This is a genomic window from Salipiger bermudensis HTCC2601, from assembly GCF_000153725.1.
Taxonomy (GTDB): domain Bacteria; phylum Pseudomonadota; class Alphaproteobacteria; order Rhodobacterales; family Rhodobacteraceae; genus Salipiger; species Salipiger bermudensis.
Window position 1 is genome coordinate 3,636,736 of record NZ_DS022276.1, and the last position, 49,605, is coordinate 3,686,340.

Genomic DNA, 49,605 nt, shown 5'->3' on the forward strand with positions numbered 1-49,605 from the left:
AGAACAACCCGATCCTCGCCACTGCGAAGGAACTCGAAAAGCAGGCGCTCGCCGATCCCTACTTCGCCGAGAAGAAGCTGTTCCCGAACGTCGATTTCTACTCGGGCATCATCCTCGAGGCGATGGGCTTCCCGACCTCGATGTTCACCCCGATCTTCGCCCTGTCGCGGACCGTGGGCTGGGTGTCGCAGTGGAAAGAACAGCTCGCCGATCCGCAGCACAAGATCGGTCGTCCGCGCCAGCTCTACCTCGGCAGCACGGCACGCGACTACACCGACATCGAGACCCGCTGAACAAGCGGTCTTGCGTGAGACGAGAAAGCCGCCCCCAGGGGCGGCTTTTTTCGTGTGGGCGTGGGAGGCTTGCCCGGCGGCATGCGCTGTGGCGCGGGCGGGATGCCTCCGGCGGGAGTATTTTTAACGAAGAGAAGTCAGGGGCGCCGGGTTGGAGGTTGGTGCGCTGTCCGAGGCGGTGTTGAAGGAGCTTTGCCTGCGTCGTGGCGTTTGGTCCGGCGTCGCGCGGTTGTGGTCGCTGTGGCAGGCCTCCGGCGGGGATATTTTTGGCCAGAAGAAGACAGGGGCGCCGGCTGGCGGCGGCGCACCCTGGGGGCATCTGTGGGGCGGACTGGCGGTCAGCGGCCTTCGAAATGAGGCGGGCGCTTTTCGAGGAAGGCGACGATGCCTTCCTTGAAGTCGCGGGTCTTGCCGCATTCGCCCTGCAGGCGGGACTCGACGCGGAGCTGGGCCGCGAGATCGCACTCGAAGGCGCCGCGCAGCGCGGTCTTGATGCGGGCATAGGCCTCGGTCGGGCCCTTGGCGAGATAGGCCGCACGGGCCTGCCAGACGGCCTCGAATTCGGCGTCGGGAACCGCTTCCCAGATCATGCCCATCTCGTCGGCCTGCCGGGCCGAGATGCGGTCGGCAAAGAGCGCCGCGCCCATCGCCTTGGCGAGGCCCATCTGACGCGGCAGCGCCCAGGTGCCGCCGGCATCGGGAATGAGGCCGATGCGCGTGAAGGCCTGCATGAAGAAGGCGCTCTCGGTGGCGATCACCACGTCATGCACCAGCGCCAGATTGGCGCCCGCGCCCGCCGCCGCGCCGTTCACCGCCGCGATGGTCGGCACCGGGCAGTCGGTGATGGCGTTGAGCATCGGCTCGTACTCGTCGCGCAGCACGCGCTCGAGATCCATGTTGGCGGCGGTCTCGCGGTCGCCGAGATCCTGCCCCGAGCAGAACGCCCGGCCGGTGCCGGTGAGCACCACGACCCGCGCAGCGCGGCCCGCCTCCTGCACCGCGTGGGTGATCTCGGCGCGCATCTGGGTGTTGAGCGCGTTCATCACGTCGGCCCGTGACAGGGTGATGACCGCAACGTCCTCGGCGATCTCGTAGGTGATGGTCTCGTACTGCATGGGGTGCCTCCTGCCTCCTCGCGCCTCTCTGCTTCGGGCGCCATAAGACAGGCAGCCGACGCGCTTGGCAAAGGCAAACGCGGCGTCACATCGACGCCGCGCTGCACGCTTTCGGATCAGTCGCGCAGGATCTGCTCGAGCCGCGCCTTTTCATCCTCGCTGAGCCCCGCCTCGGCCGGCGCCGCGGCGCGTGAACGGCCGCGGATGTAGACCGCGCCAGTGAGCAACGCGAAGACGAAGAGCAGCGGCCCTGCCGCCCAGAGCAGCCAGTTCCAGCCGCCGGTGGTGGGCTTGAGCAGCACGTATTCGCCGTAGCGATCGACGATATAGTCGACCGTCTCCTCGTTGCTGTCGCCCTCGAGCAGCCGTTCGCGGACCAGCAGGCGCAGGTCGCGCGCGAGCGAGGCGTTGGAATCGTCGATATTCTCGTTCTGGCAGACCAGACAGCGCAGCCCCTGCGAGATCTCGCGGGCCCGCGCTTCGAGCGCCGGGTCGTCGAGGATCTCGTCGGGCTGCACCGCCTGCGCGACGGTGGCGATCAGCACGAAGGCCAAGGCAAACAGCGAGCGCATCATTCCGCGGGCACTCCCTTGGCGGGGGCGCCCTTGCGCGCGCCGGCAGCGACGCGGAAGCGCCGGTCGGTGAGGCTCAGGATGCCGCCGATCGCCATCAGAATGCAGCCGGCCCAGATCCAGTTCGCCAGCGGCTTGATATAGACCCGCATGGTCCAGCCCCCGCCGGTCTGAGGATCGCCGATCACCACGTAGATGTCGCGCAGGAAGCGGTAGTCGATGGCGGCCTCGGTGGTGGGCATCTTGGCGACCGGGTAGTCGCGCTTTTCCGGGTAGAGATGCGCGATCTCGGCCCCGTCCTGACGCACCGCAACCTCGCCCATGGTGGAGAAGTAATTGGGCCCGCGCACCCGTTCGACGCCCAGCAGTTCGAACTCGTAGTTGCCAAGCTCGAAGGGCTGGTTGAGCTCGGCCACGCGGATGTCCTCCTGTTGCCAGGCCATCAGCCCGGCGATGCCGGCCATGGTGATGCCGAGCCCGGCATGGGCCACGGCCTTGCCCCAGTCGGCGCGCGGCAGGCGCAGCAGGCGGGAGTAGTCGCGGCTCTTGCCGATCCGGCTGAGCAGGTCGGTGATCGCGCCGGCCACCAGCCAGGTGCCGAGGAACAGGCCCACGGGCCCGAGCAGGCTGCGCCCGGTCTGGATGGTCCAGAACAGGCCGGCGACGGCAATGGCGAGACCGAGGGCCGGCGCCAACTGGCGCAGGACCCGGTCGACCTTGGCGCGCTTCCAGCTCAGCATGGCGCCGATGGGCAGCAGCAGGCCCAGCATCACCATGAAGGGTGTGAAGGCCATGTTGAAGAACGGCGCGCCGACCGAGAGCTTCCGGCCGAACAGCATCTCGGCCACCAGCGGCCAGAGCGTGCCGACGAAGACCACGAAGCAAGCCACGGCGAGCAGGATGTTGTTGGCCACCAGCGCGGATTCACGGCTGACGATGCCGAACACGCCCTTGGCCTGCATCGCCCCGGCGCGGGCAGCGAAGAGCGTCAGCGCGCCGCCGGTGAAGGTCACCAGGATGCCGAGAATGAACACGCCGCGCTCGGGATCGGTGGCGAAGGCGTGCACCGAGGTCAGCAGGCCCGAGCGCACGATGAAGGTGCCCATGAGCGAGAAGCCGAAGGCGAGGATGGCGAGCAGGATGGTCCAGCTTTTCAGCGCCTCGCGTTTCTCGACCACGATGGCGCTGTGCAGCAGCGCGGCGGCCAGCAGCCACGGCATGAAGGAAGCGTTCTCGACCGGGTCCCAGAACCAGAAACCGCCCCAGCCCAGCTCGTAATAGGCCCACCACGAGCCAAGCGCGATGCCGATGGTGAGGAACATCCAGCTCAGCAGCGTCCAGGGCCGCACCCAGCGGCCCCAGGCGGCGTCGACCCTGCCCTCGATCAGCGCCGCAACGGCGAAGCTGAAGCAGATCGAGAGGCCGACATAGCCGAGGTAGAGAAACGGCGGGTGGAAGGCGAGCCCGGGGTCTTGCAGCAGCGGGTTGAGGTCCTGACCGTCGAAGGGCGGCACCGCCATGCGCAGGAACGGGTTCGAGGTCAGCAGGATGAAGGCGAAGAAGGCGACGCCGACCATCGCCTGCACGCCCAGCACGCGGGCCCGCAGCGTCGGCGGCAGGTTGCCCCCGAACCAGGCCGCCAGCGCGCCGAACAGCGCGAGGATCAGCACCCAGAGCAGCATCGAGCCCTCGTGGTTCCCCCAGACGCCACTGATCTTGTAGAGCATCGGCTTGGCCGAATGGCTGTTCATCACCACGAGGCGCAGCGAGAAGTCGGAGGTGACGAAGGCGTGGGTCAGCGCCGCGAAGCTGATCAGCACCAGCAGGAACTGGGCTGTCGCGGCGGGTTCGGCGACGGCCATCCAGCCGGGCCAGCGTTTATGGGCGCCGATCATGGGAACCACCGCCTGAACACAGGCGACGAGAGCGGCGAGGATGAGGGCGAAGTGTCCGAGCTCGGTAATCATGATGCCCCGTGTATACGAAAGGGCGCCCGACCGGCCAACGAAAATCCCTTTTGACCGGCGTTCACATTGTCGCAATCGCATGTCGGGAGGGACCAAGGGCCCGGACCGGACTACCGCCGGGACTGACTTGACGTGCTCTTGAGGACGCAAGACGTATCGAAACGTGGCATCGTCCAAGAGATGCGCCGAAAGACCGGGACGCGCCGCGCATCGTCGGTCAGCGGATTGGCGATCCGAGGGTTGGATCCCTTGAGGTATCCGGGCCAAGCCCGAAGCATCTCTCAGCTCGGCGCAGTCGTGGACAAATCGCCGGTCTGGGGGGAGCGGGTCATGCCGGAGGCATGCTTTCAGCATGACCGATGTGCGGCGGCCTCCGGCCTCGGTTCCGCGCGGCCAACGCTCAAACGATGCTCACGCCGAGATCAGCACGATTTCACCGCTCCGTGCTCTCCCGCCAGTCCGACAGCGCCGGATTTTCACCAGCGTCGCGCTCGACAGGCGCGACCGTCCGCACCGCCGGCGCCGCCGCGACCACCGCTGCGATCTCGCGGCGGAACTCCTGCCCCTTGGTCTGGTGCCGCGCGCCGAAATAGAACCCCACGATGGCGGTCAGCAGCCACCACATCGGCTCGGGCACCAGCGACAGCCCCTGCATCCGCGCGCCGAACCACTCGGGATCCCACATCGCGCTGATGAACAGCCCCAGCGTGCCAAGCGCCAGCGCCGGGCGCGGCAGGCGGTTGAGCCCGTCCATCAGCCGGTCGAAGCGAGAGCGGCGCGCCTTGGCGAACTCCGCGCCGAACTGCGCCAGAGCCTCCCCGCGCAGCCCCGCCTCGCGCGCATCCCGCGCCTCGGCATTGACCCGGAAGACCTCGGCGGTCTCGGCCACCACGTTGCGCCCCGAGCCGAAGAGCACCCCCATCGCGCGGTCGATCAGCCCCATGAGGCCACCCGGGCGCGGAACTCGGCCTCCGTCATGTGGTAGCGCGGCGCGATGAACTCCTCGGCGCGGCGGATCCAGCCGCCTTTGCCTCCCGCGCGGGAACGGGCGTATTTGCGGCTCGCCGGGCGGGCATCGGCCAGCGCGAAGTAGTAGTTCCGCCGCGCGATGCCGTAGGCGTCGGCGATGTGCTCCGGCGCCGCCTCAGCGGCGCGGGCGCAGGCGGCGAGGCTGCGCGGGCCGAGCACACCGTCCACCGTCACGCCCTGCCCCATTTCGCAGAGCAGCCGCTGCAGGATCTTCACCGCGTTGGCGCCGGCATTCACGTACATGTCGAAGACCGAGGCCTGCAGCGCCTGGGGCAGTTCGGCAATTCGCGGGCGATGGAAATAGTGCTTCAGAAAGATCTCTACCGCCTGCTCGCGGTTCAGCAACCGCACGTCGGCCGCATCGACATCGCCATCGCGGTCAAGATCCATCCCCAGCCGTCTGAGCGTGTGGATGGTCACACCGAATTTCGTGGCGCCCCCGGGATCGTCGGGGTCGTTGACGTAGCCGCCCTCTCGCTGGACGATCTCGTCGGCCATCTGGCGGATGCGGGGGGTCACGGTCATGGCGGGCCTCCTTTTCTGGGCAACGGAACCGGGAGGGTTCCCTTTCGCCGCGAAGGCTGGTTCCCTCCCGTCACATCCGGCCAGATCCGGGTGAACGAGAGATGACCGCAGCGCACGGAGCCCGCATGACCGCCACCCCCACCGCCGAGGACATCATCGCCCTGCTGAGGCTCGAGCCGCATCCAGAGGGCGGCCACTACCGCCAGACCTGGGTGGCCGAGACCGCGCCCGGCGCGCGGCCTTCGGGGACCTGCATCTATTTCCTGCTGAAGGCCGGAGAGCGCAGCCATTGGCACCGCGTCGATGCCGATGAAATCTGGCTCTGGCACGCCGGGGCGCCGCTGGAGTTGTCGATCTCTGCCAATGACACGGGCCCGCGCTTGGATCACCGGCTCGGCCCGGATCTGCTCGGGCAGGAGCGGCCGCAGATCATCGTGCCAGCGCAGCACTGGCAGGCGGCGCGAAGCCACGGGGACTGGACGCTGGTGAGCTGCACCGTCTCGCCCGGATTCCGCTTCGAGGGTTTCGAGCTCGCCGCGCCGGGCGTCGATATTCCCTGACCGCCTTTCCTGACTGCGGACACAGAAAAAGGCCGGGGCGAAAACCCCGGCCTTGGAATGCTGTGCGAGAGACGCGACTTAGTTCATTGCCGACTCGTCAACGTCGGGCATCTCCATCAGCTGGTCCTTGGTGTAGTTGGTCACCAGGGCATAGGAGCCATCGTCGATCGGCATCAGCTGCACGTCGCTCAGCGAGATGTGCACGTGCTTGTCACCGATGTCGAGGAAACCACCCACTTCGGCAACGATGCCTTCGATCTTGCCATCGGCGGTGAAGACGATGTCTTCGATCTCGCCGACGTTCTGCCAGTTGTCACCGATCTCGGTGTACGAGCCCATGCCGCCGTTCGACGCCATGTCGGTCTCGGCGTTCATCTCGGCGTCGGCATCGGTGCCGGCCATCTCGGTTTCACCCTCGGTTTCCATGGTCGCGTCACCTTCGGCAACCTCGGCTTCACCCATCGCGGCATCTTCGTTGACCGCGTAGACGGCGCCACCGGTGATGTCGCGGCTGCGGATCAGACCATCTTCGTCCATGCCGAAGATCTCTTCCATGGTCTGGCCGGTCTCGGCGGCTGCCTGGTCAAGCTCCTGGTTGGCTTCGTTGGCAGCGTTCTGGATCTCCTGACCGGCTTCGTCGGTGGCCTGCTCGATCTCTTGACCAGCTTCGTCCGTGGCCTGCTCGATCTCCTGACCGGCATTCTCGGCGCTGTTCTCGATGGCCTCACCGGTGTTCTCGGCTGCCTGTTCGATGTTCTCGCCGGCCTGCTCCATGTTGGTCTCGGCCTGCTCCATGTTGTTCTCATCGGTGGCAGTCTGTGCAATGGCACCACCAGCGCTGAGGGCAATGGCTGCGACGGTCATCGTAAGACGTTTCATGGTGTTTCCTCCGTGTGTGTGGTCGTCGCTGCGTCGCGACGTCTGACCTCACAACACGCAGTTGCCCGGGTCGTTCCACCCGGGCAAACATCCGCCAATAACATGTTTTTTACGGAACTTTATCTCGCATTCTTGTGAACGAATGCGAGCAACTGACGCGTCGAGCCATCCTTCCCGTCTGCCGCCTGCTCTCCCGTGACCATCGGCCCGAGCGCGGTTGCAAGCTCCTTGCCGAGCTCGACGCCCCACTGGTCGAACGAGTTGATGTTCAGGATCACACCCTCGACAAAGACGCGATGCTCGTAGAGCGCCACGATGCGGCCCAGCGTCTCGGGATCGAGCTTGGGATAGACCAGCGTGGTCGATGGACGGTTGCCCGGGAACACCCGGTGCCGCGCCTGCCGCTCGAGCTCGTCACCCCCGAACTTGCCGGCCACCTTGCCACGCGCCTCGTCGAGATCGCGGCCGCGCATCAGCGCCTCGGACTGAGCGAGGCAGTTGGCGATCAGCAGCGAATGGTGATGCGCGAGCTCGGGCTCGTGGCCCTGCGCCGCCACCATGAACTCGCACGGCACCACCCGGGTGCCCTGATGGATCAACTGGTAGAAGGCGTGCTGGCCGTTGGTGCCGGGCTCGCCCCAGACCACCGGGCCGGAATTGCAGGCCAGATTGGCGCCGTCCATGCTCACGCCCTTGCCGTTGCTCTCCATCTCGAGCTGCTGGAGATAGGCCGGCAGCCGGCTCAGCCGGTTGTCATAGGGGAGCACCGCGCGGGTGGCTTGACCCAGCACCTGGTTGTGCCACATGCCCACCAGCGCCAGCATCACCGGCATGTTCTGCTCGAGCGGCGCGGTGCGGAAATGGGTGTCCATCTCCATGCCACCCTTCAGAAAGGCGCGGAAATTCGCGGGGCCGACGCCGATCATCAGCGACAGGCCGATCGGCCCCCACATCGAATAGCGCCCGCCGACCCAGTCCTCGAAGCCGAAGACCCGGGCTTCGGGGATGCCCCATTCGCCAGCAGCCGCCTTGTTCGAGGACAGCGCCACGAATTTCCCCTCTGTCGAAACGCCCTTCTCTTCGAGCCAGGCCCAGGCGCTCTTGGCGTTGGTCATGGTCTCGATGGTGGTGAAGGTCTTCGAAGCGATGACGAACAGCGTGGTTTCGGGCTTGCAGAGTTTGAGCGTGTCCGCAATGTCGGCGCCATCGACGTTCGAGACGAAATGGCAGCGCGGCCCGTCGGCATATGGCGACAGCGCGATATAACCCATCTTGGGGCCGAGATCCGATCCGCCGATGCCGATATTGACCACGTCGGTGATCTCGGAGCTGCGGATCTCGTCGGCCAGCGCCTCCATGCGCGACAGCGTGTCCAGCACCTCGGGCATCACGTCGGCGCCATCGACCTCAACCGGAGCGCCGTCGAGATTGCGCAGCGCGGTGTGCAGCACGGCGCGGCCCTCGGTCTCGTTGATCTTGGCGCCCGAGAACATGGCATCGCGGCGCTCGGCCAGCCCCGCGCCCTCGGCCACCGCGATCAGCGCGGCGCGGATATCGGCGTCGATCAAGGTCTTGGAGTAATCGAACAGCATCCCGTCATGGCGCACCGAAAAGGTCTCGGCGCGCGCGGCGTCCTGCGCGAACAGCGCATCGATACGGGTCCCGTCGCGTGTCGCGGCGAGGCTCTTGAGGTCATCCCACATGTCAAATCTCACTCTGTTCTAATCGGCAGAAATCTATTCGGCCCAGTGCACGACGGCCTCGTCGAGCACGGCATTGATCGGCGCCTCGAGCGGCGCCAGACCGCGCGCCTTTTCAAGCACTTCGCGCTTCTCGGCACCATAGATCACGATATGCTTCTTGAGCGCACCGTCGAGCACATGCGCGCTCAGCGTGATGCGCGGCTCGGGCGCGCCCGGCGCCCGCATCGGCAGCAGGATCGGCGCATCGTTCGACAGTGCTTCCTCCAGCTTGTCTGCCTCGGGAAAGATCGAGGCGGTGTGCATGTCGGCGCCCATGCCCAGCAGCACCACCGCCAGCGGCAGCGCCGGCGCGATGTCGTCCGCCAGCCCGGCCAGCCGCTCTTCGGGGGTGTCGGCCTCGGCATAGAGTGGCAGCAGGCGCGCGGCGCTCGCGCGGTTGGTCAGCAACCGCTCGCGCAGAAGCCGGGTGTTGGAGCGCTCGGAGCTTTCCGGCACCCAGCGCTCGTCGGTCAGCATCACGTCGACCCGCGCCCAGTCGAGATCGGCGGCGCAGAGCGCGTCGAAGACCGGCCCCGGCGAGGTGCCGCCGGGAACCGCCAGCGCGGCGCGTTCTTGATGGCTCAGCGCGGCACGCAGCTCTCCGGCGATCTGGTTGGCGAGGTCCATCGCCAGCATCTCGCGGTCTGGGTATTCCTTGAATTCGTAGGTCATGACTTGATCCCGCGCCAGCGGCGCCCGTCGCGATTGATGAGGAAGGCGGCATCATCCGGCCCTGCGCTGCCGGCGTCATAGGGCTTGGGCGAGTCGCCACGGCGCTCCCAGCCCTCGATCAGCGGATCGGTCCAGGACCAGGCGGCCTCGACCTCGTCGCCGCGCATGAACAGCGTCTGGTTGCCGCGGATCACGTCCATGATCAGCCGCTCGTAGGCATCGGTGACCTCCTCGGCCTCCGGCCCCAAAGCCTCGGCGAAGGACATGTCGAGCGGCACGTCGACAAGCCGCATGCCGCCCGGCCCCGGCTCCTTGATGGTGACGCCCAGCGTCATGCCCTCGTTGGGCTGCAGGCGGATCGACAGCACGTTGCGATGGCGGCCGCTATCGATGCCGAAGATCGAGTGCGGCGTCTCCTTGAAGACCACCGCGATCTCGGAGGCCCGCGACGACAGGCGCTTGCCGGTGCGCAGGTAGAACGGCGTGTTGGCCCACCGCCAGTTCGACACGTAGCACTTCAGCGCGATGAAGCTCTCGGTCTTGGAGGTGGGGTTCTCGGCATCCTCGCGGTAGGACGGCATCTCGCCGTCCGAGGTATACTGCCCGCGCACGATCTGGTCGGGATCGACGGGATCGAGCGCCCGGATCACCTTGAGCTTCTCGTCGCGCACCGCGTCCGCCTCGAACCGCGCCGGCGGCTCCATCGCGATCAGGCACAAAAGCTGCATCAGGTGGTTCTGCACCATGTCGCGCATCGCACCCGACTTGTCATAGTAGGAGCCGCGCCCGCCGACGCCCACGGTCTCGGCCACGGTGATCTGGATGTGGTCGACATACTGGGCATTCCACAGCGGCTCGAACAGCATGTTGCCGAAGCGCACCGCCATCAGGTTCTGCACCGTCTCTTTCCCGAGATAGTGGTCGATGCGGTAGATCTGATCCTCGTGGAAATACTGCGCCAGCTCCTCGTTCAGGGCGCGCGCGCTTTCCAGATCATGACCGAAGGGTTTCTCGACGACGATGCGGGTGTCGCGGTTCGACAGGCCACGGTTGCGCACCTGACCGGCAAGATCGGCGAACAGGCTCGGCCCGACCGAGAAGTAGTAGGCGCGCACGACGTTCTCATCGTCGCGCAGCAGGTCCTTGAGCGCGCTCCAGCCACCCTCGCCCTTGGCATCGACCGGCACATAATGCAGATGCGCGAGGAACCCCTCGATGGCCTCGGCATTGTCGGCCTGCGACTTGCCGAACTCGACCAGCGCCTCGCGGATGAAATCGCGGTAAGCGGCATCGTCCATCTCGGAGCGCGCCGCGCCGATCACGCGGCTGCTCTCGGGCATCTGGCCGGAGCAGTAGCGCCGGAACAGCGCCGGCAGAATCTTGCGGCGGGCAAGATCACCGGTGCCCCCGAAAATGATGAGATCAAAAGGCTCGACGGGAATGACGCGGGAAACCATTTCGGGTGTGTCTCCGATTCTTTGCATTGCTGATCGTTAGCGCTAACCGCGCTCACTCCCTATCCCAATATGCGCTGCGAGTCTAACACCGCATTGGGTAACAGCAACGTTGATGGGACAAATTTTCTGCACGGCAGCGAATTGCCTGCGAAAGCGCTTGGTCCTTGAACGCAGGAGGCCCTCGTGCGACCTGTCTTGCGAAATCGAACCGAGGACGAGCATGCCCCAGAAAATCATCATCGACACCGATCCCGGGCAGGACGACGCGGTTGCCATCCTGCTGGCGCTGGCCTCGCCGGAGGAGCTCGAGGTGCTGGGCATCACCGCCGTCGCCGGAAACGTGCCGCTCGAGCTGACCGCGAAGAACGCGCGCATCGTCTGCGAACTGGCGGACCGGCCCGACATCAAGGTGTTCGCCGGCTGCGACCGGCCCTTGGCGCATGATCTTGTCACCGCCGAGCATGTCCACGGAAAGACCGGGCTCGACGGCCCCGATCTGCCGGATCCGACCATGCCGCTGCAGGAACAGCACGGTGTCGACTTCATCATCGAGACGCTGCGCGCCGAGCCCGAGGGCACGGTCACGCTCTGCCCGCTCGGGCCGCTCACCAACATCGCCACCGCCTTCCAGCGCGCCCCCGAGATCGCCGCGCGGGTGAAGGAGATCGTGTTGATGGGCGGCGCCTATTTCGAGGTCGGCAACATCACACCGGCGGCCGAGTTCAACATCTATGTCGATCCCGAAGCGGCCGAACTCGTGTTCCGCTCGGGCGTACCGATCACCGTGCTGCCGCTCGACGCCACCCACAAGGCTCTTGTCACGCCGCCGCGCAACGAGGCCTTCCGCGCCCTCGGCACCAAGGTTGGCGTGGCCGTGGCCGAGATGACGGATTTCTTCGAGCGCTTCGACCGCGAGAAATACGGCTCCGACGGCGCGCCGCTGCACGACCCATGCGTGACCGCGTACCTGCTGAACCGGGACCTGTTCTCGGGCCGCTTCATCAATGTCGAGATCGAGACCGTGTCCGAGCTCACCCGCGGCATGACCGTGGCCGACTGGTGGGATGTGACCGACCGCGCCCCCAACGCCACCTTCATCCGCGACATCGACGCGGACGGCTTCTTCACCCTTCTGACGGAACGCTTGGGGCGGCTATGAAATCACTGCATCTGGCTGGCCCGGACGATCTTGCCCGGCTCATGCCGCTGGTCGCGGCCTTCCACGCCGAGCAGGGCTACGGCACCGACGCGCAGCACGTGCAGGCGGCGCTGGTGCCGATCCTCGATGGCCAGCCGCACGGCGCCATCTGGCTGATCGGTCCGCGCAAGTCGCCGGTGGGCTACGTCGTGGTGAGCTTCGGCTGGAGCATCGAGTTCGGCGGGCTCGACGCCCGCGTCGACGAGCTCTACATCCGCCCCGCCGTGCGTCGGCGCGGCATGGGGGGCGAGGCCCTGCACGCACTGTCGAACGGACTGCGCGACAGCGGCGTCGCGGCCCTGCATCTCGAGATCGACCGCGACGACGAACGCCTTCAGGGCTTCTACCGCCGCGCCCGGTTCAAACCGCGCGAGCGCAGCGTGGCGATGACGCGGGTCTTCTGAGCCCGCGCCATCGGCCCGTCACGGCAGAGGGATGAACTCCGCGTCATCCCCCGGCGGCAGGTGGAAGCGCCCGTTTTCCCAGTCGCCCCGGCGCCACGCCTCCTTGGCTTCCTCGATGCGCTCCTTCGAGGAGGCGACGAAGTTCCACCAGATATAGCGCGGCCCTTCCAGTGTCTCGCCGCCCAGCAGCATCACCCGCGCGCCGCGCGGGCCTGCCCTCAGCGACACCCGGTCACCGGGGCGGAACACCATCATCTGGCCTGCCTCGAAGGTGGTGCCGGCCTGCTCCACAGACCCGTCGACCACGTAGACGCCACGATCCTCGTGATCGTCGGGCATCGGGATCGCCGCACCGGCCTCGAGCACCGCATCGGCATAGAACATCTCGGACGCCGTCTCGACCGGCGCGTGCTCGCCCCAGGCATCGCCGAGGATCAGCCGGACCGACTTTCCCTCGCCCTCCAGATAGGGCAGCGCGTCGGCGGCAGCGTGCTGGAACAGCGGCGCCCGATCCTCGTGATCCTTGGGCAGCGCCACCCAGGTCTGGATGCCGAAGAACGGCATCGGATCGACCTGGGTCTCGTCATCGGTACGCTCGGAGTGGGTGATGCCCTGGCCCGCCACCATCCAGTTCACCGCGCCCGGCTCGATCCAGGCATCGGTGCCGAGGCTGTCGCGGTGATGCATCCGACCGCGGAACAGGTAGGAGATCGTTGCCAGCCCGATATGCGGATGCGGCCGCACGTCGAGACCGCGCGTCGGCAGGAACTCCGCCGGCCCCATCTGGTCGAAGAAGATGAAAGGGCCGACCATCTGCCGCTTGGGTGCAGGCAGCGCGCGGCGCACCTCGAAGCCGCCGAGATCGCGGGCCCGCGGGACGATCAGCGTGTCGATGGCGTCGACCTCGTCTCCGGTCGGGCAATGCGGGTCGAGTGCGGGGTTCCAGCTCATGTCGTGTCTCCTCTCGGGGTGATGAGGATAAGATAGCGCGACCTTCGGCGCACGATAGGCCGATATAAGCGCTCTTTATGTGCGAATTCGCGCGGACAGTTTGAGCGGGCGCGCGCTTGATGGAGGTCTGTCCGGTGGCCGGTGCTGCGCCGTGAGTATTTGGAACGTAGAGAAGATGGGAGTTGCGCGCCGGCTCCGGCGGTGGCCCGGCTTGGCGCCGTTGGGCCGGCGGTGCGTCTGACCATTGGGGCGCCGGTGGTCGGCGTGGGGCCGTGAGTACTTGGAACGTAGAGAAGAAGAGAGCTGCGGTCCGGTCCCGGTGCAAGCGCAGCATGGTGCGGCTGGGCGGACAGCGCGTCTGACCATTTGAGCGCCTCTGGTCGGCGTGGGGCCGTGAGTATTTGGGACGTAGAGAAGATGTGGACTGTGCCCTCCCCAAAGGGCGCGCCGGGTGGTGCGGGAGGATGGGGTCTTTCTTTCCGCGCGCGAGCGGTTATCTCTGGGCCATGACCCTGCACATTCCCTTCGACAACAGCTACGCCCGCCTGCCCGGCGCCTTCTACACCAAGCTCAAGCCCGCCACCGTGGCGCAGCCGACGCTCATCGCCTTCAACGAGGCGCTGGCCGGCGAGCTGGGCATCACCGGCGCCGACGACCCGCGCCTCGCGCCGGTCTTTGCCGGCAACGTGCTGCCCGAGGGCGCCGACCCACTGGCGCAGATCTATGCCGGGCACCAGTTCGGAGGCTTCTCGCCGCAGCTGGGCGACGGGCGCGCGCACCTGCTGGGGGAAGTGGTCGACCAGCGCGGCATCCGGCGCGATATCCAGCTCAAGGGCTCTGGCCCCACGCCCTATTCGCGCCGCGGCGACGGGCGCGCCTGGCTCGGGCCGGTGCTGCGCGAATACGTGGTCAGCGAGGCGATGCACGCGCTCGGCGTGCCCACCACCCGGGCGCTGGCGGCGGTGCGGACCGGAGAGGATATCCTGCGCGAACGGCCCCTGCCCGGCGCCGTGCTGACCCGCGTGGCACAAAGCCATATCCGTGTCGGCACGTTCCAGTTGTTCTCGTCGCGCGGACAATATGACGATCTGCAAACGCTCTACGACTATACCGTCGCCCGCCACTATCCCGGCGTGAAAAGCCCCGACGCGTTGCTCGCTAGGGTCTGCGAGCGGCAGGCCGCGCTGGTGGCGCAGTGGCTGAGCCTCGGCTTCATCCACGGTGTGATGAACACCGACAATTGCACGCTCTCGGGCGAGACCATCGACTATGGCCCCTGCGCCTTCATGGACCGCTACGATCCCAACCAGGTGTTCTCTTCGATCGACCGCTACGGGCGCTACGCCTACTCGGCCCAGCCCGACATCATCGTCTGGAACATGGCGCAGCTCGCCACCGCGCTGGTAGCGCTGATGCCCGATGCCGATGACGGCGTGAAGGTCTTCACCGAGATCGTGCATGGCATGGCAGACCTGCTGCGCGCCGAGTGGCTCAAGCGCTTTGGCGCCAAGATCGGCCTTGCCGATCCGCAGCCCGGCGATGCGGCGCTGATCGGCGAGCTGCTCGATCTGATGCACAAGGGCCAGGCGGATTTCACCAACACCTTCCGGGCGCTGCTGGAAGATGATGCGCGCGACCAGTTCACCGACCGTGAGGCGTTTGACGGCTGGGAGGCGCGCTGGCGCGAGCGCATCCAGAACGAGCGAGATCCGGAGGGGCTGATGCGGCGCAGCAACCCGGCCTTCATCCCGCGCAACCACCGCGTCGAGCAGATGATCGCCGCCGCGGTCGAGGGCGACGACCGCTATTTCCATCACCTGAATGCGGTGCTGGCGCGCCCCTATGAGGAGCAACCAGAGGCCGAGGAGCTGCGCCACCCGCCGACCGAGGACGAGATCGTTCCGGCCACCTTCTGCGGCACCTGAGGGCGCGGCTCAGCGGCGGTTGATCAACACGATCCCCGCCGCCACCAGCACCAGCGCGCCAAGGAAGTTTGGCCCCACCGGCTCGCCCAGCAGCAGCCAGCCCATGCCGACCGCCAGCACCGGCGACAGGAAGCTGAAGGCGGCCACGTCAGAGGCGCGGTAGCGCTTCATCACGCCCATCCAGAAGGTGAAGCCCACGCCCACCACCACCACGCCTTGGAACAGCACGCCGCCCCAGTGCAGCGCCGTGGGCGCCCGCAGCACGGGGCCGAAGAGCGGCGCCAGCAGCGGCAGGAGCAGCGCCGAGACCGCCACCTGCCACATCAGCTGCGCCTCGGCGCTCAGGCGCTCGGATTGCCCCAGCCGCACGGTGAGCACGATCCCGGCCCAGAGCAGCGCCGCGATCAGCGCCAGCGCATCGCCGCGCCAGTCTCCGGCGCTGCGGCTCTGTGGATCCCACAGTGCCCAGCCGACGCCTGCCATCGCCAGCACGAGCCCAAGCAGTCGGCCGCGGGTCAGCCGCTCTCCCGGCAGCCAGAGATGCGCCGCCAGTGCCAGCCAGACCGGCATCGAGTAGAACACGATCGAGCCGCGCGACACGGTGGTGTAGTCGAGCGCGGTGAACAGCGCCACGAACTCGGCCGAGAACAGCAGCCCGAGCAGCAGCCCGCCCGCCTTGGCCTGCGCCATCCCCGAGAGCGCGCCGGGGCGGCGCCAGGCGATCCAGAGCCCCAGCACGAGCACGCCGATGGCCGAGCGCAGCCCGGCCGACAGCACCGGCGAAATGCCGTCATTGGTGAGTTTCACGACGACCTGGTTGAACGCGAGCAGCGTCGAGAACCCGATCAGTCCCGCCGCGCCGGCGAGATCCATGGACTTGCGAAGTGTCATGCCACGGCTGAACACCGAACCGCGCGGGGCGTCAAGCAATTGCCCGCCCGGGTTGGCCGCCCGGGAAGCGCGCGTTTTTCCTTCCCCGCCGCGGGGGCTTTCTGCCAAGGTGAGGCCAACAGAGACAATTCCGGGAGGAGGAAACCATGTCACTGATGGGAACGCTGGCGAAGCTCGCCATCGGCTATGCCGCGGCGCGCGGCGTCGACAAGCTGTCCGGAGGGGCCGGTCTCGGCGCGCTGCTTGGTGGCGGGGCGCAGGTCAAGGGCAGCGAGCCCGGCACCGATCTACAGGCGCAGATGGGCAAGATGTGGTCCGGCGATGCCGCCACGCCGTTGCAGGAGATGATGGCCAAGTTCCAGGAGACCGGCGCCGCCAATCCCCTGCAGGAGATGATGAGCAAGATGCAGGAAGGCGGCTTCGGCGCGATGTTCGGCGCGGCGGGACTTGCGCCCTCGGATGCGGGCAGCCCAAAGGGCGGGCTGCTCTCGGCGCTCTCGGGTGAAGGCGGGGCCGGGCTGCCCGCAATGTTCGCGGCAGCCGGCGGGGCCGCCGCGATGAGCGGCAAGGGGGTGGGCGCGATGCTCGATCAGGTCAGCACTGCCGGCACCCCGCCCGAGGCCGAGCAGGCCGCCGGGCTGATGCTGCGCGCGATGATCCAGGCGGCCAAGTCTGATGGCGGTATCGACAAGGCGGAGCAAGCCAAGATCCTCGAGACAGTCGGCGAGGATGCCTCTGCCGAGGACCTCGCCTTCGTGAAGACCCAGCTTTCGGCACCGGTCGATCCCGAAACGCTCGCTGCCGAGACCCCGGAGGCGCAGAAGGCGCAGGTCTATGCCGCCTCGCTGATGACGATCCGGGTCGATACCGATGCCGAGGCCGAGTATCTCGACCGGCTGGCCAAGGCGATGGGGCTTTCGGAGCTGGTGGTCAACCAGCTGCACATGCAGATGGGATTGCAGCCGCTCTATTCCTGAGCCACTCTGCCCGCAGAGTTCCGCCCCGTCCGGCGTCCGCCGGGCGGGGTTGGTTTTTGCCCAGAGGTTTTGCTCAGAGGAAGGAGACCCCCATGCCGCGCTCGTCCCGCTATGGTATCGCGCTCGCCGCCTTCGGCGCGCTCGTGCTGACACCGGACGCGCTGTTCATGCGGATCTCGGGGCTCGACGGCTGGCAGATGCTGGCCTGGCGCGGCTTTGGCGTCGGCGCGATGTTCTGGCTGGCATGGCTCATCCTTGCCAGGCGCGAGGCGCCGTTGCATCGTCTGCTGCGCCCGGCCGGGCTGGTGCTGATCGTGGCGCAATATTTCAACGCACTGCTGTTCCCGATGGCCATCGCCGCCGCCCCGGTGGCAGTGGTGCTGCTCGCGGTCGCAACGGTGCCGGTCTGGGCGGCGCTGTTGTCGTGGCTGGCGCTCGGGGAACCCACAAGCCGTGCTACATGGGCCACCATCGTTGCCGTGCTGGCGGGCATCGGCATCGCGGTCTCTGGCCATGGCGATCTGGCACTGAACCGGGCCGCGCTCACCGGCGCGCTCTGCGGCCTCGGCGTGGCGCTGAGCCTTGCCACCACCTTCGTCAGCCTGCGCCGCGCGCCTGAGCTGCCACTGCTGCCTGCGCTTGGCACCGGTGCGCTGCTGGCCGGGCTCACCGGCCTGCTCGTGGCCGGGCCCGGACGCATCGGCGACGGCAATGTCGCGGCGATCCTCGTCACCGCGCTGCTGATCCTGCCGGCCTCGTTCTTCTCCCTGTCGCAGGCCTCGCGCTACACCCAGGCCGCCAATGTCAGCCTGCTGATGCTGCTCGAGACCGTGCTGGGACCACTCTGGGTGTGGATCGGGCTAGGCGAGGCGCCAACGGCGCGGATGCTTGCAGGCGGCGCCATCGTGCTGGCGAGCCTCGCGCTCTATATCCTGCTGCCGCAGCGCCGGCGGGCCGCGCCCGAAGCTGCCTGAGCCGCAGCCCGGGCCGCCACCCTCGTTGAAGCGGCAGCCCGAGTCTCAGTCGAGCTGAATGTTGACGCGGCGGTTCTGCCGGCCCTTGTTCTCGATCTTGCCGATGCGGATGCGCCCGATCTCGCCGGTGCGCGCCACGTGGGTGCCACCGCAAGGCTGCAGGTCGATCTGCTCCTCGCCTGTGCCAATGCGCACCAGCCGCACCGCGCCCTGCCCGCGCGGAGGCTGCACGGTCATGGTCCTGACCAGCGCCGGGTTGGCGTCGAGCACGGCCTCCTCGACCCAGTCGGCGCTGATCGCCAGATCCCGCTCGACAAAGCCGTTGAGCATCTCCTCGATCGCCTCGCGACTGTCGGGAAGATCGGGGGTCGCGAAATCGAGCCGCCCGTGTCCGGCGCTGATATTGCCGCCGGTGACAGGCAGTGGCACCACGACAGACAGCAGGTGCAGCGCGCTGTGCACGCGCATGTGCCGGTGCCGCCGCTCCCAGTCGAGGCGCTGGCTCACGACGGTGCCGGGTGCAGGCAGCGGCAGCGGCTCGGCGGGCACGAGGATCACCGCGTCGCGCTCGCCCTGAACCGCCGTGGCGATGCTCAGGCTGCGCCCATGCCAGTCGAGCCGCCCGCTGTCTCCCGGCTGGCCACCGCCCCTGGGAAAGAACACCGTCCGATCGAGCACGATGCCGCCTTCTTGCGTGTGCGCACGCACCACGCCGGTGGCATCGCGAAGATAGGCATCCTCGCGAAACAGCGCCTTCGTCATCGGCCGCCGTCTCCGCCTTCTCCGCCGCCCTCGCCGCCGCCACCGTCGCCATCGGCATCGCCCTCGCGTCCTGCGGGCACGATGCCCGAGTGGGACGACTGCTCCGCCGCCGCGCGGTCATGCGCCACCTTGTCCTCCGCCGTCGAACCGGCCTCGGGCGCGCGCGGCGCGGAGGTGCCCCGGTCCGGGTACAGGACCTCGGGGTTGCGCAGCCAGACATCGCGCTGCGCAAACGGGATCTCGATGCCTTCTTCGGCAAAGCGCTGCGCGATCTCGTGGTGGAAGTCGGAGGTCACGATCAGCATCTGACCGACATCGCGGATGATCGCGCGGATCACGAAGTTCAGCGAGTCCGCACCGAACTCCTCGAAGGTGACCATCGGCTCCGGGTTGAGCAGGACGAGGTCGTGCTGGCGCACGATGCGCAGCAGGATGTCCTGAACCTTGCGGGTGTCGCTGCCATAGGCCACGCCCACGGTCATCACCACCCGGCCGATGATGTTGCCGCGCGTGTAGTTGGTCACCGTGCCAGAGACGAAATCCGAGTTCGGGACGATCAGGTCGGTGCGGTCGAAGGTCTCGATACGGGTCGAGCGCACAGAGATGTCCTTGACGATGCCGTGGTTGCCGTTGACCTCGATCCAGTCGCCTTCGGAGATCGGGCGTTCAATCAGCAGGATGATGCCCGAGACGAAGTTCGACACGATGGTCTGCAGGCCGAAACCGATCCCGACCGACAGCGCACCGGCGACGATGGCCAGCGAGGACAGGTCGAGACCGGCGGCCGTCACCGCGATCAGCGCCGCCACGAAGACGCCGAGATACCCCAGCCCCGCGACCAGCGCGTTCTGGCCCCCGACATCGATCCTGGTCTTCGGTAGAATGGTGCTGCGCAACCCGCTCTGCATCATGCGGGTGACCGTGTAGCCGATCGCGAAGACGATCGCGAAGGTGAGGAAATCGCTTGGTGAAATCCGCGTTTCGCCGATCTGAACGCCTTCCTTGAAGCGTGTCCAGAGCTCGGTCAGGTCGGCCACGCGAGCGCCCCAGATCAGCGCCAGCACCGGCAGCTGCAGAACCATCAGCAGGAAGCCTGCCAGAACCGGGATGAGGCTGTCCGAGGCCTGCGGGTCGCGCCCGGTGACCAGTTCGTAAAGATCGTTCACGAACCGCTGCAGCACCAGCACCAAGGCCAGCACCGCGAGGGTTCGGATGGTCGGATAGATCAGCCCCTGACCGACCGCGTCATAGCCGATCCCGGACATGATCGGCGCGATGATCGCGACGAAGATGGTGATCCGCCCGATGGCGCGGGCGATGCGCAGCGGAAGGTCGAGCCTTCGAGCAGGGTGCCGTCGGAATCCGTCTCGTCGTTGAGTGTGGTCAGGATATGCCCGAGCCGCCACAGCATCAGCGCGCAGAGCAGCAGCACAGGATAGTCGAGCACCACCTGCACCTCGTCGGGATAAGAGAAGATGGCGCCGATGGTCTCCCCGGCCGAGCGCAGCACAAGCAGGATCGCCAGCAGGTTGGCATAATAGCGCGCCTCGACGCGCTGCTTGGGCGGCAGCGGCAGCGTGGCGATGTCGTCGTTGCGGTTGAAACTCTGATCGGCGAGCCAGCGCACGATCAGCAGCGCCGCGCCCCAGACCGGAATCATCTCGAGCACGCGCTGCAGGTTCACGCCGGCGAAACTGGTGGTTCGCACGGCGGCGACCAGCATCACCAGCCCCAGGAAGGGCAGGATGATGCGGATGATCGAGGCGATGAAGCTCCACACCCCCGAGCCGCGCCGGGTCGTGGAGCGCAGCCACTCGATGAACTTGTCGACCCAGACCGGCCCGCGCGCCACCAGCAGCAGCGCCAGCAGCAGCAGCAGAGCGATGACCGGCAGGTTGCGCCAGGCCTCCGAGCGCTTGACGTCCGACAGGATGCCTTCGCGCAGCTCCCCGACCAGGCTCTGCCCCGACTGCATCAGCGCCGCGGCCGTCTCGGACCAGAGCGCAGGGTTGAGCGGCGAGGGCCCCAGAGACAGCAGCGCATTGGCCTGCCGGGTCCGCACGATGCCGTCGATCTCGCGGATCAGCCCGTCGGCCTGGGTATGGGCCTCCTGCGCTCGTCGCGCCGGAGCCTGCAGGCGTTGCAGTTCGTCATTGAGCTGGCTGCGCCGCAGGGCGATCGACTCGGGCTCGCTCTCGCCCTCGGCCGGTGGCGGCCCCAGCGCGTCGAGCTGCGATTGCAGCGTCTGGATGCGGCTCGCGTTGGTGCTTTCAGCCTGCAGGAAGGTGTCGCGCCAGCCCGCAAGGGTGCTGCGCAACTCCTCGAAGGCCTCGGTCGAGGCCCGCTCGCTGGCGACGGCCTCCTCGGCGCGGCTGGCGACTTCGCTCCAGCTCTCGTAATCGGTGCCCTCTTCCTGCGCACCGGCCAGCCCTGCGCTCAGCGCGAGGACCAGCCAGAGCGCCGCGACGCGAAGCCAGCGCAACATCGGGATCACCCGTCCTCGAAGACACCGGGAATCGAGGCCGGCGCGCGATCAAGCCACGACGGCACCGGCAGACCCTTGCCTTTCAGGAAGTCCGGGTTGAACAGCTTCGACTGGTAGCGGTTGCCGAAGTCGCACAGCACGGTGACGATGGTGTGGCCAGGGCCGAGCTCTTTCGCCATCTTGATCGCACCGGCGACGTTCACGCCCGACGAGCCGCCAAGGCAGAGGCCTTCTTCGGCCAGCATGTCATAGACCACCGGCAGCGCCTCCTCGTCGGGGACGCGGCAGGTGAAATCGGGGGTGAAGCCCTCGAGATTGGCGGTGATGCGGCCCTGCCCGATGCCCTCGGTGATCGAGTCGCCGGGGTTCTCCTGCCCGGTATAGATCTTGTAGAGCCCGGCGCCCGCCGGATCGGCGAGGCCGATCTTCACGCCCTTGGGCTGCAGCGCCTGCGCCACGCCCGCGAGTGTCCCGCCCGAGCCCACGGCGCAGATGAAGCCGTCGACCTTGCCGCCGGTCTGCTCCCAGATCTCGGGGCCGGTGGTCTCGATATGGGCCTGCCGGTTGGCGACGTTGTCGAACTGGTTGGCCCAGATCGCACCATGCTCGGCTGTGCGCGCCATCTCCTCGGCCAGACGGCCCGAGTAGCGCACGTAGTTGTTGGGATTCTTGTAGGGCGCCGCGGGCACCTGCACGAGCTCGGCGCCGGCAAGACGGATCATATCCTTCTTTTCCTGCGACTGGGTCTCGGGAATCACGATCACCGTGCGGAAGCCCATCGAGGCGCCGACCAGCGCCAGCCCGATGCCGGTGTTGCCGGCGGTGCCCTCGACGATGGTGCCGCCGGGCTCGAGAAGGCCCTTCTCGACCGCGTCACGGATGATGTAGAGCGCCGCGCGGTCCTTGACCGACTGGCCGGGGTTGGCGAATTCCGCCTTGCCCAGAATGGTGCAGCCGGTCATCTCGCTGGCTTTGCGCAGCTTGATGAGCGGCGTGTGTCCGATCAGATGCGCAAGATCCTGTGCAACCCGCATGGGCGCCTCCCCTTTGTCTCGGTCTGGGGGACAGGTGTAGGGCGCGCCCCCGGGGAACTCAAGCGCTCGAACGCAACTCCTCACGATGACGTGCCAGCCAGTAGAGCATCATTGCCAGCGGGCCGACATTGACCTCGCCGCTGTCGCAAAGCGCGAGCGCCTCGTCGAACGGAATCACATGATTGCGGATGTCTTCGTGCTCCTCTTCGAGCCCGCCCATGCCGTTGTCGGCCTCCGAGAGCGCGCACAGCCCGAGGAAGCAATGGTAGAACTCGGTGCTGTAGCCCGGCGCGGCATAGACCTTCATCATCGGGCGCAGCTCGCGGATGTCGAGCCCGGCTTCCTCCTGCGCCTCGCGCAGCGCGCAGGCCTCGGGGCTCTCGCCGGCGTCGACCAGCCCGGCGGCCGGTTCGAGCACGGTCAACTGCGGATCCCCACGGAACAGAGGGCCGTAGCGGAGCTGCTCGATCAGCATCACCCGGTCGGTCGCCGGATCGTAGGGCAGCACCAGCGCCGCATCATAGGCCACGAAGCACTCGCGCGAGAAGGTCTCGGTCATGCTCCCGTCAAAGCGCTGGTGGCGCAATTCGAAGGCGCGGGTGCGAAAGAAGCCCTCGAAGCCCGCGTGGTCCTGCACGATCTCGACGATCTCGCGGCCGCGTCCCGAGCGCAGCTCGTGCGGGGCGCCACCCCGCGCAAGGATCCGGGCCCAGGCGCGCGCCGCCAGGAACGGCCGCCGCCCGGCGATCTCGGCAGAACTCGCGCGCCCGTATTGCCGCATGATCTCGCGCGCCGTGCGCCTTGCCAGTTCGCCCCAGTCCGCCGCCCATTCCGAGAGGTGGAAGAGCGGACCGCACTCCTGCGGCGGGCAGGCGCTGCACGCGACCAGCACCGGCAGCCGCGCACCGGTTCCGGTCAGCGCCTCGCGCTCCTGCAGCCCCTCGCCGAACCCGCCCGAGAAGAATGCCAGCCGTGCCATGTCCTCGTCGGAAAGCCCCTGAAGCAACAGCCCCTCGGCTGCGGTGCCCGGCGCGATGCAAAGCGCGGCTTCGGGCACGCCCTTGGTATTGGCGTAGTAGACCGACAGGTCGGGCAGCATGGCCGGCACGGCTTGTGCGTCGCGGCCAAGGATTTCGGCCAGCACGGGCCGGTGGCACAGGGTGCCGTAGACGAACAGATCGGGCACGGGGGCTCCTTCAGCGCCAGTGGCGCGAGGCGGTCTCGGAAAGCACGGCGGTCACCAGAGCGCCGATGATAAGCATCATGAAAAATCCGGTGTTGAGCAGGCGCTCGCCGTAGACGATCGCGATCTCGAACACCCCGGCAGCGGCCTCCATGGCGCCGTCGTAGCGCCGGCGCAGGGCAAGGTCCCACATCTGCTTGAGCGAGTAGAGCATCAGGCACCAGAACACGAGCGCGGCGGCGCCGGTGATGCAATGCGAGATCGCGGCGGACATCCCGCGCCCGGCGCGAGGCCCGATGATGATCCAGCCGCAGAGGAACCCGATGGCGGTGTTGATATAGCTGAAGACGCCGAAGTTCTGCACCTCGTCGAAGAGGCCCTTGGCGTATTCCGAGGTGAAATAGGCGGCCCCCGCCATGCACAGGGCGGCGATCAGGCGGGCAGCTGTACACATCGGCGCGGGCCTTTCATCCGGTCAACCTAGGGATTGCCCGCAAGATAAGCCACGCCCCGGCCCGGCTGGCAAGCCGAAGCCCGGGCTTTCCCGGATGCAAGGAACCCGATGTGTCGAAATCGAGACAACCGGCGAGCCGGGCCCGAGCTCAGAAATCCCGGTTCTGATAGGCATCGAGCGCCGCCTTGCGCCCGTCCTCGGCGCTCACGATCGGCTCGGGATAGGCGTCGTCCGGCGTCATCGCCCAGCTCTCGGGGATGGCGTCGAAATAGCTCAGCGCGGTCTTCGGCGGATTGCTCTGCCCCTCGGCGATCCAGCGGTCCACATAGACCTTGTCGGGGTCGAATTTCTCGCGCTGGGTGATCGGATTGAAGACCCGGAAATATGGCGTCGCATCCGGGCCGCTGCCGGCGCTCCACTGCCAGCCAAGCGCGTTCGAGGCCGGATCCCAGTCGATCAGGCAGTCCTCGAACCAGTCCATGCCGATCTTCCAGTGGCACATCAGGTGCTTGGTGAGGTAGCTCGCGACGATCATCCGGGCGCGGTTGTGCATGCGGCCCGTTACGTACATCTCGCGCAGCGCCGCATCGACGAAGGGAATGCCGGTGCGCGCGCGCTTCCACGCGATCACCTCCTTGCGGCGTTCGTCCTCGTTCCACGGAAAGGCCGCCCATTCCTCGCGCCAGTTGCTCTCGGCCAGATGCGGGGTGTGCCACAGGAGGTGGTAGGCGAACTCGCGCCAGACCAGCTCCTTTGCCCAGGTTTCGGCGCCCTCCTTGCCCGCGTCCTTGGCCCGCATCGCCGCGTGCCAGCACTGCGCCGGGCTGATCTCACCAAGCGCGAGGTTCTCCGACAGGGTCGAGCAACCATCCTCGGCCACGAGGTTCCGGCCCTTGTCATAGTCTGCGATCTTGCCGGAGGTGAACGCGCCCAGCCGTGCCTGCGCCGCCCGCTCGCCAAGCTGCACGTATGGCTCCACCACCGCCGCACCGCGCCGCATCGCATCGCCCAGCCCCCAATCGTCGAGGGCATCGCTCTCTGGCCAGCTCTCCGGCGCGGCCAGCTTCGATGGCGCGGGCAGAGGCTCGGGCACATCCCGGTCGCAGACCGCGCGCCAGAAGGGCGTGTAGACCTTGTAGAAACCGCCCTGCTTGGTCTCGACCGTCCACGGCTCGAAGAGCAGGTGGCCGGCAAAACTCCGGGCGTCGATCTCGCGGTCCTTGAGCGCCGACTTGACCGCGGTGTCGCGCTCCACCGAGGCCGGATCATAGGCGCGTTGCCACCAGACCGCACCGGCGCCGGTCTCGTCGATCAGCGCGTCGAGCACCTCGCGCGCGGGCCCTGCCCTCAGGATCAGCCGACTGCCCTTCTCGGCCAGCGCCTCGCCAAAGCAACCGAGCCCGAGCCCGAGCCGCCATTTCGGCGCCGCGCCCAGCTGGTCGACCGTGTGGTCGCGTATGAACACCGGGATCACCGGGCGGCCGGACTTGCCCGCCTCGTGCAGGGTGGCGTGATCGCTCAGCCGCAGGTCGCGGCGGATCCAGACGATGATGGGGCTCGTGTCGCTCATTCTGTCCTCGCGTGGTTCCGCGAGGAAGATAGCGCCCCGCGCCAAGGGTCAACCGCATTGCCGCTCGGCGCGGCGGCTTTACAGCTCCCGATCAAGCGCGGCGATCAACTGGTCAACCTCCTCGGGCGAGGTGTAGTGCGTGAAGGACAGTCGCAGCACCCCGTCATCGGGGTCGATGCCCATCGCCTGAAGCGGCCGCACGGCGTAGAAATTGCTCCCCCCGGCCATCACCTTGTGGTTCGCCAACCGCCGCGCGACCGGCTCCGCCGGCCCCTGCAGGGCCACGGCCACCGTCGGCGCGCGGTTCTCGGCGCTCTTGGGACCGAGCAGCCGGACAGAATTTCGCGACCCGAGGAAATCCAGCAAGGGCTGCATGAGCTGCACCTCGTGGGCATGCATCAGCCCGGCCACAGCACCCGGTGCGACGCCCTGATGTGCCGCCAGCGCCTCGACATAATCGACCATGCCGGCGCAAGCGGCGACCTGAGCGTGATCTGGCCCCGCAGGGGTGAACTTCTTGTACAGCGTGTCGCCGTTGAAGAAATGGGCCTGGTTCGGCAGCGCCTCGGCCAGCGCGCGACGCATGACCATGATCCCCTGATGCGGACCGAAGGTCTTGTAAGCCGAGAACAGATAGATGTCGCAGCCCAGCTCGCCCACATCCGGAAACCCGTGCGGCGCAAAGCTCACGCCGTCGACGCAGGCAAAGGCCCCGGCGGCATGGGCCAGCGCGGTGATCTCGGCGACCGGGTTGATCTCGCCCACCACGTTGGAACAGTGCGGGAAGCAGACCAGCCGGACCTTCTCGTCGAGGAGCTTTTCCAGCGCGGCGGGATCGAGATGGCCGGTCTCGGGATCGACCTTCCATTCGCGGATCTCGATGCCCTCCTCGGCCAGTCGCCGCCACGGACCGGAATTGGCCTCGTGGTCCTGGTTGGTCACCACGATGGCTTCGCCCGGCTGCATGAATTTGCGGAACGCCTGCGCCAGCACATAGGTGTTTTGGGTGGTCGAGGGGCCGAAGCTCAGCTCTTCCGTTTCCACACCCAGAAGCGCGGCAAGACGCATGCGCGCCTCGTCCATCTCGGCACCGGCGGCCTCGGAGGCCGGGAATGGCGCGTAGGGCTGCACCTTGCGCTGGTGGTAGAACCGCGTGAGCCTGTCGATCACCGGCTGGCACGTGTAGGAGCCCCCGGCATTCTCGAAGAAGGCCCAGCCCTCGAGCGACGGCTCGGCAAAGGCGGGAAACTGCCCGCGCACGAACTCCAGATCCAGCATGATCGCGACTCCCGTAATTTGTGCTGCAACAAACCGGCTGCGAGACGGAGCGTCAAGGCGATGCGGAGGGTGTGGTTGGCGGGAAAATGCGATCGCTCCGAGGCAATGCAACGTCTGGATGTGGGGGCGGTTTGGCAAAGACCCGCTAAGGCGACTGGTGCCTGGGAAGCGAACGATCTTGGCAGGTTCGACCTCGGTCAGGGGCGCTTCAGACAGTCTCGTTCTGGGCTCCTGGCCCGCGCGGAATTGGGGCCGACGGTCGCCAAGTTTCTCCCCCCTCCGAAATGAAAAACGCGGGCCCGAAGGCCCGCGTTCTCATCGTCTCGGGATCGCCCCGGACAATCAGGTGTTGCGGCGCTCTGCCGTCAGGCCGCGCCAGATCGCCCAGCACATGATCAGCAGCACGATGGTGAACGGGAGACCCGTCGAGATCACCATGGATTGCAGCGAGGACAGACCGCCCGCCGAGAGCAGCAGCACGATGGCCACGGCGCCCTCGAAGACGCACCAGAACACACGCTGAGGCACCGGCGCATCGACCTTGCCGCCCGCGGTGATGGTGTCGATCACCAGCGAACCGGAGTCCGACGAGGTCACGAAGAACACGATCACCAGCACGATGCCGATCAGCGACGTGATCGACGCCAGCGGCATCACGTCGAGCATCTTGAAGAGCTTGACGGGAAGGTCCGCGTCCTGCGCAGCGGTGTAGCCGTCGTTGAGCACCTGCTGGATGGCATTGCCACCGAAGACGCTCATCCACAGCACGCAGACGAGGCTCGGGATCAGCAGCACGCAGACGATGAACTCGCGCACGGTGCGGCCACGGCTGACGCGGGCGATGAACATGCCCACGAACGGCGACCAGGAGATCCACCACGCCCAGTAGAACGAGGTCCAGCCCTGCATGAAGTTGACGTCTTCACGACCGACCGGGTTCGACAACGCCGGCAGATACTGCAGGTAGGCGCCGAGATAGTCCACGAAGCCGGTCAGCAGCGCGATGGTGTGGCCCGTCAGCAGAACGAAGACCAGCAGCAGGAAGGCCAGGCCCATGTTGATCTCGGAGAGCACCTTCACGCCGCCGTCGAGGCCGCGCAGCACCGAGACCAGCGCCACGGCGGTGATCGCCGAGATCAGGATGACCTCGGTGGTGGAGCTCACCGGGATGCCGAAGAGTTCGTTCAGACCGGCATTGGCCTGCGTCGCGCCGAAGCCCAGCGAGGTGGCAAGACCGAACAGCGTGGCGAACACCGCCAGCACGTCGATGATGTGACCCGGCCAGCCCCAGACGCGCTCGCCGAGGATCGGGTAGAAGGCCGAACGGATGGTGAGCGGAAGGCCCTTGTTGTAGGAGAACAGCGCCAGCGCCAGCGCCACCACCGCGTAGATCGCCCACGGGTGCAGGCCCCAGTGGAAGATCGTGGCGGCAAAGGCGAGCCGGGTCGCGGCCTCCTCGTTGCCCTCTGCACCGCCAAGCGGTGCCCAGTCGGTCCGAACGCCGTTCTCGCCCATGGCGACACCGCCGATGGAGGAGGAGAAGTGGCTCATCGGCTCGGACACGCCGTAGAACATCAGGCCGATGCCCATGCCCGCGGCGAACAGCATCGCGAACCAGCCGGCATAGGTGTAATCCGGCGTCGCATCCGCACCGCCAAGCCGCACCGAGCCCACAGGGGTTACGATGAGCAGCAGGCAGAAGATCACGAAGATGTTCGCCGCGCCGAGGAAGAACCAGTCAAAGCCCTTGGTCACGCTGTCGAAGAGCCAGCTGAACACCGATCCCGCCTGCTCGGGCAGCGCCAGCGTGTAGAACACGAAGACGATGACGGCGAGGCCGGAGATGGCGAAGACGGGGTTGTGGATGTCGAGGCCGAACGGCCCGATCTGTTTCTCGATATTGTCCTGACCGATGACGTAATCGGTCTCGATGATATCCGCGCTGCCTTCTGGCGCGGGGATACCCTGGTCGTCGCTCGTGTCACTCATGGCACGAAACTCCCTCTTGTTGTTGTTGTCCGGTCTCCTGCCTGCGCCGTCAGCGCACCAGCATCACCGAGATCTTGGCTTCTGTGGCAATGCTGCCGCCATTCGCGGGCCACCAGTGGTCGGCGATATTCGGGATATGGCTCGCCATCACCACGAGATCGGCATTCACCTCGCCCACGGCCTTGAGCAGCGTGGGGTCGAGATCGATGCTCGGATCGTGGCTGGCATAGGCCTTGGCCTCGGTGGAGATGCCGCGCAGCGCGGCCTGGTCGGCGGCGAAGGCAGAGAGCTTCTCGGCATATTCCTTCGGCGTGTGGGCGATCGCCGACGGCTGTTCCGTCGTCACGCCGACGTAAATCACCGTCGCGCCGTAATGCGCGGCAAGGTCGGCGGCGCAAAGCAGCGCCTTCTCGAGCCGTTCGGCATGGGTCAGGTCGACCGGCACCATGATGCGTTCGAACACGTGTCCCTCCTGTGTCCAGGTTACCCGGGTTGATCCCGGCTTTTCGGCCGCCGCCCGCCCTCGCAAGGGGCGCGAAAGCGCGGCGCCGGCCCGTGATTACGGCGATGTGGCAAGACATCGCCGATGACGCAGGGTAGCGCACCTAACGGCTAAGGCAAAAAGGGACAAGGCGCATAAATGTCCAAAAGCGACATTTATTCGCAAATGCGACCTGTATTGCTCCCGTTTCGGTTGATCATCCCGCCATGTCGACAACGACTCGGCCCTTAACCTGGCCTTCGAGGATGTCGGCACCAAGCTGCGGAAGATCCTCGAGCGTCGCCGGCACCACCATCGCGTCGAGCTTGTCCATCGGCAGATCTCGCGCCACCCGGCGCCAGGCCCGCAGGCGGTTGTCGAAGGGCTGCATCACGCTGTCGATGCCCAGGAGGTTCACCCCCCGCAGCAGGAACGGGATCACCGTGGCCGGAAGCTGCGCGCCGCCCGCCAGCCCCACCGCCGCGACCGAGCCGCCATAGCTGATCTGGCCCAGCACGCGCGCCAGCATCGCCCCGCCCACCGCATCGACGCAGCCGGCCCAGCTTTCGCTCTCCAGCGGGCGCTTCACGGTCTCCGCCAGTTCCGCGCGAGGCACGATGCGCGCCGCCCCGAGCCCGCGCAGGTAATCCTCCTGCTCGGGCCGCCCGGTGACCGCCGCCACCTCGTAACCCAGATGCGCCAACACCGCCGTCGCCACCGAGCCCACGCCGCCCGCGGCGCCGGTTACCAGCACCGGCCCCTTGGCCGGGCTCACACCGTGATCCTCGAGCGCCATGACCGCCAACATCGCGGTGAATCCGGCGGTTCCCACCGCCATTGCCGCGCGAGTGTCGAGCCCCTCGGGCAGCGGCACCAGCCAATCGGCCTTGACCCGCGCCTTCTGCGCGTAGCCGCCCCAATGCGCTTCGCCGACGCGCCAGCCGGTCAGCACGACCTTGTCGCCGGGCTTGTAGCGCGCGTCCTCCGAGCGCTCGACCGTACCGGCGAAGTCGATCCCCGGTACGTGCGGGTAAGTCCGCACCAGCCCGCCGCCCGGCCCGATGCAGAGCCCGTCCTTGTAGTTCAGCGTGGAATACTCCACCGCCACGGTGACCTCTCCCTCGGGCAGATCCTCCAGCCCGATCTCGCGCACCGCTGCGGAAGTCTTGCCGCTCTCCGCGTCTTTCTCGACCACAAGCGCCTTGAACATCTCGTCTCACCTCTCCGCCTGCACCTCGGCAGGCTCCTTCTCTGGTTCTCAAATACCTCGGGGTGAATGCCGCCGATCGGGCGGCAGAGGGGCAGCGCCCCTCCCTGCCCCGACGCTCACAACCAAGGCCCCTCGCCCGGCATGAAGGCGAGATCGCTGACCCAGCCCTCTCCTCCGGCGGCCGTCGCCATCGCGTGCACCTGCCCGCGATGATGGGTCTGGTGGTTGAACATATGCGCCAGGCACTGGCCCAGCGGCCTGACCTGCACGCGCCCCGTGGCACCGGAAGACCAGCGCAGATCGCCGGTGAGATCCAGTGCGCCCAGTCGCTCGGCCCAGAGCAGGATCCGCGCATCGGCGCGGAACCGCTCGGCCCCCCAGACCGCAAGCGTCGGCACCAGCGTGGTGCTGTCGTCGATGCCCGCATCAGGCTTCGGCCAGTCCGCGAAGCGGCTCATCCACATGGCATCGGCCCAAAGCAGGTGGTTCACCGTGGCAAAGATCGAGCCGAAGAACGCGCCCCGGTCGCGGCGCAGCTCGGCCTCGGGCAACGCCTCGAGCGCCGCCTTCATCTGGCGGTTCTGCCATGCATTGTAGCGTGCCATGCTCAGCACGTAATCCGGGGACAGCATCGCAGCCGGCTCCTTCGTTCGGCGCACCAAGCGCCACAAGGGCGACTCGGCGCTGGACAGCCAATTGTCTGACAATTAAACAGCCCCTCATGTCGCCTGCAAGCACCCCGAAGACCGATCGCTCCACCGAGATCGCCAGCGCCCTGCGCGATGCCATCGTCACGGGCAGATTGCTGGTCGGAGACCGGCTGCCCTCCGAGGCAGAGCTCGCCGAGCAATACGGCGTGTCGCGCCCGACGGTGCGCGAGGCGCTGAAGCGGCTTGCCGCGCAGTCGCTGATCCGCACCCAGCGCGGTGCCACCGGCGGCGCCTTCGTCAACCACCTCTCCTACGAGGCGGCGCATGGCCAGCAGATCACCACCTCGACACTGCTGCTGTCGATGAACGCCATCGCCTTCGAGACCGCCTGCGAGGCCCGCTTCGCCATGGAGCGCGCCTGCGCGCCGCTGGCCTGTGCGCGGCGCGAGGCGGCGCATCTCGCGACCATGCGCGCCGAGCTTGCCAACCAGTCAGACGCCCGGCTCAGCGATGAAGCGTTCTGCGCCTCCGACGTGGCCTTCCACCGGGCTCTGGTCGATGCCGCCGCCAACCCGGTGCTGTCCTATCAGCTCGCCGGGGCGGTCGAGGCGATGCAGCCGCTGATGAACATGATCACCTTCACCGCCCGCGACCGTGCCCGCATCGTGGCGCTGCACGCGGCGGTGGCGGATGCACTCGAGGCGCAGGACGCGGCCGCCTGCGACGCAGCACTCACGGCGCTCGAGCGTTACACCATCGATCTGGCCGGCGCGGTCATGGCGCGGCGCGCGGCGAAGGCGGCGGCGCGGCCCGGCTCCTGAGCCAGAGATTCAGACGCCACGTTCCCCATGCCAGAGGGATCGCGGTGAGGCCCGCGATGACGTAGGCCAGCGGCTCGTCCCAGAAACTCTCGAAAAGCTGCGTGTAGGCGTGGATCGCGGCGAAGGTCAGCGCCGCGTTGAACAGGCCGCGCTGGTTTCGGATACCCGCCCAGACCATCATCGCGATCAGCGCCAGCGCCCAGAGCACCGTGAACACATGGTGCGAGATCACCAGCGTCGACGCCCGGAAGCCCTCGCGCAGCGCGATGAACTCTTCGTAGGACATCTCGCCAAAGCGATAGCGCCCCGGTCCCCAGATGTGCTCGCCCACCACGTCCCCCCAGAGCGAGCCCACCAGAGCGCAGAGATTGGCTACCACGAAGGCCAGCACCATCAGCACCCGCGCGTGCCGCGCGCCCCGATCGTTGCTGCGGGCCGCCAGCGCGAGGCAGCCCGAGATCAGCAGACCCATCTGCAGGATCGAGAGCGTCGGCTCGGGCGAATAGAACACGTAGGCCGCGTGGAAATAGAAGGTCGAGGTGTCGAGCATCTGCGCGAAGGGCACGATGGCCAGCGCCGTGACCAGCCGCAGATCGATCCGCCATCCGCCCCACGCGAGCACCGCCGCGGTGTAGAGGTAGTAGAGCGAAATCGGCAGGCCCGAGACCTCGTTGCGGCCCATCAGATAGGCCAGCCCGCCAAGATGCAGCGCCAGCCCCATGAGCAGGATCGCAGCGGTGGCAAAGCGCGCGACCTCGCCCGCGCGGCGCAGCGCCAGCGTCGCCGGCACGGCAATCGCCGCCCCCGCCAGCGCCATCGGCCCGCCGGCCATCTCGGGATATTTGTCGAGCAGTTCCACTGCGCCGCCGCCAAGCAGCATGCCCGCCCCGATCAGCGTCGCGGCATTGCCGAACATGCGCAGCATCGCGCCGCCCCGGAACAGCACCAGCAGGCCGCAGATCAGCGTGAGCGAGCCGCCGATCGCCACCGCGAGCGGGCTCGCGAGCCAGAGGATCAGCCCGCCGGTGGCGGCCAGGATGCCGAAGACCAGCACCGCGTTCACCGCCAGCCCGATCATCGCCTCGCGCGCCCGGGCCTCGATCTCGCCAGCCTGTGCCGGGGTGATGATCCCGTCTGTCACCAGACGCTCCGTATCCGCGACCGCGTGCATCATCCTGTCCTTCGCAATCTGTCCTGCGCGCAGATAACGGGATTTCGGACGCCGCCCGCAAGCCCCGCAAGCGCCCGAGTCCGGCCTTGCGGGCGGACCGGCACATGAGACGCAACGTCATGTCGGCTCTCTCGACGGTCGCCCCAAGGGCCGGAGCAAGCGCGGCCAAGCGGTGCTTGCGATGACACACATGCAAATCCACGCATCTCCGCAGTATTGGGTATTCACAGCGCATCACGGGTCCGTTAGCGTTTGAACCCGGCAGATGGAGACTGCCGAACGCCCACGGGAGAGGGCGACGGAATTACAGGGAGGACACCCAATGAAAAAGACCTTCGCGGCCGCGGTAGCGGCCTCTTTCGTCATGACCGGCGCCGGTTCGGCGCAGGAACTGTTCGAGATGACCAGCGGCTACGCCAACAACCTGCCGATCCTCGGCACGGCCTCGGTCAACTTCGTCGACAAGATCAACTCGATCTCGACCGAGGTGGAATTCGAGCACTTCAACCCCGGCGAGCTGGTGCCGGCGCTCGAGATGCTCGACGCGACCTCGAACGGCTCGGTGGACGCGGCCTATTCGACCTCCGGATACTGGCAGGGCAAGATGAACGCCGCCGGTCTCTTCGCCGCCGTGCCCTTTGGCCCCGAACCGGGTGAGATGCTGGCATGGATGCTCTATGACGACGGCATGAAGTATTTCCAGCAGATGTATGACGACAACGGCTACAACGTGAAGGTCATCCTCTGCGGCATGTACGCGCCGGAAACCTCGGGTTGGTTCAAGAAGGAAATCAACTCGATGGAGGACCTGCAGGGCCTCAACATGCGCTTCTTCGGCCTCGGCGCGGAAGTCATGCAGAAGCTCGGCGTGTCGACATCGCTGCTTGCGGGTGGCGACATCTTCCCGGCCCTCGAGCGCGGCGCGATCGACGCGACCGAGTTCTCGATGCCGCTCGTCGACGCCAACCTCGGCTTCTACAACATCGCGAAATACAACTACTTCCCCGGCTGGCACCAGCCTTCGACCATGTTCGAGCTGCTGATCAACAAGGACCGCTGGGAAGAACTGGACGAAATCGCCCAGAACCAGATCGAGATCGCCTGCATGGCCAACCTCGCCGACAACTTCGCCGAGGGTGAAGCCAAGAACTTCCCGGCGATGAAGGAAAACGTCGAAGAGCACGGCGTCGAGATCAAGAACTGGAACGAGGAGCAGCTCCAGCAGTTCGAGAGCGCGTGGCTCGAGGTTGCCGGCGAGCTTGGCGCCGAAGACCCGTTCTTCCAGGAAGTCTGGGACGACCTGCAGCAGTTCCGCCAGGACTACAAGCTCTGGTCGAACAACATCTACCTGCCGCGCCCCTACACGTCGGTCGCCGACCAGTAAGCCGGATTTCATCCATAAAGACCAAGGCCGGGGCGGCATCTCTGCCCCGGCCACGCATGCTTGAGGGAGGCAGGCTCGATGACCGAGCAAACCGAGGTCGTGGCCGCGATCTCCGATCCGGGAGAGATCGGGCGCGCAGACCATAATCGTGGCGATCGTTTCGTCATCCAGGTCTCGAACCTGGCCGCGTGGCTGTTCCCGATCCTGATGATCGCGATCTGTGCCCAGGTGGTGCTGCGCCAGATGGGCCACAACCAGGCCTGGCTCGACGATCTGCAATGGTGGCTCTACGGCGCCGCGGTGCTGATGGGGATCGGCTACGCGGTGACCACAAACAGCCATGTGCGCGTCGATATCTTCTACGACAATTTCGAGAAGCGGAAGCGCATCCGCACCGACATCCTCGGGCTGGCGTGGCTGTTCCTGCCCTTCATCATCCTGTGCTGGGACGTGACGCTCGACTACGCGCTGACCTCGATCCGCGCCGACGAGGGCTCGGACAGCCCCAACGGGCTGCACAACCTCTGGATCATGAAGAGCTTCATGAACGTCGCTTTCATCTTCATCGCGATTGCGGTGTGGTCGACCTATGTGCGCCTGCTCTCCAAGCTCACGCGCCCGGCGCTGTGGAAGCAGCTGCTCTTCGCGTTCCCGTCGGTGGCCTATGCCATCAACCTCATCTGCTACTACGCGATCTTCGGCGTCGCCTACGCCACGCGCGATCCCGAGATGAGCGCCCGCGACGTGGGACGCCTGCCGATCTTCGGCGAATGGGAGTTCGGCCAGCACGAGATGCGCTGGACCATCCTCATCGCCCTCATTCTGACCGTGGTCGCCATCGTCGTGGCGCGCCTCTTCGACCGCAAGGACGCCTGACATGGAGTGGCTGACCATCAACGAAATCGCCGTCGCGGCGATGTTCGCCACCTTCATCTGGATGCTGTTCCGCGGCATCCCGGTGGCCTTTGCCCTTGTCGGCGTGAGCCTCGTCTTCGTGCTGATCGCCGAGATCGGGCTTGACCCGTATCGCCGCTTCTGGGGCGAGATCATGGCCTTTGACCGCACCGGCATCGACTATCGCAAGCTGCAGGCGCTGTCGGGGCGGATCTTCGGCAACACGATCAAGAATCCGGTGCTCGTGGCGCTGCCGATGTTCATCTACATGGGCCTGATGCTCGATCAGTCCGGCGTGGCGCAACGCATGATGCACGCCATGCAGAAGCTGTTCGGCGGGCTACGTGGCGGCCTGTCGCTGACGGTGCTGCTGATCGGCATCATCCTCGCCGCCTCGACCGGCGTGATCGGTGCCTCGGTGACGCTTCTGGGCGTGATGGCCCTGCCCGCGATGATGGCGCAGAACTACTCCAAGCCCATCGCCACCGGCACCATCGCCTCCGCCGGCACGCTGGGCATTCTGATCCCGCCCTCGATCATGCTGGTGATCATGTCGGACCAGCTTGCGATCTCGCTCGGAGACCTGTTCATGGGGGCGCTGTTCCCGGGCCTGATCCTCGGCGCGCTCTACATCCTGTTCATCGTGATCTACGGCTTCATCTCGCCCGATGCGATGCCGGCGCCCGAGCGCACCGCGCGCATCGGCTGGAGCGAGGTCAAGGAAGTGCTGGTCGCCGTTGTGCCGCCGATGTTCCTGATCCTGCTGGTGCTGGGATCGATCTTTGTCGGCCTTGCGACACCCACCGAAGCCTCTGGCCTCGGCGCCTTCGGCGCAACGCTTCTGGCGCTGTTTGCCCGCAAGCTGAACTGGAAGGTGTTCCGCGAAGTGGCGCGCTCGACCCTCAACACGTCGGGCTACATCGTCGGCATCTTCCTTGCGGCCAACTTCTTCGCCTACGTGCTGCGGCGCTACGGCGGCGACGAGATCGTGCAGGAGCTGGTGCTCTCGGCCTTCGACAGCCCCTACTGGACCGTGGCCTTCATCCTGTTCATCGTGTTCTGCCTGGGTTTCCTGCTCGACTGGATCGAGATCACCATCATCATCATGCCGCTGATGCTGCCGATCATCCAGGGGCTCGAGCTGGCGGTGCCGGGCTATGACCAGGTGCGCGACCCGCAGGTCGTTTGGTTCGCCATCCTCGTGGCGGTGACCTTGCAGACCTCGTTCCTGACACCACCGGTGGGCTTTGCGCTGTTCTACCTCAAGGGGGTCTGCCCGCCCGGGGTGTCGCTGTCGCATATCTACCGCGGCATCATCCCCTTCGTGGTGCTGCAGCTGATCGGCCTGTTCATCGTGTTCGAGTTCCCGCAACTGACCACGTGGCTGCCATCGGTGGCCTACGGCAACTGACCCAAGCCCGGGTCGCAGGACGCCAAAGACAGAGACGGCCGCGCCCCTTCCGGGCGCGGCCTTTCTTCTTGCCCAGAGGCATGCACCGCCTGCCGGGTCACCCGCTCGACCTTGTCCCAATTCTCGCCACGCAGGACCGCCCGCGACCGCGCGAAGCCGCGCTTCAGACCAACGGCAAGACCTGCCCGCACGGGCACCGCGCAAAAAGAAACGGAGCGGCTCTCACCGCTCCGTTCCCCGTAGATCATTCCGGCACAGGGTCGAAGTGCACCGGAACGAACGACGTCTCCGGCCTCGCCCTGCCTTACTCGGTCAGCAGCTGCGCCTCGTGCTTCTTCAGCGAGCGGCGGGCTGCACCGTAAGCCTTGAGGCCCTCGGCGTGCTCGAGTTCGGGGAACAGCTCGAAGATCTCCTGTCGCTGCTCGTCGCCAATGCCGCGCAGCGACAGGTCGCCGGGCTGGAAGCTCTCGGTCCAAGCACCGTTCGACAGCACCACCTCGTGGTTGTCGAACATCATGTGGATGTAGGTGACGCCGAGCGTATCGACCTCGTCGACCCCGTCGAGACCGGTCAGGTGCTTCGCCGCCGCGAGGACCTCGCGCTCTTCGAAATAGAGTGCGGTCTTGTCGTTGGCGACCAGGACGCGGTGGTTCGGCGACACGAGCAGGTCGTGCTCGGGCAGGTTCTTGCCCAGAGCGCCCTGCTGGATCAGGACGGGCTTGAGATGCGGCTTGCGGGCCAGCTGGAAGCCGGTCAGTTCCTTGCGACCAATCCAGCGGATCTCCTGGATGCCGTTGTCGCGGGTGATGACGCGGTCGCCGACCTCGAGATCCTCCACCAGGCGCTCGCCCTTCGGCGTGGCGATCAGCGTGCCCGGGGTGAAGCAGGGCAGCACCTCGACGGTGACGGTGCCGGTGTCGGTGCCGCCATTGCCATCGTCGATCGTGTAGTCGTAGCTGTCGGTGCCGTTGAAGGTCTCGTCCGCGACATAGGTGACCGTGCCATCGGCGTTCAGCGTCACGCTGCCGTTCTGCGCCTCGCCAACCGAGGTGATGGTCAGTTCATCGCCATCGGCGTCGGTGTCGTTTGCCGACGGGTCGAAGGTCTCGGGATCGGTCGCGGTCGCGGTGATCATGTCATCGACCGCAACGGGCGCGCGGTTCGATTCGCCGTCGTTCGGATCGGTGGGCACGGTCACGTTGACGGTGATGACACCATCATCCTCGCCGCCATTGCCGTCGTCGACCGTGTAGGAGATCGTGTCCTCGCCGAAGAAATCCTCATTCGGCGTGTAGGTGACGGTGCCGTCCTCGTTGATCGTGACGGTGCCGTTCTCCGGGTCGCCGATCTCGGAGACCACCAGATCGTCGCCATCGACATCGGTGTCGTTGTCGGTCGGATCGAAGGTGATCGGATCGTCCTGCTCGGTCCCGACGGTGTCGTCATTGGCAACCGGATCGTCGTTCACCGGGTTCACGGTGACATCGACCAGCGCGCTGTCGGTGTTCCCGTCCGGATCGGAGATGGTGTAGCTGATCTCGTCCGAGCCGTTGTAATCGGCATCGGGGGCGTAGGTCAGAGTGCCGTCTTCGTTGATCGTCACGGTGCCGTTGCTGGCGGTGGCCTCGGTCACGGTCAGCGTGTCGCCGTCGGGATCGCTGTCATTCGAGAGCACGTCGACCACGACCGCCACGTCTTCGTCCGTCGTCACCGTGTCATCCTCGGCGACCGGCAGGCCGTCGATGGCATCGGTGGTCGAGAAGTCGATATCCGAGATCAGGACGCCCTGGTCCTGATCGCCGCCATTGGCATAGGCGATCTCGATCCGCGAGACCGGGCCCTCGATGGAGACCTGCAGCGTGCCGTCCGGATCGGCGAACTCGGTGGTTTCGGTGCCCGTGGCGGTGGCGCCGTCAACGCTCGCACCGCCCGACACGACAGTCAGGGTCACGTCGACCGGGTTGCCCTCGGCGTCGTAGGCAAGAACGGTCACGTTGTCCTCGAAGCTGCCCTCAGATCCCGATGCGTTTTCCAGCAGGTCACTGAAGTCGCCGCCCGGCCCCGCATCGACGTCATTGAGCAGGAACGAGACGTTCTGGACCTCGTCGCCGTAGATCTCGTTGCTCGAGCTGAAGTTCAGCACGGTGGTCGCGGTCGCGCTCACGGTACCGTCGCCGTCGCCACCGAGCCCCAGCAGCTTGAGGTGCGAGTTCGGGTCGGTGTCGGACCCCTCCGGCACGTAGCCGGTGAAGTTCACCGTGAAGGCCTGCGCCCCCTGATCCTGCGCGGTGTACGTGATGTCGACGGCGACACCGCCGGTCTCCACGGTCGCGGTCACGCCGTCAGACGCAGTGTTCTCGAGATAGGTGCCATAGGCACCCAGCGCGCTCCAATCCAGAACCAGATCAGCCATTGTTTTCGACCCTCATAACCTTACAGACCGGGGCGCACCCGGAACCGCAAACACGGTGCCGACGAAGACCGTCGACAACATCATTTTGCTCGTCATGCCTGCAAGTTCGCGAAGGGAAACTCTGCCAGAAGCGCCCACATTCTCGGTGTGGACGAAGAACGGCAATCGGCGGCGGAGGCATAACCTCCATTCGCATCCCTCGCACCCTTGCGGATGCTTCACAGTTCAGCGGCCGCCCCCGTGGCCTTTTAGTCTTCACCCCCCAGTCGGGCTTACGATCTTTTAACCGCGCCCGGTAATCGCCTCAAACGAAAAAATGGCGTGATCTGGGCAACTTCCGACACAGAGTTGACACATAAAGGCGACTTAGGGGCAACTTCACACATCTTTGAGTTGACTATCGTTTCCGCGTCGATCAGGTCTGGCCGGCCAGATCACAAGAAACACAAGCAGTTTAGCAATCATTGCCTGATCGCAGTCGGCGGACTGTGCAACCTGAGGCAACAATTCATCGAACGGGGCGCGGTTGCCCCGCGACGACAAATCTGGTCACAAATGTGGCGCGCCCTGTTCGCGTTGCGTGGTCAATTTGACTGAAAAAGCCGGATTGCGCGCAATTTTCGGCAATTTATCCAAGCTCATCCCCGAATCAATCGGTCATACTCGGGTAAATTGCGGCCATGATCGGGCCGCGACCCGCGCCGGGCCTCCTGTAAAACGGGCGCGAGCCGGCCTCTGCCGCGCCCGCGCCTCATTCTCGGCACGATCAGACGAGGTTGGTGATCCAGCGGCACTGATAGGGGGCCATCTCGACCGGGCCGGCCTTGATGGTTTCGCCGCTCAGCAAGTCGACCCAGCTCTCGTCGGCGATCAGGTTCAGATCCGCCTGCGGGATCTCGATGGTCTCGTCACTGACATTGTGCAGCGCAAAGATCGACTGCGCCCGGTCCAGGGACTGCCGCCAGAGACCGAAGATGCGGTCATCGACGTTCAGCGTGAACTGGGTGGCGTTCGGGTGGAAGCCGGGCTGTTGCGCCCGGATCTTCAGCCGCTCCGACAACGCCGCCAGAACGCGGGCGTGGATGGTCTCGGGGTCGGCGAGCTTTTCCTGAAGCTCGGGATAGTCCCAGCGGTGCCGGTTGATCGCCCGGTTCATGCCGCGCCGTTCCACCGCCTCAAGATCGTTGGGCGTGGCCAGCATCGAGTGGATGTAGAAGGCCGGAATGCCCTCGAGCGACATCGGGATGGTCTGTGAACACAGAAAGCGGTCGAAATGCAGATCATCGGTGCCCTTGAAGGTGCGCCCCATGGCTTCGAAGAAGGTACAGTTGAGCTCGTAGGGCGCCTCGCCCCCGCCGGGCAGCGAGCGCATCGAGACCTTGCCGCCGATCTCGTGGATGGTGTCGATGATCTGGCCGATCTCTGGCGGCGGCAGCAGACCTTCGGCGGGGCGCATGCCGATGCCGTCATGGCTGGCGGTGAAGTTCAGGTAGGCGCAGCCCAACGGCGCCGGCGGCATGGTGCGCTGCCAGTCGTTGAGATAGCGCGCCGATCCCGACATCATCGCGTGCAGCGTCAGCGGCGGCAGCGGGAAGTTGTAGACCACGTGCGCCTCGTTGCGGCGGCCGAAATAGCTCAGGTTCTCGGCCTTGGGCACGTTGGTCTCGGTCAGCAGGATCACCGTCTCGGTGGCGTAGTCCATCAAAAGGCGCATGAGCTGGATCACCGCATGGGTCTGCGGCAGGTGGATGCAGTTGGTGCCAAGCTCTTTCCACAGGAAGGCCACCGCATCGAGCCGGATGATCCGCACGCCCATGTCGATATGCAGCCGGATGATGCGCACGATCTCGAGCAGGACGTCCGGGTTGCGGAAATCGAGATCGATCTGGTCGTGGCTGAAGGTGCACCAGACATGGCGCGTGCCCATGGCGGTCTCGACCTCCTGCAGGAGCGGCGTGGTGCGCGGGCGCGTCACCATCGAAACATCGTCCGAAGGGTCGGCCTCGAAGAAGAACTTGTCATAGGGCTTCTGGCCCTGACGGTAGGCGTTGAACCAGACCCCCTGGCTCGAGACGTGGTTCAGCACCAGGTCCGACATCAGGTGGAACTCGCTACCGATGCGGGTGATGTCGGCCCATTCGCCAAGCTGCGGGTTCACCTTGCGGTAATCGGTCACCGCAAAGCCGTCATCCGAGGTGAAGGGGAAGAACGGCAGGATGTGCACCCCGTTCACCACGCCCTTCATGTGGTTCAGCAGGAAGTCGTGCATCAGGTCGAGCGGCTTGTGATAGCCGTCGATCAGGCTGTCGCCATAGGTGATCAGCACGGCGTCGTTCTGGGTCCAGAGATTGTTGCCCGGCTTGCGCGGCTGACGGCGGCGATGGGTGTCCTCGGGCCAGAAGGCCTCGACGACCTGACTGCCGAGAATGTGGGAATCCACGTCTGGGTAGATGAAATGAAGCAGCGAGGAAAGTCTGGCGCTGAAATTGCTCTCGGTCATGAAATCCCTTGGTCTCCTGATCTGGCAGGGGCCGCTGGCACACATGCGGAACGGGACGGGCTCCCCTACGCGCGAGGTGCAACAGGACGCTTCCCTTTTCGGTTAAGCCGTTCAAACCGCTTTCACAAGGGAAAAGCTGTCCGGCGCTTTGCTGGGCGATCAATGCGGGACGAGTGCCCGGAAAGGCATCTTGCCGGCGCCCCGCAGGGCCGTCACAGCCCGGGCAGATCAATCAGCAGGGCGGCGTGGTCGCTGGCATGGGGGCGATGCTCACCGACGCCCGGCAGGCGCGCGCCCTGCCCGGCCTCACGCCCGAGCCCACGGTAAAGCACGCGCGGCACCGCGTCGGGAAAGCGCGCGGCCAGCGCCTGCGAGGCGATCATCACGTCGGGGCGATTGTGCTTGTGCAGATGCGGCTCGTAATAGGTCCAGCGACGATCCTCGGGCAGCCGCAGGCCAAGATCCACCCCCGCCGCCTCGAGCGGTGCGATGGCGCGTTCGCCCTCGCCGCGCGGCTCGTTGAGATCGCCGATCACCAGCCACAGCGCCTCCGGATCCCGCGGCAACAACCGCAGCACCGCCTGCGATTCAAGACGCCGCAGCTCCCATGCGCGCTTCGGGTCCGGCCATGGCGCCTTGAGGTGCAGCACGAAGAGCGTCAGCGCCCCGAACCGCGCCTCGAGGCAATCTCGCCGGAACACCGGCTGATCCTCCGGCATCCCTTGCAGCGGGCTCAGACCCAGATCCGACGGCAACAGCTCGGCATGGCTTGACGCCCCCTCCCAGCGTCGCCGGGCCATCAGGGCCACGTCGAGCCCGCGCCCGTCATTGCCCGGCAGGCAGAGCCGGTGCGGGTACGGATCGGCGACCTGCGCCAGATACCGGTCATGGAACGCATCGAGGCTCTCGGCGTCGAACACCTCCTGAAGCGCCAGAACATCGGCCCCGGTGGCGGCGAGAAGTTCGGCGGTCAGCCTCCGGTCGGCCGCGTCATGCGCGGGGCTCTCGGCATCGTCACGGTCGCGCGCGCCATGCAGGTGGCCGCCGCTGCCATCGGGCAGCAGCCGCAGGTTCTGCATGTTGAGCGAGGCGATCCGCATCCGCCCCTCCTCTCTCCCGGCGCCCGCGCGCCCCGGCTCAGGCGTCCTTGCGCAGCCGGATGGCGCCTGCCTTTTCCGCCAAGTCCCGGGCGATGGCATAGGCGCCCTTGATCTTGTCGCTGTCCTTGGCCCAGTCGCGCCGCACCACGATCTTGTTGTCCTTGATCTTGGCGTGGTTGTTCGGGTCCTGGATGAACGAGACCAGCCCCTCGGGCTTGGCGAACTTGTCGTTGTGGAACTGGATCGTCGCGCCCTTGGGCCCGCCATCGAGCTTGGCGATGCCGGCGCGCTTGCACATGTTCTTGATGCGCACGATCAGGAGCAGCGTGTTGACCTCCTTCGGCAGCTTGCCGAAGCGGTCGATAAGCTCGGCCGCAAAGCCCTCAAGCTCCACCTTGGTCGACAGCTCCGAGAGGCGCCGGTAGAGGCCGAGGCGCACGTCGAGATCGGGCACATACTCTTCGGGGATCAGCACCGGCACACCGAGGTTGATCTGCGGCGCCCATTGGCCGTCATCGTCAAGCAGCCCCTCCATCTCGCCGGATTTGATCTTGGCGATGGCCTCCTCGAGCATCGACTGGTAAAGCTCGTAGCCCACATCGCGCATCTGGCCCGACTGCTCTTCGCCAAGCAGGTTGCCGGCGCCGCGAATGTCGAGATCCTGAGAGGCCAGCGTGAAGCCCGCCCCCAGCGTGTCGAGCGAGCCCAGCACGCGCAGGCGCTTCTGCGCGGTGTCCGTGAGCTTGGCGCGCGGCTGGGTGGTAAGGTAGGCATAGGCGCGGGTCTTGGACCGCCCGACCCGGCCGCGGATCTGGTAGAGCTGCGACAGGCCGAACATGTCAGAGCGGTGCACCACCATGGTGTTGGCGGTCGGGATATCGAGCCCCGATTCCACGATGGTGGTCGCCAGCAGCACGTCGAACTTGCCGTCGTAGAAGGCGTTCATGCGCTCGTCGAGCTCGCCCGCCGCCATCTGGCCATGCGCCACGACATAGGACACCTCGGGCACCTGCTCGCGCAGGAATTCCTCGATCTCGGCGAGGTCCGAGATCCGCGGCACCACGTAAAAGCTCTGGCCGCCGCGGTAATGCTCGCGCAAGAGCGCCTCGCGGATGGTCACCGCGTCGAACTCGGAGACATAGGTGCGGATCGAGAGACGGTCCACCGGCGGCGTGCCGATGATCGACAGGTCCCGCACGCCCGAGAGCGACAGCTGCAGCGTGCGCGGGATCGGTGTCGCGGTCAGGGTCAGCACGTGGATGTCGGAGCGCAGCTGCTTGAGCCGCTCCTTGTGGCCGACGCCGAAATGCTGCTCCTCGTCGATGATCAGCAGGCCGAGGTTCTGGAAACGGATGTTCTTGGCCAGCAGCGCATGGGTGCCCACGGCGATGTCCACGGTGCCCTTGGTGATGCCGTCGCGGGTCTTGGCCGCCTGCCCCGAGCTGACGAAACGCGACAGCGGCGCGACGTTGATCGGGAAGCCGCGGAAGCGCTCGGCAAAGCTCTTGTAGTGCTGCCGCGCCAACAGCGTGGTGGGCGCGATCACTGCCACCTGTACTCCGGACATGGCGGCGACAAAGGCCGCGCGCATGGCGACCTCGGTCTTGCCGAAGCCCACGTCGCCGCAGATCAGCCGGTCCATCGGGTTGCCGCTGGTCATGTCCTCGAGCACGTCCTCGATGGCGCCGATCTGGTCGTCGGTCTCGGTATAGGGGAAGCGTGCGCAGAAGCTCTCCCACGCGCCGGGCGGCGGGTCGATGATCGGCGCCTTGCGCAGTGCGCGCTCGGCCGCGACGCGGATGAGCTTGTCCGCCATCTCGCGTATGCGCTCCTTGAGGCGGGCCTTCTTGGCCTGCCACGCGCCGCCGCCGAGCCTGTCGAGCAGACCCTCGTCATGGCCATAGCGCGACAGCAGCTCGATGTTCTCGACCGGGAGATAGAGCCGCGCGCCCTCGGCATATTCTAGCAGCAGGCACTCATGCGCGGCTCCGGCGGCCGAAATCACCTCCATGCCCTGATAGCGCCCGATGCCGTGATCCACGTGCACCACAAGGTTGCCCGGGGTCAGGGATTGCGCCTCGGTCAGGAAGTTCTCGGCCTTCCTGCGTTTCTTCGGCGCGCGGATCAGACGGTCGCCCAGCACGTCCTGCTCCGAGATCACCGTCAGGCGCTGACCCTTGCCGGCCTGTTCCCACGGCGCCTCGAAGCCGTTCTCAAGAGCCCAGACCGCCAGATGAAGGCCGCGCTTGCCGATCCGCGTGCCGTTGCCGATCGGGATCGCCTCGGCCAATCCCTCATCCTCGATCAGGCCCGTCAGGCGCTCGCGCGCGCCCTCGGACCACGACGCGATGAGCACCGGTCCATCCTGCAGCTTGGTTTTCACGTGATCGGCCAAAGCCCCGAAGAGGCTCACGTTTTCCTGCTGACGCTCGGGCGCGAAACTGCGCCCGATGCGCCCGCCGGCATCGACCACGCCCGGCCCGCTCGACTGCGGCAGCGGATGGAACTGCACCACGCGGCGGCCCTCGGTGGCCATCTCCCAGGCTGTGTCGTCAAGGTAGAGCTGGCCCGGCGGCACCGGCTTGTAGACCGAGTCGATCCGGCCCTTCTGCGCCATGGCATGGCGGCGGGTCTGGTACTGGTCCTCGATGCTTTCCCAGCGCGCCAGACGCGCCGGGGTGAGCTGGTCGTCCATCAGCAGCGGCACGCCCGGCAGGTAGTCGAACAGCGTCTCGAGCCGGTCGTGGAAGAACGGCAGCCAGTGCTCCATGCCCTGCTGCTTGCGCCCGGCGCTGACCGCTTCGTAGAGCGGATCATCGGTGCCGCCGGCGCCGAACTCGATGCGGTAGTTCTGCCGGAACCGCGTGATCGCCGCCTCGTCGAGGATCACCTCCGAGACCGGTGCCAGCTCGACCAGGTCAAGCTTTTCCGTGGTGCGCTGCGAGACCGCATCGAAGCGCCGCGCGCCGTCGAGCACGTCGCCGAACAGGTCGAGCCGTACCGGCCCGCCCTCGCCCGGCGGAAAGATGTCGATGATGCCGCCTCTGATGGCGTAATCGCCGGGCTCGGTCACCGTGGGCGCCTGCGAGAAGCCCATTCGCACGAGGAAGTCGCGCAGCGCCTTCTCGTCGATGCGGTCGCCGACCCGGGCCGAGAAGGCGGCATCGCGCAGCAGCTCGCGCGCGGGGATGTACTGCGTCGCCGCCGACAGCGTGGTCAGCAACACGAAGCGCTGCGGCATGGCGTGAACCAGCGCCGCCAGCGTCGACATGCGCGCCGCCGAGATGTCGGGATTGGGCGAGACCCGGTCATAGGGCAGACAGTCCCACGCCGGGAAACTCACCACCGGCATGTCGGGCGCGAAGAAGGCCAGCGCCTCCTGCAGCGCCGCCATGCGCTTGTCGTCACGGGCGACATGGATGACGGGACCGTCGGCCTTCTCGACCTCGGCCAGGATCAGCTTCGCGTCGAAGCCTTCGGGCGCGCCGCCCATGATGATGCGGGACTGTGACATGGGGATGGGATGTGGCGCGCGCACGCGCCGCCGTCAACCGCTCATAGCGCGGCCTCGCGCCGTTTCGGCGCGGTAAGGGACATGTCGCCCTTTCGGAGCGGTGAGGGACATGTCGCCGTTTCGGCGCGGTAAGCGATCCGTCGCGCTCAGAGCGCGGTGAAGGACATGTTCTGCGCCATACCCCAGAGCGCGGTGACCAGGATCGAGATCAGGCCGATCACCTGGACCCAGAACCGGTGCGAGGCAAGCTTGCGCCGCAGCACCTCTCCGGAGAGCCCTTCGTCGCGGATCCTTGCCGCGGTGCCGATGCTCATCAGCCCGACCAGAGACATCGGGAAGGCCAGCAGGAACAGCGCCTGCGACAACTCGATCGCGTAGCCGAAGCCCGAGACCGCCAGCATCGACAGCAGCGCCGAGGCCAGCGCCACGCCCCAGACCCCGGCCTCCTCGGTGATGAAGAGGATGCGGTTGACGTTGATCCGGACCATGTCCTCGAGATCGCGCTCGGCCTGGCCGCCGTGGCGGCGGGCGCGCATCACCATGTCGAAGGGCACGCCGAGGACCCAGTGGCTCGCGGTGGACCAGACCACCGCCAGCGCGATCCAGAACCACATGTTCGAGAACGAGCGCATGTCGATGGTTTCAAGAACGATCCGGTACCAATCCACTGAGTGCCTCGCAAAACCCGTTTTCCGCCTTCTAGCCCGCCTGCTCCCGCTTGCCCAGAGCCTGCCCCGCGCACCGGGGAACGAAGCCCCGGCCTGTGCCCGCAGCGCCGCGCCGGGGGCCGGGCTGCGACGCGGGGTCCTCCCCGGCAGGTCTGGACAAGACCCCCGCCGGGAGTGCATTCGACTGGGATACCGCGCCGAAGACGCCGCCAACGACACCGAGGAACCGGACATGCTCCCCACCCAGGCCCCCTTTCCCGCCACCCGCCTGCGCCGGCTGCGCAAGTCCGCGGCGATCCGCGCCCTGACGGCGGAGACCTCCCTAAGCCCGGCCGATTTCATCTGGCCGGTCTTCGTGCGCGAGGGCGAGGGGGTGGTCGAGCCAGTCGGCTCGATGCCCGGGGTCAACCGCCTCTCGGTCGACAAGGTGGTCGAGGCGGCGCGCGAGGCCCATGCGCTTGGCATCCCGGCGATCTGCCTGTTCCCCTACACCCCCGAGGCGCTGAAGACCGAGGATTGCGCCGAGGCCTGGAACCCCGAAAACCTGTCCAACCGCGCCACCCGGGCGATCAAGGACGCGGTGCCGGAGATGGCGGTGATGACCGACGTGGCGCTCGATCCCTACAATGCCAGCGGTCATGACGGGTTCGAACGCGATGGCGAGATCGTCAATGACGAAACCGTCGAGGCGCTGGTGAAGCAGGCGCTGAGCCAGGCCCGCGCCGGGGCCGACATGATCGGCCCCTCGGACATGATGGACGGCCGCATCGGCGCGATGCGCGCGGCGCTGGAAGCAGAAGGCTTCCGCAATACGCTGCTGCTGTCCTACTCCGCCAAGTACGCCTCGGCCTTCTATGGCCCGTTCCGAGACGCGGTAGGGGCGTCCGGAGCGCTCAAGGGCGACAAGAGCAGCTACCAGATGATGGCGGGCAACTCCGACGAGGCGATGCGGCTGATCGAGCGCGACCTCTCGGAGGGGGCAGACATGGTGATGGTCAAGCCCGGCATGCCCTATCTCGACATCTGCCGCCGCGCCAAGGAGATGTTCGGCGCGCCGACCTTCGCCTACCAGGTGTCGGGCGAATACGCGATGCTGGCCGGCGCCGCCGAGCGCGGCTGGCTCGACCACGACCGGGTGATGCTCGAAAGCCTGATCGCGTTCAAGCGCGCCGGCTGTGACGGGGTGCTGACCTATTTCGCCCCGGCAGCGGCCCGGCTTCTGAACGGCTGAGAGGCGGAATGCCGCAAGCGCCCCGGCACAGGGCGCTTGCGTCGTGACAGCCCTGCATTTCACGCGTATAACCTCGACAAGTAGACCGGCGGGACAGCCGGACCAGAGGCATCGGCAAGACAGGATACCAGCAGACCCATGATGATGACCCGACGCAGCTTCACCCTCGGACTGGCGGCGCTGCCGCTTCTCGCCGCCTGCGGCAACGGCATTGGCGGCTCGGGCGCGGCCACGATCGACGCCCGCGTGGACAGCACGCTGAGCCAGATGTACTCGCAGTTCCCCGGCACCATCGACCTCGGCCAGAAGGCCGCCGGCATGCTGGTGATGCCGCTGGTGACAGAGGCCGGGCTCGGCGTCGGCGGCGCCTACGGGCGCGGCGCGTTGCGCGTCGGCGGCGCAACGGTCGACTACTACTCGATGGTGCGCGGCTCCGGCGGACTGCAGATCGGCGCCCAGCAATACGCCCACGTGCTGTTCTTCATGACCGACGACGCGCTCAACAACTTCCGCCGCTCGCCGGGCTGGGCCGCCGGGGCGAATGTCGAGTACGCGACCCCGGAACGCGGCGACACGCTGGCGGCCGAGACGACGACCTCGCTCTCGCCGGTGATCGCGGTGATCTTCGGCCAGTCCGGGCTGCGCCTCGGTGCGACGCTCGAAGGTACGAAATACACCCGCATCATTCCCTGATCCCGGCATCGCAGCTGGACCAGTGGGCGCAAGCTCAGCGAATAGTCGATGGTGACGCCGTTGGGGGCGCCGTCGGGATAGCGCGCCCAGAACACCTTGAGATAATAGGTGTCGTCGGTGCCCGCGAGGTAGTCGAGCGCCTTCGTCGCCTCGGCGGCGTCCTGCCCCGCGCGCAGGATCGTGCCATCGGCATTGTGCAGCGTGAAGTTGAGGTTCTGGCCCGCGGTCGGGGTCACCGAGAAGGACATCTCGCCGGAGAGGGTATCGATCCGGTACCAGTCGACCCCGGTGCCGCTGTGGATCGTGGTGCCCGAGCCGGTGATCGGCGTGGCGGTCTCGAGCGTGTCGTTGCCGTCGGAGGGCATCTCCTCGGGCAGGTCGACATCGAGCGAATAGGTATAGGTCGCCCCGTCGGGATGGTTGCCATCTGGATACTGCGCCCAGATGACCCTGAGGTAATAGGTGCCGTCGGAGGCGAGGTAGTTGATGGTATCAGTCTCCCTGCCGGCGGCCAAGATCGGCCCGGTGGGATCGCGGTATAGCGCGATGTTCATGTCCTGGGACGCGGCCGGCGTATT

The 49,605-nt window shown here is 66.7% G+C and carries 43 protein-coding genes (1 of these 43 only partly in view); 14 read left to right on the forward strand and 29 right to left on the reverse strand.

Annotation, left to right across the window (positions count from 1 at the left end; all coding sequences use genetic code 11):
- On the forward strand, positions 1–293 hold the end of the coding sequence (gltA, locus tag R2601_RS17190; protein ID WP_007800596.1) for a citrate synthase. 1,006 nt of this gene lie to the left of the window's left edge; the window shows 293 of its 1,299 coding nt (coding positions 1,007–1,299); its start codon lies off the left edge, out of view; its stop codon occupies positions 291–293.
- Between the two features lie 338 nt (positions 294–631).
- Here the strand turns inward: gltA and R2601_RS17195 are convergent, their stop codons facing one another.
- From R2601_RS17195 to R2601_RS17215, 5 genes are all read right to left on the reverse strand, one after another.
- Entirely contained in the window at positions 632–1,408 is a 777-nt protein-coding gene (locus R2601_RS17195) for an enoyl-CoA hydratase-related protein (protein ID WP_007800598.1), read from the reverse strand.
- A gap of 116 nt (positions 1,409–1,524) precedes the next feature.
- A complete protein-coding gene (locus tag R2601_RS17200) occupies positions 1,525–1,983 on the reverse strand; it encodes a cytochrome c-type biogenesis protein (RefSeq protein WP_007800599.1) in 459 nt (152 codons plus the stop codon).
- Entirely contained in the window at positions 1,980–3,947 is a 1,968-nt protein-coding gene (locus R2601_RS17205) for a heme lyase CcmF/NrfE family subunit (protein WP_007800601.1), read from the reverse strand. Before R2601_RS17205 ends, R2601_RS17200 begins: the two co-directional genes overlap by 4 nt.
- A gap of 433 nt (positions 3,948–4,380) precedes the next feature.
- On the reverse strand, positions 4,381–4,890 hold the full coding sequence (locus R2601_RS17210) for a holin family protein (protein ID WP_007800603.1): 510 nt from the start codon (positions 4,888–4,890) through the stop codon (positions 4,381–4,383).
- Positions 4,881–5,501, reverse strand: coding sequence for a holin-associated N-acetylmuramidase (locus R2601_RS17215; RefSeq protein ID WP_007800604.1), 621 nt, complete (start codon positions 5,499–5,501; stop codon positions 4,881–4,883). Before R2601_RS17215 ends, R2601_RS17210 begins: the two co-directional genes overlap by 10 nt.
- 125 nt (positions 5,502–5,626) lie before the next feature.
- On the opposite strand from R2601_RS17215, the gene R2601_RS17220 reads away from it, so the two are divergent.
- A complete protein-coding gene (locus R2601_RS17220; protein ID WP_007800606.1) occupies positions 5,627–6,061 on the forward strand; it encodes a cupin domain-containing protein in 435 nt (144 codons plus the stop codon).
- A 78-nt stretch (positions 6,062–6,139) separates the two neighbouring features.
- On the opposite strand, the gene R2601_RS17225 is transcribed toward R2601_RS17220, so the two are convergent.
- The 4 genes from R2601_RS17225 to zwf all read right to left on the reverse strand — a co-directional run bounded on the left by R2601_RS17225 (position 6,140) and on the right by zwf (position 10,811).
- Positions 6,140–6,940: a PRC-barrel domain-containing protein gene (locus tag R2601_RS17225; RefSeq protein WP_040544865.1), complete on the reverse strand. Its 801-nt coding sequence runs from the start codon at positions 6,938–6,940 to the stop codon at positions 6,140–6,142.
- A 119-nt stretch (positions 6,941–7,059) separates the two neighbouring features.
- Positions 7,060–8,643: a glucose-6-phosphate isomerase gene (pgi, locus tag R2601_RS17230; protein WP_007800610.1), complete on the reverse strand. Its 1,584-nt coding sequence runs from the start codon at positions 8,641–8,643 to the stop codon at positions 7,060–7,062.
- A 33-nt stretch (positions 8,644–8,676) separates the two neighbouring features.
- Positions 8,677–9,354 carry a 6-phosphogluconolactonase gene (gene pgl, locus R2601_RS17235; RefSeq protein WP_007800612.1) on the reverse strand — a complete coding sequence of 226 codons (678 nt, stop codon included), beginning with the start codon at positions 9,352–9,354 and terminating at the stop codon, positions 8,677–8,679.
- Positions 9,351–10,811 carry a glucose-6-phosphate dehydrogenase gene (gene zwf, locus R2601_RS17240; RefSeq protein WP_007800614.1) on the reverse strand — a complete coding sequence of 487 codons (1,461 nt, stop codon included), beginning with the start codon at positions 10,809–10,811 and terminating at the stop codon, positions 9,351–9,353. Before zwf ends, pgl begins: the two co-directional genes overlap by 4 nt.
- 220 nt (positions 10,812–11,031) lie before the next feature.
- Here zwf and R2601_RS17245 point away from each other — a divergent pair, with 220 nt between their 5' ends.
- A complete protein-coding gene (locus R2601_RS17245) occupies positions 11,032–11,970 on the forward strand; it encodes a nucleoside hydrolase (protein WP_007800616.1) in 939 nt (312 codons plus the stop codon).
- Positions 11,967–12,413, forward strand: coding sequence for a GNAT family N-acetyltransferase (locus tag R2601_RS17250; protein ID WP_007800618.1), 447 nt, complete (start codon positions 11,967–11,969; stop codon positions 12,411–12,413). The genes R2601_RS17245 and R2601_RS17250 overlap by 4 nt, the downstream gene beginning before the upstream one ends.
- A gap of 18 nt (positions 12,414–12,431) precedes the next feature.
- Here R2601_RS17250 and R2601_RS17255 read toward each other — a convergent pair whose 3' ends face one another.
- On the reverse strand, positions 12,432–13,364 hold the full coding sequence (locus tag R2601_RS17255) for a pirin family protein (RefSeq protein ID WP_007800620.1): 933 nt from the start codon (positions 13,362–13,364) through the stop codon (positions 12,432–12,434).
- Between the two features lie 506 nt (positions 13,365–13,870).
- On the opposite strand from R2601_RS17255, the gene R2601_RS17260 reads away from it, so the two are divergent.
- Positions 13,871–15,289: a protein adenylyltransferase SelO gene (locus R2601_RS17260; RefSeq protein ID WP_040545474.1), complete on the forward strand. Its 1,419-nt coding sequence runs from the start codon at positions 13,871–13,873 to the stop codon at positions 15,287–15,289.
- A 9-nt stretch (positions 15,290–15,298) separates the two neighbouring features.
- Here R2601_RS17260 and R2601_RS17265 read toward each other — a convergent pair whose 3' ends face one another.
- Positions 15,299–16,180: a DMT family transporter gene (locus tag R2601_RS17265; protein ID WP_040545475.1), complete on the reverse strand. Its 882-nt coding sequence runs from the start codon at positions 16,178–16,180 to the stop codon at positions 15,299–15,301.
- A 146-nt stretch (positions 16,181–16,326) separates the two neighbouring features.
- On the opposite strand from R2601_RS17265, the gene R2601_RS17270 reads away from it, so the two are divergent.
- Both R2601_RS17270 and R2601_RS17275 read left to right on the forward strand, forming a co-directional pair.
- Positions 16,327–17,157, forward strand: a complete 831-nt coding sequence (locus R2601_RS17270; protein ID WP_007800625.1) for a tellurite resistance TerB family protein — start codon at positions 16,327–16,329, stop codon at positions 17,155–17,157.
- 92 nt (positions 17,158–17,249) lie between these two features.
- Positions 17,250–18,131, forward strand: coding sequence for a DMT family transporter (locus tag R2601_RS17275; RefSeq protein ID WP_007800627.1), 882 nt, complete (start codon positions 17,250–17,252; stop codon positions 18,129–18,131).
- A gap of 45 nt (positions 18,132–18,176) precedes the next feature.
- On the opposite strand, the gene R2601_RS17280 is transcribed toward R2601_RS17275, so the two are convergent.
- The 12 genes from R2601_RS17280 to R2601_RS17330 all read right to left on the reverse strand — a co-directional run bounded on the left by R2601_RS17280 (position 18,177) and on the right by R2601_RS17330 (position 31,209).
- Positions 18,177–18,893 carry an alanyl-tRNA editing protein gene (locus R2601_RS17280; protein WP_007800628.1) on the reverse strand — a complete coding sequence of 239 codons (717 nt, stop codon included), beginning with the start codon at positions 18,891–18,893 and terminating at the stop codon, positions 18,177–18,179.
- Positions 18,890–20,158, reverse strand: a complete 1,269-nt coding sequence (locus R2601_RS27395) for a mechanosensitive ion channel family protein (RefSeq protein WP_007800630.1) — start codon at positions 20,156–20,158, stop codon at positions 18,890–18,892. The genes R2601_RS17280 and R2601_RS27395 overlap by 4 nt, the downstream gene beginning before the upstream one ends.
- The gene (locus R2601_RS27400) at positions 20,119–21,378 is read right to left on the reverse strand and encodes a DUF3772 domain-containing protein (protein ID WP_007800632.1); all 1,260 of its coding nucleotides are present in this window, start codon (positions 21,376–21,378) and stop codon (positions 20,119–20,121) included. The genes R2601_RS27395 and R2601_RS27400 overlap by 40 nt, the downstream gene beginning before the upstream one ends.
- 5 nt (positions 21,379–21,383) lie before the next feature.
- Complete coding sequence (locus R2601_RS17290) at positions 21,384–22,412, reverse strand: cysteine synthase A (protein WP_007800634.1); 1,029 nt, start codon at positions 22,410–22,412, stop codon at positions 21,384–21,386.
- A 58-nt stretch (positions 22,413–22,470) separates the two neighbouring features.
- Positions 22,471–23,598 (reverse strand): NUDIX domain-containing protein, encoded by a 1,128-nt coding sequence (locus R2601_RS17295; protein ID WP_007800636.1) that lies wholly within the window; start codon positions 23,596–23,598, stop codon positions 22,471–22,473.
- A 10-nt stretch (positions 23,599–23,608) separates the two neighbouring features.
- A complete protein-coding gene (locus tag R2601_RS17300) occupies positions 23,609–24,049 on the reverse strand; it encodes a TrgA family protein (protein ID WP_040544868.1) in 441 nt (146 codons plus the stop codon).
- Between the two features lie 148 nt (positions 24,050–24,197).
- Positions 24,198–25,619 carry a cryptochrome/photolyase family protein gene (locus R2601_RS17305; RefSeq protein WP_007800640.1) on the reverse strand — a complete coding sequence of 474 codons (1,422 nt, stop codon included), beginning with the start codon at positions 25,617–25,619 and terminating at the stop codon, positions 24,198–24,200.
- Positions 25,620–25,697: 78 nt separating this feature from the next.
- Positions 25,698–26,897, reverse strand: coding sequence for an aminotransferase class V-fold PLP-dependent enzyme (locus R2601_RS17310; RefSeq protein WP_007800643.1), 1,200 nt, complete (start codon positions 26,895–26,897; stop codon positions 25,698–25,700).
- Between the two features lie 342 nt (positions 26,898–27,239).
- Positions 27,240–28,886 carry a BCCT family transporter gene (locus R2601_RS17315; RefSeq protein ID WP_007800645.1) on the reverse strand — a complete coding sequence of 549 codons (1,647 nt, stop codon included), beginning with the start codon at positions 28,884–28,886 and terminating at the stop codon, positions 27,240–27,242.
- Positions 28,887–28,935: 49 nt separating this feature from the next.
- Positions 28,936–29,349 (reverse strand): universal stress protein, encoded by a 414-nt coding sequence (locus tag R2601_RS17320; protein ID WP_007800648.1) that lies wholly within the window; start codon positions 29,347–29,349, stop codon positions 28,936–28,938.
- A 235-nt stretch (positions 29,350–29,584) separates the two neighbouring features.
- Complete coding sequence (gene acuI, locus R2601_RS17325) at positions 29,585–30,577, reverse strand: acryloyl-CoA reductase (protein WP_007800650.1); 993 nt, start codon at positions 30,575–30,577, stop codon at positions 29,585–29,587.
- Positions 30,578–30,693: 116 nt separating this feature from the next.
- Entirely contained in the window at positions 30,694–31,209 is a 516-nt protein-coding gene (locus tag R2601_RS17330) for a DinB family protein (RefSeq protein ID WP_007800651.1), read from the reverse strand.
- Positions 31,210–31,298: 89 nt separating this feature from the next.
- On the opposite strand from R2601_RS17330, the gene R2601_RS17335 reads away from it, so the two are divergent.
- Entirely contained in the window at positions 31,299–32,048 is a 750-nt protein-coding gene (locus R2601_RS17335) for a FadR/GntR family transcriptional regulator (RefSeq protein ID WP_007800654.1), read from the forward strand.
- Here R2601_RS17335 and R2601_RS17340 read toward each other — a convergent pair.
- Positions 32,002–33,189: a hypothetical protein gene (locus R2601_RS17340; RefSeq protein WP_311135719.1), complete on the reverse strand. Its 1,188-nt coding sequence runs from the start codon at positions 33,187–33,189 to the stop codon at positions 32,002–32,004. The genes R2601_RS17335 and R2601_RS17340 overlap by 47 nt on opposite strands.
- 352 nt (positions 33,190–33,541) lie before the next feature.
- On the opposite strand from R2601_RS17340, the gene R2601_RS17345 reads away from it, so the two are divergent.
- From R2601_RS17345 to R2601_RS17355, 3 genes are all read left to right on the forward strand, one after another.
- The gene (locus R2601_RS17345; RefSeq protein ID WP_007800659.1) at positions 33,542–34,603 is read left to right on the forward strand and encodes a TRAP transporter substrate-binding protein; all 1,062 of its coding nucleotides are present in this window, start codon (positions 33,542–33,544) and stop codon (positions 34,601–34,603) included.
- A 78-nt stretch (positions 34,604–34,681) separates the two neighbouring features.
- Positions 34,682–35,479, forward strand: a complete 798-nt coding sequence (locus R2601_RS17350) for a TRAP transporter small permease subunit (RefSeq protein ID WP_007800661.1) — start codon at positions 34,682–34,684, stop codon at positions 35,477–35,479.
- 1 nt (position 35,480) lies between these two features.
- On the forward strand, positions 35,481–36,908 hold the full coding sequence (locus R2601_RS17355) for a TRAP transporter large permease (protein WP_007800663.1): 1,428 nt from the start codon (positions 35,481–35,483) through the stop codon (positions 36,906–36,908).
- Between the two features lie 304 nt (positions 36,909–37,212).
- Here the strand turns inward: R2601_RS17355 and R2601_RS17360 are convergent, their stop codons facing one another.
- The 5 genes from R2601_RS17360 to R2601_RS17380 form a co-directional block, all read right to left on the reverse strand.
- Entirely contained in the window at positions 37,213–39,321 is a 2,109-nt protein-coding gene (locus tag R2601_RS17360; RefSeq protein ID WP_007800665.1) for an Ig-like domain-containing protein, read from the reverse strand.
- A gap of 766 nt (positions 39,322–40,087) precedes the next feature.
- Positions 40,088–41,821 (reverse strand): sugar phosphorylase, encoded by a 1,734-nt coding sequence (locus R2601_RS17365; RefSeq protein ID WP_007800667.1) that lies wholly within the window; start codon positions 41,819–41,821, stop codon positions 40,088–40,090.
- Positions 41,822–42,033: 212 nt separating this feature from the next.
- Entirely contained in the window at positions 42,034–42,921 is an 888-nt protein-coding gene (locus tag R2601_RS17370; protein WP_007800671.1) for an endonuclease/exonuclease/phosphatase family protein, read from the reverse strand.
- Positions 42,922–42,958: 37 nt separating this feature from the next.
- On the reverse strand, positions 42,959–46,435 hold the full coding sequence (gene mfd / locus R2601_RS17375) for a transcription-repair coupling factor (RefSeq protein WP_007800673.1): 3,477 nt from the start codon (positions 46,433–46,435) through the stop codon (positions 42,959–42,961).
- 146 nt (positions 46,436–46,581) lie between these two features.
- Entirely contained in the window at positions 46,582–47,103 is a 522-nt protein-coding gene (locus tag R2601_RS17380) for a hypothetical protein (protein WP_007800675.1), read from the reverse strand.
- A gap of 232 nt (positions 47,104–47,335) precedes the next feature.
- Here R2601_RS17380 and hemB point away from each other — a divergent pair, with 232 nt between their 5' ends.
- The 3 genes from hemB to R2601_RS26085 all read left to right on the forward strand — a co-directional run bounded on the left by hemB (position 47,336) and on the right by R2601_RS26085 (position 49,423).
- On the forward strand, positions 47,336–48,334 hold the full coding sequence (hemB, locus tag R2601_RS17385) for a porphobilinogen synthase (RefSeq protein ID WP_007800678.1): 999 nt from the start codon (positions 47,336–47,338) through the stop codon (positions 48,332–48,334).
- Positions 48,335–48,472: 138 nt separating this feature from the next.
- A complete protein-coding gene (locus tag R2601_RS26080; protein ID WP_007800680.1) occupies positions 48,473–49,027 on the forward strand; it encodes a lipid-binding SYLF domain-containing protein in 555 nt (184 codons plus the stop codon).
- Positions 49,028–49,234: 207 nt separating this feature from the next.
- On the forward strand, positions 49,235–49,423 hold the full coding sequence (locus tag R2601_RS26085) for a hypothetical protein (RefSeq protein WP_144266927.1): 189 nt from the start codon (positions 49,235–49,237) through the stop codon (positions 49,421–49,423).
- Positions 49,424–49,605 lie beyond the last annotated feature (182 nt).

Coding starts and splice junctions, on each gene's coding strand:
- R2601_RS17195 (WP_007800598.1), bottom strand. CDS start 1,408: ATGCAGTACGAGACCATCACCTACGAGATCGCCGAGGACGTTGCGGTC.
- R2601_RS17200 (WP_007800599.1), bottom strand. CDS start 1,983: ATGATGCGCTCGCTGTTTGCCTTGGCCTTCGTGCTGATCGCCACCGTC.
- R2601_RS17205 (WP_007800601.1), bottom strand. CDS start 3,947: ATGATTACCGAGCTCGGACACTTCGCCCTCATCCTCGCCGCTCTCGTC.
- R2601_RS17210 (WP_007800603.1), bottom strand. CDS start 4,890: ATGGGGCTGATCGACCGCGCGATGGGGGTGCTCTTCGGCTCGGGGCGC.
- R2601_RS17215 (WP_007800604.1), bottom strand. CDS start 5,501: ATGACCGTGACCCCCCGCATCCGCCAGATGGCCGACGAGATCGTCCAG.
- R2601_RS17220 (WP_007800606.1), top strand. CDS start 5,627: ATGACCGCCACCCCCACCGCCGAGGACATCATCGCCCTGCTGAGGCTC.
- R2601_RS17225 (WP_040544865.1), bottom strand. CDS start 6,940: ATGAAACGTCTTACGATGACCGTCGCAGCCATTGCCCTCAGCGCTGGT.
- pgi (WP_007800610.1), bottom strand. CDS start 8,643: ATGTGGGATGACCTCAAGAGCCTCGCCGCGACACGCGACGGGACCCGT.
- pgl (WP_007800612.1), bottom strand. CDS start 9,354: ATGACCTACGAATTCAAGGAATACCCAGACCGCGAGATGCTGGCGATG.
- zwf (WP_007800614.1), bottom strand. CDS start 10,811: ATGGTTTCCCGCGTCATTCCCGTCGAGCCTTTTGATCTCATCATTTTC.
- R2601_RS17245 (WP_007800616.1), top strand. CDS start 11,032: ATGCCCCAGAAAATCATCATCGACACCGATCCCGGGCAGGACGACGCG.
- R2601_RS17250 (WP_007800618.1), top strand. CDS start 11,967: ATGAAATCACTGCATCTGGCTGGCCCGGACGATCTTGCCCGGCTCATG.
- R2601_RS17255 (WP_007800620.1), bottom strand. CDS start 13,364: ATGAGCTGGAACCCCGCACTCGACCCGCATTGCCCGACCGGAGACGAG.
- R2601_RS17260 (WP_040545474.1), top strand. CDS start 13,871: ATGACCCTGCACATTCCCTTCGACAACAGCTACGCCCGCCTGCCCGGC.
- R2601_RS17265 (WP_040545475.1), bottom strand. CDS start 16,180: ATGACACTTCGCAAGTCCATGGATCTCGCCGGCGCGGCGGGACTGATC.
- R2601_RS17270 (WP_007800625.1), top strand. CDS start 16,327: ATGTCACTGATGGGAACGCTGGCGAAGCTCGCCATCGGCTATGCCGCG.
- R2601_RS17275 (WP_007800627.1), top strand. CDS start 17,250: ATGCCGCGCTCGTCCCGCTATGGTATCGCGCTCGCCGCCTTCGGCGCG.
- R2601_RS17280 (WP_007800628.1), bottom strand. CDS start 18,893: ATGACGAAGGCGCTGTTTCGCGAGGATGCCTATCTTCGCGATGCCACC.
- R2601_RS27395 (WP_007800630.1), bottom strand. CDS start 20,158: ATGTCCGGGATCGGCTATGACGCGGTCGGTCAGGGGCTGATCTATCCG.
- R2601_RS27400 (WP_007800632.1), bottom strand. CDS start 21,378: ATGTTGCGCTGGCTTCGCGTCGCGGCGCTCTGGCTGGTCCTCGCGCTG.
- R2601_RS17290 (WP_007800634.1), bottom strand. CDS start 22,412: ATGCGGGTTGCACAGGATCTTGCGCATCTGATCGGACACACGCCGCTC.
- R2601_RS17300 (WP_040544868.1), bottom strand. CDS start 24,049: ATGTGTACAGCTGCCCGCCTGATCGCCGCCCTGTGCATGGCGGGGGCC.
- R2601_RS17305 (WP_007800640.1), bottom strand. CDS start 25,619: ATGAGCGACACGAGCCCCATCATCGTCTGGATCCGCCGCGACCTGCGG.
- R2601_RS17310 (WP_007800643.1), bottom strand. CDS start 26,897: ATGCTGGATCTGGAGTTCGTGCGCGGGCAGTTTCCCGCCTTTGCCGAG.
- R2601_RS17315 (WP_007800645.1), bottom strand. CDS start 28,886: ATGAGTGACACGAGCGACGACCAGGGTATCCCCGCGCCAGAAGGCAGC.
- acuI (WP_007800650.1), bottom strand. CDS start 30,577: ATGTTCAAGGCGCTTGTGGTCGAGAAAGACGCGGAGAGCGGCAAGACT.
- R2601_RS17330 (WP_007800651.1), bottom strand. CDS start 31,209: ATGCTGTCCCCGGATTACGTGCTGAGCATGGCACGCTACAATGCATGG.
- R2601_RS17335 (WP_007800654.1), top strand. CDS start 31,299: ATGTCGCCTGCAAGCACCCCGAAGACCGATCGCTCCACCGAGATCGCC.
- R2601_RS17345 (WP_007800659.1), top strand. CDS start 33,542: ATGAAAAAGACCTTCGCGGCCGCGGTAGCGGCCTCTTTCGTCATGACC.
- R2601_RS17350 (WP_007800661.1), top strand. CDS start 34,682: ATGACCGAGCAAACCGAGGTCGTGGCCGCGATCTCCGATCCGGGAGAG.
- R2601_RS17355 (WP_007800663.1), top strand. CDS start 35,481: ATGGAGTGGCTGACCATCAACGAAATCGCCGTCGCGGCGATGTTCGCC.
- R2601_RS17360 (WP_007800665.1), bottom strand. CDS start 39,321: ATGGCTGATCTGGTTCTGGATTGGAGCGCGCTGGGTGCCTATGGCACC.
- R2601_RS17365 (WP_007800667.1), bottom strand. CDS start 41,821: ATGACCGAGAGCAATTTCAGCGCCAGACTTTCCTCGCTGCTTCATTTC.
- R2601_RS17370 (WP_007800671.1), bottom strand. CDS start 42,921: ATGCGGATCGCCTCGCTCAACATGCAGAACCTGCGGCTGCTGCCCGAT.
- mfd (WP_007800673.1), bottom strand. CDS start 46,435: ATGTCACAGTCCCGCATCATCATGGGCGGCGCGCCCGAAGGCTTCGAC.
- hemB (WP_007800678.1), top strand. CDS start 47,336: ATGCTCCCCACCCAGGCCCCCTTTCCCGCCACCCGCCTGCGCCGGCTG.
- R2601_RS26080 (WP_007800680.1), top strand. CDS start 48,473: ATGATGATGACCCGACGCAGCTTCACCCTCGGACTGGCGGCGCTGCCG.